Annotated in this window: 51 protein-coding genes, 1 tRNA gene and 1 pseudogene; 15 read left to right on the forward strand and 38 right to left on the reverse strand. The window is 65.8% G+C overall.

What is annotated here, in order from left to right; translation table 11 throughout:
• Window positions 1-126 precede the first annotated feature (126 nt).
• Entirely contained in the window at window positions 127-672 is a 546-nt protein-coding gene (locus CSQ85_RS04730; RefSeq protein ID WP_150383102.1) for a GTP-binding protein, read from the reverse strand.
• 62 nt (window positions 673-734) lie between these two features.
• On the opposite strand from CSQ85_RS04730, the gene rpmB reads away from it, so the two are divergent.
• The 7 genes from rpmB (at window position 735) to CSQ85_RS04765 (ending at window position 4,131) form a co-directional block, all read left to right on the forward strand.
• Window positions 735-983: a 50S ribosomal protein L28 gene (gene rpmB, locus CSQ85_RS04735; RefSeq protein WP_150383103.1), complete on the forward strand. Its 249-nt coding sequence runs from the start codon at window positions 735-737 to the stop codon at window positions 981-983.
• 61 nt (window positions 984-1,044) lie between these two features.
• Window positions 1,045-1,215, forward strand: a complete 171-nt coding sequence (gene rpmG, locus CSQ85_RS04740; RefSeq protein WP_150383104.1) for a 50S ribosomal protein L33 — start codon at window positions 1,045-1,047, stop codon at window positions 1,213-1,215.
• Window positions 1,216-1,416: 201 nt separating this feature from the next.
• Entirely contained in the window at window positions 1,417-1,722 is a 306-nt protein-coding gene (gene rpsN, locus CSQ85_RS04745) for a 30S ribosomal protein S14 (protein WP_150383105.1), read from the forward strand.
• 73 nt (window positions 1,723-1,795) lie between these two features.
• Window positions 1,796-2,053 (forward strand): type B 50S ribosomal protein L31, encoded by a 258-nt coding sequence (locus CSQ85_RS04750; RefSeq protein WP_107041511.1) that lies wholly within the window; start codon window positions 1,796-1,798, stop codon window positions 2,051-2,053.
• A gap of 32 nt (window positions 2,054-2,085) precedes the next feature.
• Window positions 2,086-2,208 (forward strand): type B 50S ribosomal protein L36, encoded by a 123-nt coding sequence (gene ykgO / locus CSQ85_RS04755; RefSeq protein WP_043167076.1) that lies wholly within the window; start codon window positions 2,086-2,088, stop codon window positions 2,206-2,208.
• The gene (gene rpmF, locus CSQ85_RS04760) at window positions 2,208-2,375 is read left to right on the forward strand and encodes a 50S ribosomal protein L32 (RefSeq protein ID WP_150383106.1); all 168 of its coding nucleotides are present in this window, start codon (window positions 2,208-2,210) and stop codon (window positions 2,373-2,375) included. The genes ykgO and rpmF overlap by 1 nt, the downstream gene beginning before the upstream one ends.
• A gap of 88 nt (window positions 2,376-2,463) precedes the next feature.
• Window positions 2,464-4,131, forward strand: a complete 1,668-nt coding sequence (locus tag CSQ85_RS04765) for a metal ABC transporter solute-binding protein, Zn/Mn family (RefSeq protein ID WP_150383107.1) — start codon at window positions 2,464-2,466, stop codon at window positions 4,129-4,131.
• Window positions 4,132-4,331: 200 nt separating this feature from the next.
• Here the strand turns inward: CSQ85_RS04765 and CSQ85_RS04770 are convergent, their stop codons facing one another.
• The 4 genes and pseudogenes from CSQ85_RS04770 to CSQ85_RS04785 form a co-directional block, all read right to left on the reverse strand.
• Window positions 4,332-4,748, reverse strand: coding sequence for a Fur family transcriptional regulator (locus CSQ85_RS04770; RefSeq protein ID WP_107043861.1), 417 nt, complete (start codon window positions 4,746-4,748; stop codon window positions 4,332-4,334).
• Window positions 4,749-4,849: 101 nt separating this feature from the next.
• Window positions 4,850-6,016: pseudogene (gene purK, locus CSQ85_RS04775) on the reverse strand (5-(carboxyamino)imidazole ribonucleotide synthase); the annotation flags it as partial.
• Window positions 6,000-6,497, reverse strand: a complete 498-nt coding sequence (purE, locus tag CSQ85_RS04780; RefSeq protein WP_150383108.1) for a 5-(carboxyamino)imidazole ribonucleotide mutase — start codon at window positions 6,495-6,497, stop codon at window positions 6,000-6,002. The pseudogene purK and the gene purE, both read right to left, overlap by 17 nt.
• 70 nt (window positions 6,498-6,567) lie before the next feature.
• On the reverse strand, window positions 6,568-7,560 hold the full coding sequence (locus tag CSQ85_RS04785; RefSeq protein WP_150383109.1) for a zinc-binding dehydrogenase: 993 nt from the start codon (window positions 7,558-7,560) through the stop codon (window positions 6,568-6,570).
• A gap of 371 nt (window positions 7,561-7,931) precedes the next feature.
• On the opposite strand from CSQ85_RS04785, the gene CSQ85_RS04790 reads away from it, so the two are divergent.
• A complete protein-coding gene (locus tag CSQ85_RS04790; RefSeq protein ID WP_395956404.1) occupies window positions 7,932-10,145 on the forward strand; it encodes a 1-deoxy-D-xylulose-5-phosphate synthase in 2,214 nt (737 codons plus the stop codon).
• On the opposite strand, the gene CSQ85_RS04795 is transcribed toward CSQ85_RS04790, so the two are convergent.
• From CSQ85_RS04795 to CSQ85_RS04825, 7 genes are all read right to left on the reverse strand, one after another.
• Entirely contained in the window at window positions 10,129-11,709 is a 1,581-nt protein-coding gene (locus tag CSQ85_RS04795; RefSeq protein ID WP_150383111.1) for an ABC transporter permease, read from the reverse strand. The genes CSQ85_RS04790 and CSQ85_RS04795 overlap by 17 nt on opposite strands.
• Entirely contained in the window at window positions 11,706-13,010 is a 1,305-nt protein-coding gene (locus CSQ85_RS04800; protein ID WP_223846864.1) for a COG1361 family protein, read from the reverse strand. Before CSQ85_RS04800 ends, CSQ85_RS04795 begins: the two co-directional genes overlap by 4 nt.
• A gap of 129 nt (window positions 13,011-13,139) precedes the next feature.
• Complete coding sequence (locus CSQ85_RS04805; protein WP_190972895.1) at window positions 13,140-13,841, reverse strand: ABC transporter ATP-binding protein; 702 nt, start codon at window positions 13,839-13,841, stop codon at window positions 13,140-13,142.
• Between the two features lie 267 nt (window positions 13,842-14,108).
• Window positions 14,109-14,182: transfer RNA gene (locus CSQ85_RS04810), tRNA-Arg, on the reverse strand.
• A 74-nt stretch (window positions 14,183-14,256) separates the two neighbouring features.
• Window positions 14,257-15,126, reverse strand: coding sequence for a MurR/RpiR family transcriptional regulator (locus CSQ85_RS04815; RefSeq protein WP_150383112.1), 870 nt, complete (start codon window positions 15,124-15,126; stop codon window positions 14,257-14,259).
• Window positions 15,127-15,234: 108 nt separating this feature from the next.
• Window positions 15,235-15,414, reverse strand: coding sequence for a type II toxin-antitoxin system PemK/MazF family toxin (locus CSQ85_RS04820; RefSeq protein WP_150383113.1), 180 nt, complete (start codon window positions 15,412-15,414; stop codon window positions 15,235-15,237).
• Complete coding sequence (locus CSQ85_RS04825; protein ID WP_150383114.1) at window positions 15,401-15,646, reverse strand: type II toxin-antitoxin system RelB/DinJ family antitoxin; 246 nt, start codon at window positions 15,644-15,646, stop codon at window positions 15,401-15,403. Before CSQ85_RS04825 ends, CSQ85_RS04820 begins: the two co-directional genes overlap by 14 nt.
• Before the next feature lie 574 nt (window positions 15,647-16,220).
• On the opposite strand from CSQ85_RS04825, the gene CSQ85_RS04830 reads away from it, so the two are divergent.
• The 4 genes from CSQ85_RS04830 to phnX all read left to right on the forward strand — a co-directional run bounded on the left by CSQ85_RS04830 (window position 16,221) and on the right by phnX (window position 22,441).
• The gene (locus CSQ85_RS04830) at window positions 16,221-17,021 is read left to right on the forward strand and encodes an ABC transporter ATP-binding protein (RefSeq protein ID WP_107041491.1); all 801 of its coding nucleotides are present in this window, start codon (window positions 16,221-16,223) and stop codon (window positions 17,019-17,021) included.
• A 5-nt stretch (window positions 17,022-17,026) separates the two neighbouring features.
• Window positions 17,027-19,894, forward strand: a complete 2,868-nt coding sequence (locus tag CSQ85_RS04835; protein WP_223846845.1) for an extracellular solute-binding protein — start codon at window positions 17,027-17,029, stop codon at window positions 19,892-19,894.
• A 407-nt stretch (window positions 19,895-20,301) separates the two neighbouring features.
• The gene (gene phnW, locus CSQ85_RS04840) at window positions 20,302-21,510 is read left to right on the forward strand and encodes a 2-aminoethylphosphonate--pyruvate transaminase (RefSeq protein WP_150383115.1); all 1,209 of its coding nucleotides are present in this window, start codon (window positions 20,302-20,304) and stop codon (window positions 21,508-21,510) included.
• A 148-nt stretch (window positions 21,511-21,658) separates the two neighbouring features.
• A complete protein-coding gene (gene phnX / locus CSQ85_RS04845; RefSeq protein ID WP_150383116.1) occupies window positions 21,659-22,441 on the forward strand; it encodes a phosphonoacetaldehyde hydrolase in 783 nt (260 codons plus the stop codon).
• A 273-nt stretch (window positions 22,442-22,714) separates the two neighbouring features.
• Here phnX and pdxR read toward each other — a convergent pair whose 3' ends face one another.
• From pdxR to CSQ85_RS04875, 6 genes are all read right to left on the reverse strand, one after another.
• Window positions 22,715-24,271 carry a MocR-like pyridoxine biosynthesis transcription factor PdxR gene (pdxR, locus tag CSQ85_RS04850; RefSeq protein ID WP_150383117.1) on the reverse strand — a complete coding sequence of 519 codons (1,557 nt, stop codon included), beginning with the start codon at window positions 24,269-24,271 and terminating at the stop codon, window positions 22,715-22,717.
• A gap of 83 nt (window positions 24,272-24,354) precedes the next feature.
• Complete coding sequence (gene pdxT, locus CSQ85_RS04855) at window positions 24,355-24,993, reverse strand: pyridoxal 5'-phosphate synthase glutaminase subunit PdxT (protein WP_150383118.1); 639 nt, start codon at window positions 24,991-24,993, stop codon at window positions 24,355-24,357.
• Window positions 24,994-25,011: 18 nt separating this feature from the next.
• Complete coding sequence (gene pdxS / locus CSQ85_RS04860; RefSeq protein WP_107041486.1) at window positions 25,012-25,887, reverse strand: pyridoxal 5'-phosphate synthase lyase subunit PdxS; 876 nt, start codon at window positions 25,885-25,887, stop codon at window positions 25,012-25,014.
• Between the two features lie 225 nt (window positions 25,888-26,112).
• Window positions 26,113-28,254 carry a DNA primase gene (gene dnaG / locus CSQ85_RS04865; protein WP_150383119.1) on the reverse strand — a complete coding sequence of 714 codons (2,142 nt, stop codon included), beginning with the start codon at window positions 28,252-28,254 and terminating at the stop codon, window positions 26,113-26,115.
• 44 nt (window positions 28,255-28,298) lie between these two features.
• On the reverse strand, window positions 28,299-29,591 hold the full coding sequence (locus CSQ85_RS04870; protein WP_150383120.1) for a deoxyguanosinetriphosphate triphosphohydrolase: 1,293 nt from the start codon (window positions 29,589-29,591) through the stop codon (window positions 28,299-28,301).
• 263 nt (window positions 29,592-29,854) lie between these two features.
• Window positions 29,855-31,321 carry an APC family permease gene (locus tag CSQ85_RS04875; RefSeq protein ID WP_150383121.1) on the reverse strand — a complete coding sequence of 489 codons (1,467 nt, stop codon included), beginning with the start codon at window positions 31,319-31,321 and terminating at the stop codon, window positions 29,855-29,857.
• 328 nt (window positions 31,322-31,649) lie between these two features.
• Here CSQ85_RS04875 and alr point away from each other — a divergent pair, with 328 nt between their 5' ends.
• Window positions 31,650-33,017, forward strand: coding sequence for an alanine racemase (gene alr / locus CSQ85_RS04880; protein ID WP_150383122.1), 1,368 nt, complete (start codon window positions 31,650-31,652; stop codon window positions 33,015-33,017).
• 17 nt (window positions 33,018-33,034) lie between these two features.
• Here alr and CSQ85_RS04885 read toward each other — a convergent pair whose 3' ends face one another.
• From CSQ85_RS04885 to CSQ85_RS04900, 4 genes are all read right to left on the reverse strand, one after another.
• Window positions 33,035-33,520 carry a GNAT family N-acetyltransferase gene (locus CSQ85_RS04885; protein ID WP_181281844.1) on the reverse strand — a complete coding sequence of 162 codons (486 nt, stop codon included), beginning with the start codon at window positions 33,518-33,520 and terminating at the stop codon, window positions 33,035-33,037.
• A 226-nt stretch (window positions 33,521-33,746) separates the two neighbouring features.
• Window positions 33,747-34,640 (reverse strand): phosphogluconate dehydrogenase (NAD(+)-dependent, decarboxylating), encoded by an 894-nt coding sequence (gnd, locus tag CSQ85_RS04890; protein WP_150383123.1) that lies wholly within the window; start codon window positions 34,638-34,640, stop codon window positions 33,747-33,749.
• Window positions 34,641-34,735: 95 nt separating this feature from the next.
• On the reverse strand, window positions 34,736-35,314 hold the full coding sequence (locus tag CSQ85_RS04895; RefSeq protein ID WP_223846846.1) for a gluconokinase: 579 nt from the start codon (window positions 35,312-35,314) through the stop codon (window positions 34,736-34,738).
• A 127-nt stretch (window positions 35,315-35,441) separates the two neighbouring features.
• A complete protein-coding gene (locus tag CSQ85_RS04900) occupies window positions 35,442-36,878 on the reverse strand; it encodes a GntP family permease (RefSeq protein WP_223846847.1) in 1,437 nt (478 codons plus the stop codon).
• A gap of 169 nt (window positions 36,879-37,047) precedes the next feature.
• Here CSQ85_RS04900 and CSQ85_RS04905 point away from each other — a divergent pair, with 169 nt between their 5' ends.
• On the forward strand, window positions 37,048-37,800 hold the full coding sequence (locus CSQ85_RS04905) for a FadR/GntR family transcriptional regulator (RefSeq protein WP_150383124.1): 753 nt from the start codon (window positions 37,048-37,050) through the stop codon (window positions 37,798-37,800).
• Window positions 37,801-37,803: 3 nt separating this feature from the next.
• Here CSQ85_RS04905 and CSQ85_RS04910 read toward each other — a convergent pair whose 3' ends face one another.
• Window positions 37,804-38,307 (reverse strand): S-ribosylhomocysteine lyase, encoded by a 504-nt coding sequence (locus tag CSQ85_RS04910; RefSeq protein ID WP_043166846.1) that lies wholly within the window; start codon window positions 38,305-38,307, stop codon window positions 37,804-37,806.
• Between the two features lie 93 nt (window positions 38,308-38,400).
• Here CSQ85_RS04910 and CSQ85_RS04915 point away from each other — a divergent pair, with 93 nt between their 5' ends.
• Window positions 38,401-39,729, forward strand: coding sequence for a zinc-ribbon domain-containing protein (locus CSQ85_RS04915; RefSeq protein ID WP_150383242.1), 1,329 nt, complete (start codon window positions 38,401-38,403; stop codon window positions 39,727-39,729).
• A gap of 111 nt (window positions 39,730-39,840) precedes the next feature.
• Here the strand turns inward: CSQ85_RS04915 and CSQ85_RS04920 are convergent, their stop codons facing one another.
• The 15 genes from CSQ85_RS04920 to CSQ85_RS13515 all read right to left on the reverse strand — a co-directional run bounded on the left by CSQ85_RS04920 (window position 39,841) and on the right by CSQ85_RS13515 (window position 56,884).
• On the reverse strand, window positions 39,841-41,022 hold the full coding sequence (locus tag CSQ85_RS04920; RefSeq protein WP_223846848.1) for an ATP-binding protein: 1,182 nt from the start codon (window positions 41,020-41,022) through the stop codon (window positions 39,841-39,843).
• Between the two features lie 178 nt (window positions 41,023-41,200).
• On the reverse strand, window positions 41,201-43,198 hold the full coding sequence (locus CSQ85_RS04925; RefSeq protein ID WP_150383125.1) for a RecQ family ATP-dependent DNA helicase: 1,998 nt from the start codon (window positions 43,196-43,198) through the stop codon (window positions 41,201-41,203).
• A 46-nt stretch (window positions 43,199-43,244) separates the two neighbouring features.
• On the reverse strand, window positions 43,245-44,429 hold the full coding sequence (locus tag CSQ85_RS04930) for a cystathionine gamma-synthase (protein WP_150383126.1): 1,185 nt from the start codon (window positions 44,427-44,429) through the stop codon (window positions 43,245-43,247).
• 195 nt (window positions 44,430-44,624) lie between these two features.
• On the reverse strand, window positions 44,625-45,647 hold the full coding sequence (locus CSQ85_RS04935) for a pyridoxal-phosphate dependent enzyme (RefSeq protein ID WP_150383127.1): 1,023 nt from the start codon (window positions 45,645-45,647) through the stop codon (window positions 44,625-44,627).
• A gap of 555 nt (window positions 45,648-46,202) precedes the next feature.
• The gene (locus tag CSQ85_RS04940; protein ID WP_150383128.1) at window positions 46,203-47,183 is read right to left on the reverse strand and encodes a hypothetical protein; all 981 of its coding nucleotides are present in this window, start codon (window positions 47,181-47,183) and stop codon (window positions 46,203-46,205) included.
• Entirely contained in the window at window positions 47,176-48,201 is a 1,026-nt protein-coding gene (locus CSQ85_RS04945) for an ATP-binding cassette domain-containing protein (RefSeq protein ID WP_150383129.1), read from the reverse strand. The genes CSQ85_RS04940 and CSQ85_RS04945 overlap by 8 nt, the downstream gene beginning before the upstream one ends.
• Complete coding sequence (locus tag CSQ85_RS04950; protein WP_150383130.1) at window positions 48,188-48,565, reverse strand: GntR family transcriptional regulator; 378 nt, start codon at window positions 48,563-48,565, stop codon at window positions 48,188-48,190. The genes CSQ85_RS04945 and CSQ85_RS04950 overlap by 14 nt, the downstream gene beginning before the upstream one ends.
• Window positions 48,566-48,759: 194 nt before the next feature.
• Window positions 48,760-49,617, reverse strand: coding sequence for an ABC transporter ATP-binding protein (locus tag CSQ85_RS04955; protein ID WP_395956406.1), 858 nt, complete (start codon window positions 49,615-49,617; stop codon window positions 48,760-48,762).
• A gap of 14 nt (window positions 49,618-49,631) precedes the next feature.
• Window positions 49,632-50,474 carry an ATP-binding cassette domain-containing protein gene (locus CSQ85_RS04960; RefSeq protein WP_150383131.1) on the reverse strand — a complete coding sequence of 281 codons (843 nt, stop codon included), beginning with the start codon at window positions 50,472-50,474 and terminating at the stop codon, window positions 49,632-49,634.
• A 213-nt stretch (window positions 50,475-50,687) separates the two neighbouring features.
• Window positions 50,688-51,512, reverse strand: coding sequence for an ABC transporter permease (locus CSQ85_RS04965; RefSeq protein ID WP_223846865.1), 825 nt, complete (start codon window positions 51,510-51,512; stop codon window positions 50,688-50,690).
• A 104-nt stretch (window positions 51,513-51,616) separates the two neighbouring features.
• Entirely contained in the window at window positions 51,617-52,585 is a 969-nt protein-coding gene (locus tag CSQ85_RS04970) for an ABC transporter permease (protein WP_150383133.1), read from the reverse strand.
• Between the two features lie 10 nt (window positions 52,586-52,595).
• On the reverse strand, window positions 52,596-54,269 hold the full coding sequence (locus tag CSQ85_RS04975) for an ABC transporter substrate-binding protein (RefSeq protein ID WP_150383134.1): 1,674 nt from the start codon (window positions 54,267-54,269) through the stop codon (window positions 52,596-52,598).
• A gap of 218 nt (window positions 54,270-54,487) precedes the next feature.
• Complete coding sequence (locus CSQ85_RS04980) at window positions 54,488-55,141, reverse strand: peptide deformylase (RefSeq protein WP_150383135.1); 654 nt, start codon at window positions 55,139-55,141, stop codon at window positions 54,488-54,490.
• A gap of 58 nt (window positions 55,142-55,199) precedes the next feature.
• Window positions 55,200-56,585: a phosphoglucosamine mutase gene (gene glmM, locus CSQ85_RS04985; protein ID WP_107041464.1), complete on the reverse strand. Its 1,386-nt coding sequence runs from the start codon at window positions 56,583-56,585 to the stop codon at window positions 55,200-55,202.
• 173 nt (window positions 56,586-56,758) lie between these two features.
• A complete protein-coding gene (locus tag CSQ85_RS13515; protein WP_263390567.1) occupies window positions 56,759-56,884 on the reverse strand; it encodes a hypothetical protein in 126 nt (41 codons plus the stop codon).
• Window positions 56,885-57,176 lie beyond the last annotated feature (292 nt).

A 57,176-nucleotide genomic window follows, 5' to 3' on the forward strand; every position in this document is an offset into this window, starting at 1 on the left:
GTGCACTGCGGCTCAGCAGGATATTTTTTTTTTTCAATCAGGAGGCGGCAGACGAGGTGGGAGACCCGCCCCGGGGGACCGGGGAGGTGTAAAGCGACAAGGCCACCGGCCCCGTGGGACGATCCTTCAAAGCGCCCCCCCCCCCCCCCCCACGCCATACATGCACAGGCGATCGTCATCGAAGAACCGCTCCTCGAATTCATCCAATCCGACGACATCGGCGATAGCGGCGACACGCATCGCCTCGCCCCATGCATCCAACCGGAAGGAGTCCTCGAGATACTGCACCACCGGCACCGCCTCCATGCCGACGGGCAGGACGATCAGGAACGCATCGGCACGGTCGCACAATTGCCCAAGCGCACGCCCGGCGTCATGCTTGACCGAGCACGACAGGCAGCAGTCGTCCACAGGCAACGTCTCCGACTCGCCGATCCGGACGCCATCCACACCCGCGTACGAGACGCTGCGCACGAGAACGATCCCAGATTCGGCGGCTTCGTCCGGACGCACGTCGTAGACGATGGAACATGCCGATGGATGCGAGTCGACCAGCGAGAAGACCGCCGCATCAAGACTCAGCCTGTCGGCGCCGGTGAGCAACACCACCGGAGTGGAGCCTTCGGCGTTTCTGGCCTCATTTTCCCTATATCCCAACGACGGATGAATCATGCGCTTTCCTTTCACGACACACGTTTATTGATAACGATTATCATTATGGTACACTCGTGGACATGCCCAAACAATGTCAACTGCTGGGCACGCATGCCTCCACAGGCAACACCGTGTCCCATTCGCATAGGAAAACCCGCAGAACCTTCAGCCCGAACCTGCAATCCAAGCGGTATTGGGTTCCCTCACAGGGGCGCTACGTCACACTGACGGTCAGCGCGAAAGGCATGAAGACCATCGACCGCATCGGCATCGAAGCGGCCCTGACACGCATCGAACGCCGCGCGTCACACGCATCACACGGACGCTGAACCCGCGACGGCAAACAACCGACAACCGCGTCCGCAGAACCACACCAACGAAAGCGACATCATGTCCAGCAAATCATCGGAAATCAGACCGGTCATCACCCTCAGATCCACGGCGGGGACCGGCTTCACCTACACCACCCGCAAAAACCGACGCAACACGCCGGACCGACTCGAACTGTTGAAGTTCGATCCGGTGGTGCGCAGGCGAGTCGTCTTCCGGGAAACCCGATAAGAAGACCCCATCCCGTCTCCATATCCACCACGCCGTCGTTTCTTAGGCAGATTCTGCGTTTCCTAGGCACATCCGCCGTGGAACGTATACGCAAAACCGCACGAATACAGACATCGGTCGTGCGTGACACGACGGCAAGGTGCCTAAGTAACGAAAAATCTGCCTAAGAAATGAATCCGCCCATTCCCGAGGAGCATCACAGTGGCCAAAACCAGCAAAATCAACCGACAACTGCAACGCGAGCGCATGGTCGCCAAGTTCGCGGAGCGACGCGCGCAGTACAAGCACGACAGCGTCGACCCGCACCTGACGGCCAAGGAACGCGCCGAGGCGATGCGCAAGCTACACGCCCTGCCGCGTGACGCCAGCCCCACCAGACTGCGCAACCGCGATTCCATCGACGGCCGCCCCCGCGGCTTCAACCGCAAATTCGGGCTGTCGCGCATCAACCTGCGCGAAAAGGCGCACAAGGGCGAACTGCCCGGCGTCACCAAATCCAGCTGGTGACCCGCCGCACGACCGCGAGCGAAGGCTCGCCCGGCAGCTTCGGATACACCAGCACAACAACGAAAGATATGACATGAAACAGGGAATCCATCCCATATATGATCACGTGGTCTTCTACGACCGCTCCGCCGACAAGTATTTCCTCACGCGCTCCACACTGGCGGCCAAGGCGGCCAGCCTGCCCACCATCGAGTGGGAGGACGGCAACACCTATCCGCTGGTGAACGTGGAGGTCTCCAGGTACAGCCATCCGTTCTACACCGGCAGGAACGTCGTGCTCGACACGGCAGGACAGGTGCAGAAATTCAACGCACGGTACGGACGGAAATAACCGCATCCACCACCAACCCAATAGGAACACATATGAAAGTCAAGGCATCGATTCGCTCGCTGGCGCGCAAGGACGGCTCCGTCATCGTGCGCAGGCGCGGGCATCTGTACGTCATCAACAAGAAGAACCCCCGATGGAAAGCGAGGCAAGGCTGATGGCACTGCCGAAAGCAAGGAAGTCACGCGCGAACACGCGCACACGCCGATCCCAGTGGAAGGCGCAGGCACCGCAGCTCGCCACGGTGATGACCCCCGAAGGCGAAACGGTACAGGTTCCGCAGAACCTCGCCCCAGCCGTGCGCAAAGGATACGTGAAACCGTAAGGGCAAAGCCTCGTCCACACGGTTTGCCGCAACAACACCAATCAGAGAAATCAAAGAACCAGGGAAACAAGTAGAAAGAAGGACCGACATGACCGATCAGAACACCAGTCAGCCCGGCCCCAACACCAACCACAACACCAGCCACAACATCCAGACGGACACCACCTCGGCCGTCGACGGGACCGCCCGCCGCAACGGCACGGTCAACGTCATCGTCGCGTTCATCGTCGGCGCGCTGCTCGCCGGGCTCATCGCGGGAGCCGTGGCGTTCCTGCGGCCGAACGAGGCATCCTCGAACGGCGCCGGAGGTAACGCGACCGCAGCGTCGGCCGGTGCCAAGGACTCCTGCGACACGACATTCACCGTGGTCGCCTCGGTGAATCAGTGGGGTTCGCTTGCCGAGCAACTCGGCGGCTCTTGTGCCGAAGTCACCTCGCTGATCAACTCGACCTCCGCCGATCCGCACGACTATGAGGCGACCGCCGCCGACCTGGCCAAGCTCGCCAAGGCCGATGTGGTCGTGCTCAACGGCGCCGGCTACGATGGCTGGGCGGAGAAGGCGCAGCTGGACAAGAACAGGCAGCGCATCGTCAACGTGGGCGACCTCATGGGCATCACCGCGACCGAGGAGCACTCCCACGAGCATGAGGAAGGCGGCGAAGGCGAGGAGGGTCATCACCACCATCACCACGGCTCCACGAACCCCCACGTGTGGTTCAGCCCCGAAGCCGTGCTGAAGGCCGCTGAGGCGATCAACGACGCCTACGTCGCCGAGGCCGGAGAGAACTCGAAAACCGCCGCCACCGTGCAGCGTCACTTCAACGAGTGGAACGGCGAATACGCCGAATTCGTCGCGCTGGTGAACAAGGGCCGCGCCGCGGGAGTCGAGCGCAACTACGTGGCGACCGAGTCGATCATCAGCTACCTGCTCGATTACATCGGCGCGACCGACAAGACCCCCGAAACCTACACCAACGCGATGAACAGCGAGGCCGAGCCCTCCGCGGCCGACCTGAAGAGCGCGATGGACACCGTGGCCGGCGACGACGTGGACATCCTCGTCGTCAACCCGCAGGAGATGGGTGGCTTCGCCAAGAAGCTCAACGAAGCCGCGATCTCCAGCAACAAGACAATCATCTCCGCCACCGAGCAGCTGCCCGAGAACCAGAAGACGCTGCTCGGATGGCTCACCCTGATCGCCAAGCAGGCGCTGGCGACCGATACCACGAACGGCTTCTTCCTCACGCAGGACGTCAAGGACCGCACCCTGTCCGATTACGAGGGCGAATGGCAGTCGGTGTACCCGTTCCTCAAGGACGGCACGCTCGACACGGTGATGGAAGCGAAGGCCAAGAAGGGCGACATGACCGCCGAGGAGTACAAGCAGTACTACGACACCGGATACAAGACCGACGTAGAGAAGATCGTCATCAAGGGCAACCAGATGAGCTTCACCCGCGGCGGCAAGACCGCGACCGCGACCTACAAGTACGACGGATTCAGGATCCTCGACTACGCGAAGGGCAACCGCGGCGTGCGCTTCCTGTTCACCGCCACCGGCGATGTGCCCGAGGGCGCGCCGAAGGTCGTGCAGTTCTCCGACCACGGTATCGCCCCGGGCAAGACCGCCCACTTCCACATCTTCATGGGTGACTCCTCGCAGGAGGAGACCCTGAAGGAGATGGACAACTGGCCCACCTACTACCCGGCGTCGATAAGCGGCAAGGAGATCGCCACCGAGATCCTGGCGCACTGAGCGGTTCGATACCACGCCCCGCCCCACCATTCCCTCAAGCGTCAGGAATTCTCGAGAATTCCCCATATCCCGAGATTTCCTGACGCTGATCCGACTTCACCGTCGGAAAATCTCGAAATCATCCCAATCATCGAGAAAAACCGTCGCTGAGATTATCCCAGCGACGGTTTTTCTCGTGAAACCGTTCGATCGGAAGTCGGTCAGAGGCCGGGAGCGGAGGACCGCTGGGTCTGCTGGCACTCGGGGCAGAGGCCGAAGACCTCCAAGGTGTGGCTTTCGACGGTGAAACCGTGGCCCTCGGCCACCTTGCGCAGCCATGCCTCGCTCGGTGGGTCGATCTCCACGGTACGGCCGCACTTGCGGCACACCAGATGGTGGTGATGGCCGTCGTCGCCGCACAGGCGGAACAGCTGCTGGCCGTCAAGGCGGATCGTGTCGGCGGCGCCGGAGTCGGCGAGCGCGTTGAGCTGCCGGTACACGGTGGCCAGTCCGATCCGCAAGCCCGAATCCTCGAGCCGACGATGCAGGTCCTGCGCGGAGATGAACTCGTCGCAGTCGGCGAGCGCGGCGCGGATCGCGTCCTTCTGTTTGGTCTGACGTTCGATGTGTTCAACCATGCGAACCGTCACGCCTCTTTTCCGGACGCCCCGGCGGATGCCCCGGCACCATCGGCGGCCTGACCGGCGGACACGGGCTGCACGAACGGGCGCGCGTAGGCTTGAAGATCATCCCAGCAGCCGGTGGCCTCGAGCTCGGCGACCGTGCGGGCGGTGTCGTCGGTGAGCACGGTGATGTGGCCCATCTTGCGGTTGTGACGCAGCTGCGCCTTGCCGTAGTCGTGCACGTTCCACTCAGGGTGCGTGGCGATCTGCGCGCGCGTCGGCAGGACGTGCTGGCCGAGCACGTTGACCATGACGGCCGGGCTCAGCAGCTTCGGCTGGATGAGCGGCCATCCGGCGATGCCGCGGATGTGCGCGTCGAACTGGTCGATCGAGCACGCCTCGATGGTGTAGTGGCCGGAGTTGTGCGGGCGCGGCGCGAGCTCGTTGACGATCACGCGGTTGTCTTTGGTGACGAACAGCTCGATGGCAAGTGTGCCGGCCAGTTCGAAGCCCTTCGCGAGCGCCAGCGCCATCTCGTGCGCGGTCCTCGCGATTTCGGGCGAGACCTCGGCCGGGGCGATCGTCATGTGCAGGATGTTGTTGCGGTGGTCGTTGCGCACGATCGGGAAGGTGACGTAGTCCTTGCCGTTGCCGGACACGAGGATCGACGCCTCGAACGCGAAGTCGACGAATCCCTCGAGGATGGACGGCGGGAAACCGCCGCCGCGATCGCCGCGGGCGCGGATCTTCTCCAGATCCATGTCGTTCCTGAGCACATGCTGGCCGTGTCCGTCGTAGCCGCCGGAGCGGGTCTTCAGCACGCACGGGTAGTGGAGGTCGTCGATGGCGGCCTCGAGCTCATCGAAGTCGTTGACCTCGCGCCACGGGGCGGTCTCGATGCCGTGCTTGTTGATGAACGTCTTCTCGTTGATGCGGTCCTGCGTGACGCGCAGCAGGTCGGTGCCCTGCGGGGCGGCGACCAGATGACGCACCTCGTCGATCGATTCGGCGTCGACGTTCTCGAACTCGTAGGTCAGGACGTCGGACTTCTCGGCGAGATCGTGGATGGCGGTCTTGTCGTCGTATTCGCCGACGACCTGGAAGTCGGCGACCTGCGCGGTCGGGCAGTCCGGGGTGGGGTCGAGCACGCCGATACGGAAGCCCATGTACTTGGCGGACAGCGCCATCATGCGGCCGAGCTGGCCACCTCCGATGATGCCGATCGTCGCGCCCGGCTGGAGCATCTGCGTGGCGCCGTGGGTTTCCTCAAACAAGCTGGGCATTGGATTCGGCCACCTTCTCCTTGAGTTCGTTGCGGTAGTCCTCGAGCTTGGCGGCGAGCCCCTCGTCGAACGCGGAGAGCATCTGCACTGCCAAGAGACCGGCGTTGGTGGCGCCGGAGTTGCCGACGGCGGTGGTGGCGACCGGGATGCCGCCGGGCATCTGCACGATGGAGAGCAGGGAGTCCCAGCCGGACAACGCGTGGGAACGCACCGGCACGCCGATGACGGGCAGGGTGGTCTGCGCGGCGATCATGCCGGGCAGGTGGGCGGAGCCGCCGGCTCCGGCGATGATGACCTTGAGGCCGTTGGCGCGGGCGTTGTGCGCGAAGTCGGCCATGAGCTCCGGCGTACGATGCGCGGAGATCACCTGCTTGAAGTAGGCGACTCCGAACTGGTCGAGGATGTCACAGGCGCGCTTCATGGTCTCCCAGTCACTGGAAGAGCCCATGACGACGGCGACTTCGGGCTTGGTGTCCGTCATTATCATTACCTCCGCGTTATTGAGAATACGGTCTTACTGTACTCCTCTATGCGGTCCGGGCGGAAGCGTCCTACAGGATGATCGCGACCTTGCCGAACAGATCGCCGCCGGCAACGCGCGCGAACGCCCCGGGCGCGGATTCGAGGCCCGTGAAGGTCGAGTCGATGACCGGGTGCAGGTCGGCGTGCTCGACGAAGCGCAGGAGGCGGGCGAAGTCCTCGCGCGAGCCCATCGTGTTGCCCTGCACGCGGATGTCCTGGAAGAACACGCGGGTCAGTTCGGCGCCGGGCTGGTCGCCGGTGGTCGCCCCGCACACGGCGATCACGCCGCCGGGGCGAACGGACTTCACCGAATGCGACCATGTGGCGGCGCCGACCGATTCGATGACGGCGTCGACCTTGCGCGGCAGCCGCGCGCCCGTCTCGAACGCGGCGTCGGCGCCGAGCGCGAGCGACTTCTCGCGCTTGTCCGCGGAACGCGAGGTGACGAACACCTCGAGGCCGGCGGCGTGCGCGAGCTGGATCGCCGCGGTGGAGACGCCGCCGCCCGCGCCCTGCACGAGGATCGTGTCGCCGGGTTTGACGCCTGCGGCGGTGAAGACGAGCGAGTAGGCGGTCAGCCAGCTGGTGCCGAGCGCGGCGGCCTCGGCCATGGTGAGGTTCTCTGGCTTGGCGAAGACGTTGGCGCTGGGCACCTGCGTCCCCTCGGCCATCGTGCCGGCGTACTTCTCCGACAGGATCGTGCGACGCTCCCCCGGCATGACGCCGGCGCCGTCGGTGCCGACGAACGTGTAGAGCACGACCTCGCTGCCGGCCTTGAGCCCGTGTCGCACGGGGATGTCTTCGTCGAGGACACCGGCCGCGTCGGTGCCGAGGATCATCGGGGTCTGTTCGACGGCGAGGCCCACGCCCTTGAGGCTCCACAGGTCGTGGTGGTTGACGGTCACGGCCTTGACCGAGACCGTGGACCAGTACGGTCTGGGTTCGGGGGCTGGCATATCGCCCACGGCGAGTGCGGAGAGCGGGTTGTCGTTGTCCACGGTGGCGGCGTATACGGCCTTCATCGGCGTTCCTTTCGTTCGGGTGCGTTCGGCTTGCCCTTCGATCGCGCGGCGGATCGGCATGTCCGCACACGGGACGGCATGGGGCGCGGCTCCGACGCGCGGCGCGACTTCGGTGCCGCACCTTGCCGTTTCATTGTCTCACGACTGATCGCGATGCCGTGGGAGGGGCCGTTTCGATCCATATAGCCATACAGACTCCGGGCGCATGACGGGTGCATATACGGAGATGTTGGGCGCATGTCGCGTGGGAGATGCGCCTTCGGAAGTGGAACGTCTAGGCTGTTCCGTCGGCAGGACAATCGAGAGGAAGGGCGCGCGTAGGTATGGGGACGGGCATGACCGGTGCGGAAGATGACATCGAAGGGCGATTCATCAGGGATGCTTCGGCGGGATCACGGGACTCCCGCACGACGCCCCGCACGACGCCCCGCACGGCGCCGGAAGCCGATGCGTCGCATGGTGCGCAGGCCTCGGCGCACGCGCTCCTGTCCCGCATCGCCGGGCCGGACGACGTCAAGGCGCTGTCGCGCGACGGATTGCACGAGCTGTGCCGCGAGATCCGTTCCACGCTGATCGCGTACGGGCACGCGCACGGCGGGCACATCGGATCGAACCTCGGCATGGTGGAGGCGACGGTCGCCCTGCATCGCGTCTTCGACTCGCCGCATGACCGCATCGTCTTCGACGTGTCGCACCAGAGTTACGTGCACAAGATGCTCACCGGCCGCGCGCAGGCGTATCTCGACCCGTCGCGCTTCGGCGAGGTGACGGGATTCACGAACCCGGACGAAAGCGCGCACGACCAGTTCACGCTCGGCCACACCGGCACGTCGATCTCGCTGGCGTGCGGTCTGGCGAAGACGCGCGACATGGAGGCCGCGGCACGGGGCGCGGCGCATTCCGGCGACGGCGCGACTGCCGGCGTCGGAGGCATCGGCAACGTGATCGCGGTGATCGGCGACGGGTCGCTCAGCTCCGGCATCGCGTTCGAGGGGCTCAACAACGCCGCCGAGCAGGGCGGCAACCTCATCATCGTGTTCAACGACAACGAGATGTCGATCGCGGGCGATTTCGGCGGCATGTACGGACCGCTGGCACGGCTGCGCGAGTCGAACGGCACCGCGCAGCCGAACATCTTCAACGCGTTCGGACTGGACTACCGCTATGTGGCGGACGGCAACGACGTGGACGCGCTGGTCGCCGCGTTCGGGGAGGTCAAGGACATCGATCACCCGGTGGTCGTGCACATCCACACGCTGAAGGGCGCGGGGCTCGAATCCGGGGACGACGGCAGCCGCGAGGTCGCCCACGCGACCGACACCGGCGTCAACGAGACGGGCAATCTCGCGCACGACGAGCCGTGGAGGTCGGACCACTGCAACCTGTCCGACCACGAACCGCATGAGGGCCAGTGCGAGGCGTCGCACTGGCAGACGCCGGACAATGCGATCGGGCGTCCGGACGATCCGCGCAAGCACTACGGCAAGCTCGCGATGGCCGCGCTGGAACGCCGGTTCCCCACGGAACCGGGGCTGGTGGTCATCTCCCCCGCGACGCCGGGGTCGAACGGCATCACGCACGAGTTCCGCGAGCGCGCCGGCGCGCATTACGTGGACACGGGCATCACCGAGGCGCATGCGGTGACGTTCGCCGCGGGCATCGCCAAGGCGGGCGGCACGCCGGTGGTGGCGACGACCGCGTCGTTCTTCCAGCGCGCGTACGACCAGTTCTTCCAGGAGATGAGCCTCAACCGCTCCCGCGTGACGGTCCTCGACTTCCTCGGCGGCCTGTCCGGTTCGGACAACACGCATTCGGGCGCGTACGACGTGACGATGTTCGCGAACATCCCCGGCGTGACGATGCTCGTGCCGACCTCGACGCGCGACTATCTGGCCGATCTCGCATGGGCGACCATGCCGGCCGACGCGACGGGAGCGGAAGGGGCTCCGGAAGGCCCTGTGGTGATCCGTGTGCCCGGTCAGGCGATCCTCGAGCGCGAGCGGGCGATGGGGCGTGAGATGACGCCCGAGGAGGTGCTGCGCGGCGGGGACGCGGCCGGCGCGACTGACTCGACCGACGCGACCGACGCGACCGACGCGACCGACACAACCGACGCCGCGCACATGCTGCGGTATCGCGTCGGCCGTCGGGGCGCCGACGTGGCGGTCATCGCGCTTGGCAACACGTATCCACTGGCCGAAACGGTGGTCGACACGCTTGCCCGCACGGACACGCCCATCGACGCGACGCTCATCGACCCACGCCAGTGCACTTCACTCGACACGGTGACGATGGAATCGCTGCGCGCGGATCACCGGCTCGTCGTCACGTTGGAGGACGGCCAGCTCGAGGGCGGCTGGGGTGAGAAGGTGACCGCGTACTACGCGAACCGCCACGCGAACCGCCACGCGCCGCAATCCGATCCCGCCCGTGATCCGCGCACCCCGCGCGTCCTCAACTTCGGCGCGGACAAGGAGTTCACCGACCGAGTCCCGCTCGCCGGCCTGAACGAACGATACGGCCTGACCGTCGGGAACATCACCGCGCGCATCCGCGAGGCGCTGGCGTCTACCGGTCGTTCCTGATCGCGTCCAGCGCGGGGATCTTTACGGCCTTGTTGGCCGGACCGAAGCCGAACAGCAGGCCGACGCAGGTCGCGAAGAGGATCGCGAACAGGTACAGCCACCACGGGATGACCGAGTAGCGGGTCACGTCCTCGCCTCCGACGATCGCCTGCCAGACCATCGTGCCGAACGACGCGCCGCCGGAACCGGAGCCCCCGGAGCCGCCCGAACTCGCGCCCGACGAACCCGACATGCCCGACAGCCACATGCCGCCCACGTTGATGCCCAGCGATACGAGCCCGCTCAACGCGGCGCCGATCAGCCCGCCGAGGAAGCCGATCGCGCCGGCCTCGGTCAGGAACATGACGCGGATGTCGCGCACATAGCAGCCGAGCGCCTTCATGATGCCGATCTCGCGCGTGCGCTCGGACACCGACATGACCATCGTGTTGGCGATGCCGATGGCGGCGACGAGCAGCGACACCGCGCCGATGCCGCCGAGGATCAGCTGGATGACGCGCGTCCCCTCCTCCATCGACTTGCGGATCTCCTCGTACGAGTAGGTCTCGTAGCCCATCGCCTTCAACTGCGACTCGACCACGGGTACCTGACTCAGGTCCGCCACCTTGACGAGCGCCTGGTCGTAGGTCATGGATTTGGCCGCGGACGACGGATCGATCTTCTTCAGCAGCGACTGCATGACCTTCAGGTCCATGACGAAGCCGTCGGTGGTGGCGTAGCCCTTGTTGTAGTCGCCCTTGAGCACGCCGGTGACCGTGAAGTCGAGGGTGACGTTCTGCGACTGGCCGTCCGCGCCGGACGCCCCGGCCCCGGAAGCCCCGCCGGACATGCCCGCGGAGCCGCCCGAGTACAGGTTCTGCACGTAGGGGTCGCCCTGATAGTTCGCGCCGGTGACGAGCGTGACCGGCGTGGTGAGCAGATTGAAGTACGGGTCCTCCCCTTCGGTCGGCACGCATTGGCCGGTGGCCTCGCTGTAGGTGCAGGAGCCGTCCGCGTAGCTGCGCGTCGCGCCGTTGCGCAGCGAATCCATGAACCCGTAGACCACATGCTCGCCGGCGAGGATCTGCTTCTCGTTCACCGGCTTGTCGCCTTCGGTGAGCTTGAGTCCCATGGCGTCGAGCTGGCTCATGTCGATGCCCATGATCTGCACGCCGTCGTCGATGTAGCGTCCGCCGGCGCCGGCCTTGGCCGTGGCGGTGTACTGCAGGTTCTTGACCGGGGTGACGCCTTCGACGCCGGCGATCGAGCGGAAGGATTCGATCGCCTTGTCGTCGAGCTTGACCGAGCCGGAACCGCCGGAGGACGAGCTGCCGCCGGAGGCCATGGCCATGCCGTAGCCCATGCTCATGCCGTAGCCGCCGCCGGACGTGTACGCGGTGACGATCGACAGGTCGCCCATCGCCTTGAGGCTGCGCTCGTTCTGTTCGTTGATGCCCTGGCCGAACGAGACCATGAGCACGATCGAGCAGCATCCGACGATCACGCCGAGGACGGTGAGGATCGTGCGCGACTTGCGGCGGAACAGGTTCTGCACGCACAGTCTGAGGATGTCGGCGAAGTTCATGCGCGTCCCCTGCGAGCGCGTCGTGCCTGACCCTGATCCGCGGACCCGTCCTCGGCGGGGGGCTGCGGCGTCTGCGGCGTGGCGATCAGCCGGGTCGCCTCGGGGTCGACGGCGGACGGTGCCGGAACGGGGACGGTCGACGCCGTTGTCGCAGACGAGCCGGGAACACCGTCGGCGGGATCGGACGGGCCCGTCGTGCCGTTGCCGTCGGGCTTGTTCCACTCATCCCACTCCTCGTCGATCTCGCTCTTCTTCGCCTTCTTCTTGCGACGGCGACGCACGAGCACGACGATGAGCACGATCGCGCCGATCACGACCACGGCGACAAGCGCCCACACCCACGCGGGCAGACCCTGCTGCGACTGTTCGTCGACGGCCATCGCCGTGTCATCGGGCATGGGCGCGGCGTCGGCGACGGACACGGTCACCGGGAAGTCCTTGGACTGCGCCTTGCCGTCGGAGTCCTCGTAGGCGATGTGCAGCTTGGCCTGAAGCTCGCCGGACTGCGTGGGTGTGAACGCGAAGCCGATCGAACCGTTCGCGCCGGAGGCGACATTGCCGACGTACTGGGTCTTGGTCATGGTGTCGAAGCCGTCGCCCTCGATCGACGCCTCGACGTTGGCGATGTCGCCCTTGCCCTTGTTCACGTAGTTCATCGTGATGGTGGTCTCGTTGCCGACCATCGCATCCTCGGGCGGCACCGGGTCGTCGAGCTGGAAGCGGTCGGGCTGGGAGACCGGCACGGAGATCCGGATGTCGGAGGAGCTGGAGGAGCGGGAGCCGGAGTCCACGTACTCGTAGCGGAAGCTCACGGTCACCCCCTGCGCGCCGCTCTTCGCGGTCGGCAGGGCCTGCATCGGCACGCTCTGCGTGGCCGAACGTCCGGCGGAGAGCGCGTCGAAGTAGAACGTGTTCGTGCCGCCCGCGATGGCGAAGTTCTCACCGCCGTCCACGGTGACGACCATGTTGCTCACCGCCACCTTGCCCTTGTTCTGGAACGTGAACGCGAGCGTGAAGTCGCTGCCGACCGCGACCGAGCCCTCGCCGTACGTGAAGTTGGTGATGATGACGTTGGGCACCGGCCCGGCGATCGGGGTGACGGCTTCTCCTCCGGAGGCGCCGCCGGAGCCGCCCGAGCCTCCCGCGGAGGCCTGTCCCGCGGCCGAGGTCGCGCCGGCCGCGTGGGCGGTGTGTGCCGCGGGCGCCAGCGGAGGGACCGCGAAGGCGAGCGCGAGGGTCATGGCGAGCGTCGTCAGCAGGGCGGCCAGTGATGCGGCCAGCGCGCGCGGCGCGTGGTGCATGCGCGGCGCGCGAATCGCCCCCGCCATCGGTTCCTTCGTTCCTCGTGTGGTCATGGTGTGTTCCTTCTTTCCTGTCTTCCCGTGTTTCCCTTGTGGTTCCCTGCGTACGATCGCCCGGTCAGGCGCCGGTCAGGCACCGGTCAGCCGGTCGTCGATGACACGCCCGTCGAGCAGGGTGACGATGCGGTCGGCGTACTGCGCCATGTTGTCGTCGTGCGTGACCAGCACGATGGTCTGATCGAGGTCGCGTGCGAACGAGCAGATCATCTCCATCACGTCGACCTTGGTCTTCGAATCGAGGTTGCCGGTCGGTTCGTCGGCGAACACCACCTCGGGTTTGGCGACGAACGCGCGGGCGATGCCGACGCGTTGCTGCTGGCCGCCGGACATCTGCGTCGGATAGTGCGTGAGTCGTTTGCCGAGGCCGACGCGCCTGAGGATGCCGCGCGCGGCCGCCTCACGCCGTTCCTTCGGCACGCCTCGGAACATGAGCGGCATCGCGACGTTCTCGACGGCGTTGAGGTTCGGCAGCAGGTTGTACGACTGGAACACGAACCCCAGATGACGTTGGCGGAAGGCGGCGAGCTCGCGTTCGTCGAGCGCGGAGACGACCACTCCCCCGATGCGCACGCCGCCGCGCGTGGGCTTCTCCATGCCCGCGAGCTGGTTCAGCAGCGTCGACTTGCCGGAGCCGGATTCGCCGTAGATGCAGCAGATCTGGCCGCGCGGGATGGTCAGGTCGATATCGTCGAGCGCGACCACGGTCTCGTCGGCCGCGGGGTATTCCTTGCGCAGGTGACGCACCTCGATCATCGGATGTGATGGCGGCATGGCTCTTCTCCCTCGTTCGTCGCCGTTGGCGGACGTACGCGCACGGTCCGGCATGCCGGTGCGACGTGTCCGACCGGCAGGCCGACGGGACCGCGCGTTGGTGCCCAGTCTATAGCTCGGGGGAATCCCCCGCATCCCCCATACCCCTTAAGGGTGTCACCGGAGGTCGAGATACGGACGCCCATCCCACGCAACGGGACGGGCGAGGGCATAGGCCGGAAAAGAACAAACACCTTGGAATCATTGGGATTCCAAGGGTTTCACCAGTGACCCCGGCCGGGCTCGAACCGGCGACCTACAGATTAGAAGTCAGTTGCTCTATCCAGCTGAGCTACGGGGCCAAACTCGTGACATTGTAATAGCCGGGGTGGAACGACACGAATCGACGACCTGCAGATTCCCTACAGATTAGAAGTCAGCTGCGGTATTCGCGGTCGGAGATCATGCGGCCGGACTGATCGAGCGCGGTGGAGAACCGGCCGTAGTCGGACAGGATGATGCCCATGTACAGCATGTCGACGAGGGCGACGTGGGCGACGCGCGAGAAGATCGCGTTGCCGTAGATCGTCTGCGTACCCGATCCGGTGATCAGCGTGACGTCGGCGGACCCGGCGAGGGGCGAACCGACATGGTTGGTCACCGCGATGGTACGCGCGCCGGCGGCCTTCGCCAGACGCAACGCTTTGACGGTGTCGGCCGACGAGCCGGAATGCGAAAACGCGATGGCGACATCCTCGTCACGCAGATGCCCGGCACCGATCTGCTGCAGGTAGGCGTCCGTGTTGAGGCGGCAATCCAGCCCCAGATACATCAGCTTCGTGAACAGATCGGTGGCCGGGACCAGCGAGTTCTCGACACCATAGATATCAATGGCATGCGCATCGGCCAGCAGCGCGGTCGCCTTGCGGAACGCCTTGACATCGAGGGAACGACGGAGTTCCTCGATGAGCGAGGCGGCCCCCGCGGCGGCCTTGGCGGGCACGTCCTCGGGGCTGTCCCACGGGTTGAGGTCGAATCCCTCGAGGGGGTCGAACGTCACCTGATGTTCCGCTTCGGGATGACGCAGCACATACCGCAGTTCGCGGTAGCCGCCGAAACCGAGCTTGCGCGAGAAGCGGATGACCGTGGGCTGGCTTACGTGCGTCGCCTCCGCGAGCTGGCCGACGGTCAATCCCGCCGCCTCTTCGATATGATCGCGGATGTAACGCGCGACGGCCCGTTCGGCCGGGCGAAGCGAGGGGTATACGTGATCGATACGCTCGCGGATTCCCACCGAAGACTGCACGGTCCCATCTCCTACAACGTCACGCCTATGATGCTCTACGCTTTCGTAGCCTAACCGTTGCTGGTGTGTTGCCGGATGACATAACCCGACTTCCAAGTGAACCGTCCGTTAACTTTTTCGAGGCTCCAGACGCACTCTCGTGCCGATCTCAGACGAGTCATACGACGTCAGCAGGCAGGTGACCACGGAATCGAACCTGTCGACCGCGTCACTCTGCACGATGACGACCGGTCTGGGTTTGCTCGCATATCCGTCCGCATGAAGAGTCCAGATCTCACCGCGCCTCATCGGACATCCTCAACGCGAGTCCGCTGGCATAGTCAGTGGCCTCCCGCTCGGAGGCGAACGACTCGGCCTCCTCACGGGGCACACGCACCGCATAAGGGAAACCGCGGTAATCATTGAACGCGCTGATGAACATACGCAGCGCATCGGCCGGGGTAATGCCGAGCCGCTTGGTGGTCTCCCTGAAAAGCGCCGCCTGATCATCGTCAACGCGAGTGGCAATCTGCATGCTCATGTTAACTCCTTATTTTTATTTAGTATCATTTTATACCAAATTGCATTCAATGCAATTGAGCTCAACAACCAGTCATGCGACGCAGTCCATCACCGACACCAGGAAACCGTAAGCTACGTAGCAAGCAGTCGCGGCAAGTCAAAGAAGACATCGCGAAACCGATTGTGACCGCGCTCACATGCACAATACGCACATCGTATCGCCCCAAAACTACGTGGACTACATCCCCCACAGGTAGTTTCACTCGCTGTTCACCGTACTTTCAGTCAGGTTTCCCCGGCATGCGGCAGAGCGACGCCGAAACGGAACCATCATGGAAATTGCGCACGGCGGACGGCAATGCCCGAACGGACACAACCGAACGGACACAACCGAACGCGGGGCGCAGCGGCGAGCAGTCTCTAGCCGTGACAACACAGTGCTGAACACACAGTGCATACCTGCATAACTGAACAACAACTGAACATCGATCACGGCGATGAACCCGTGGGGGCCAATACAACCCGCGGGAACGGAGCCACACCATAGAGCGGACCCGGACAACGGGCCGCATGATGAGAGGCAGTCGAAGAATATGCTCGAACTCAAGAACATCACCAAGTCGTTCGGCGACACCCACGTCCTGAACGGCATCAGCCTGGAACTCGACAACGGCAAGATCATGTCCATCCTCGGACCCTCCGGCGGCGGCAAGACCACGCTGCTCAACATCATCCTCGGCATCACCGAGCCGACGGGCGGGCAGCTGATCTACAACGGCGAGGACCTGACCCACGTGCCGATGGAGAAGCGCGGCTTCAACATCGTGTTCCAGGACTACGCCCTGTTCCCGAACCTCACCGCCTACGAGAACATCACCTACGGCCTGAGGAACAACCCCGGCATCTCCTCCGAGAAGGAGATCAAGGAGATGATCTCCCTGCTCGGCCTCGAGGAGCACCTGAACAAGCACATCGACGAGCTCTCCGGCGGTCAGAAGCAGCGCGTGGCGCTCGCCCGCACGCTGGTGATGAAGCCGAAGCTGCTGCTCCTCGACGAGCCGCTGTCCGCTCTGGACGGCGTGATCAAGGAGTCCATCAAGGCCAAGATCAAGCAGATCGTCGAGCAGTACAACCTCACCACGATCATGGTCACCCACGATCCGGAGGAGGCCTGCACGATGAGCGACAAGGTCCTCATCATCAACCAGGGCAAGGTCGCGCAGTACGACAGCCCGGAGAACATCATCGAGCACCCGGCGTCCGACTTCGTCAGGAAGTTCATCCTCCACCAGCTCGAGGTCAAGCGCAACAACATCTACACCCTGTTCAACGAGGGCGATCAGGACGCGGCCAAGGCCAACGCCCAGCTCGCCGCCGCAGGTCAGGAGGCCTGAGACCCATGTCGGCTGAATCCATCCAGGCGGGCAAGCAGCTGCCCAACATCCGCCCCGAGATCCACAACTACGAGGCCCGGCCGTCCAAGCCGAAGCAGACCGAGCTGTGGACCCTCCTCGTGATCGTGGCGGTGTGCTTCCTCGGCTTCCTCGTCGTGCCGATGATCCTCGTGATCATCCGCTCGTTCACCACCGCCGGCGGGGCCGCCACCCTCGAGAACTACACGACGATCCTCTCCAGGCCCGAATTCGGGCGGTCGATCACCAACTCGCTGACCGTGGCCGCGGTCTCCGCGCTCGTCGCCGTGATCCTCGCGTTCCTGCTGTCCTACACCATCAACTGCACGAACGTGCCGCGCGGCCTCAAGAAGGCCATCGCCCTGCTCGCACAACTGCCGATGCTCCTGCCGACCATCACCTACGGCTTCGCGATCATCTACTCGTTCGGCAAGAACGGCCTGATCACGCAGCTCATCGGCCACCCGCTGTTCGACATCTACGGCTTCAACGGCCTGCTGATCGGCTACGTGATCTACACGCTGCCGACCTGCTTCCTGCTGATCAACAACAGCTTCCAGTTCGTCGACAAGAAGTTCATCATCGTCTCCCACATCATGGGCGACAAGCCGTTCACGACGTTCCTCAACACCGTGCTGCGCCCGCTGGTCGGCACGATGGCCGTCGCGTTCATCCAGTCGTTCTTCCTCGCGTTCACCGACTACGGCATCCCGACCTCCGTCGGCGGCGAGTACGACGTGCTGGCCATGACGCTGTTCAACCAGATGCTCGGCTCGATCCCGAACTTCAACCGCGGCGCCGTGATCGCCGTGTTCATGCTCATCCCCTCGATCATCTCGATCATCCTGATGACCGTGCTCGAGCGCTTCGCGATCCGCTACAAGCAGATCAGCCAGGTCGACCTGCCCAAGGGCAAGAGGCGCGACTGGATCTGCGGCATCCTGTCCGTCGTGACGCTCGTGTGCGTGCTCTCCGTGTTCCTCGTGATCCTGCTCATCCCGTTCGTTCAGGAATGGCCCGACCACCTCGGCTTCACCCTCTCGCACATCGCGAACCTGTTCGTCGACTCCCAGCTGACGCAGGTGTTCGTCAACTCGCTGTACGTGGCCGCGATGACCGCCATCTTCGGATGCGTGTTCGTCTACGCCGCAGGCCTCGTGACCTCCCGCTCGAAGCTGCCCGGCTGGGCCCGCCGCTCGGTCGACGCGATCTCCGCGATCATCAACACTGTCCCGGGCATGGTGCTCGGCATCGCCTTCCTGTTCGCCTTCTCCGGCTCCCCGCTGCAGAACACGTTCTGGATCCTGATCATCGCGAACATCGTGCACTACTTCGCCACCCCGTACCAGATGATCAAGGACTCCCTGACCAAGATGAACGCGGGATGGGAGACCACCGCCAAGCTGATGGGCGACAACTGGATCAAGACCCTGATCCGCGTGGTCACCCCGAACGCGTGGCCGACCCTGCTGCAGATCTTCGGCTACTACTTCGTCAACGCGATGGTCACGATCTCCGCGGTCGTGTTCCTCACCGGCGCCCGCACGCAGGTCATCACCACGAAGATCTCCGCCCTGCAGCACATCGCCAAGTTCGACGACGTGTTCGTGCTCTCGCTGCTCATCCTCGTCGTCAACCTCGTGGTCAAGGGCCTGATCGCCCTGTTCACCCGCGACCGCTCCAAGGAGCGCGCGAAGGCGAAGGCCAAGGAGCGCGCCGCCGTGAAGACCCCGCAGGTCGCCGCCTCGTTCAGCACCGTCAGGCCCAGCAGCCAGCTCACGACCGCCGCGGCCACCTTCCAGCTGCCGAGCGACGGCAACCGCAAGGCCAAGGGCCTGCTCACCGGCATCGCCTCGGCGGTGTGCGTGGCGCTGCTCGTCACCTTCGGCGCGGTCTCGACCTCCGCGGCCGCGGCCGGAGGCAAGGTCGTCATCTACACGAACGCCGACGAGGAGGCCGTCACTGCCTTCGAGCACGCGCTCGACGACAACGGCTACAAGGACCAGTACATCATCCAGGAGTTCGGCACCTCCGAGCTCGGCGGCAAGATGCTGGCCGAGGGCAAGGCGCTCGAGGCCGACATGCTGACGATGAGCTCCTACTACGTCGACTCCGCGCAGGAACGCAACCACATGTTCGCGAACCTGACCGACGTGCACACCAAGCTGCTCGGCGACACGGAGAACTCGAAGGCCCCGGCCTACCGCTCCCCGACCACCGCGCAGGAGGGCGCCATCATCATCAACACCGAGGCCCTCAAGGCCGCCGGCGTCGAGGCCCCGAAGAGCTACGCGGACCTCGCCAAGCCCGAGTACAAGGGACTCATCTCCGTGCCGGACATGGAGGGCTCCTCCACCGGCTGGCTGATGATCCAGGCCATCGTCGACGCCTACGGCACCGGCGAGAAGGGCAAGCAGATCCTCACCGACATCTACCGCAACGCCGGCCCGCACCTCGAACAGTCCGGCTCCGGCCCGCTCAAGGCCGTGCGCGCCAAGGAGGTGGCGATCGGCTTCGGTCTGCGTCACCAGGCGGTCGCGGACAAGAAGAAGGGCCTGCCGATCGACTACGTCGACCCGACCGAGGGCAACTACTCGCTGACCGAGTCGGTGGCCGTGCTCGACAAGGGCAACGCCACCAACCCGAAGGCGCAGAAAATGGCCGGAATCATCATCGACAAGGGCCGCAAGGAACTGCTCCAGACCTACCCGACCCCGCTGTACGAGGGCGAGAAGGCCCCTGCGAACGCCTCCAAGCGCTCCAAGTCGTTCCCCGAGCCGCTGACCGTCGACCTGCTCCAGCAGCATCAGGACTTCTCGTCCGAATGCAAGCGGATCGCGCAGGGCGAGGCGTAAAGCGGTAATGAACAAACCGGTGGGAGGGCGGTTCACGTTGCCCGACACACTCAAGGCCGTTCGGCCAAGCCTACGGTCGGACAACGCAAACCGCCCTCCCACCTCCGTTCCAGCGCGACCTCGCCGCAGCGTCAAATGAACGCAAAGCGAACGCAACTAGCAAACTAGATTCGACACTCCGCCCGCAGGGCGAAATCTACGTAGAAATTTTCAAAAACTCTCTTCGTGATTACACTCTGCGGGCGGAAGCCATATTCGGACACATTTTCAGCGCTTCAACGCTTCACAAACCCAAGCTTCATAACTGAATACCGCAACAACCAAGACCACAAACAAACAGCACCCCCGCTCCCCCGACCTCCACGACGAGAAGCGAAGGACATCGACAAGGAAAGGAAACCACCATCATGGCGAACGAATACAAGCTGCTGACCCCCGGCCCGCTGACCACCACCCGCACCGTCAAGGAGGAGATGCTCTTCGACCACTGCACCTGGGACGAGGACTACCAGCAGATCACCCAGAAGATCCGCCACCAGCTGCTCGAGCTCGCCCACGCCGACGACGGCGCCCACACCGTCGTGCTCATGCAGGGCTCCGGCACCTTCGGCGTCGAAAGCGTCCTGACCTCCGTGATCGGCAAGGATGAGAAGGTCCTGCTGTGCACCAACGGCGCGTACGGCGACCGCCAGGTCAAGATCTGCGAGCACGCCGGCATCGCCTACACGCAGTACGCCGAGCCGTACGACCGCATCCCGGACGCCAAGCGTGTGGCCGAGTACCTGGACGCCGACCCGTCCATCACCCACGTCTCGATGATCCACTCCGAGACCACCTCCGGCCTGCTCAACGACATCCAAGCGGTTGCGGCCGTGGCCAAGAAGCACGGCTGCACCTTCATGGTGGACGCCATGAGCTCCTTCGGCGGCGTCGACATCCCGGTCGCCGACTGGGGCATCGACTTCCTTGTCTCCTCCGCCAACAAGTGCATCCAGGGCGTGCCCGGCTTCAGCTTCATCATCTGCGACACGGCCAAGCTCGAAGCTTCCAAGGGCAAGGCGCGCAGCCTCTCTCTCGACCTGTGGGACCAGTGGAACACCCTCGAGAAGGCCAACGGCAAGTGGCGCTACACCTCCCCGACCCACGTCGTGCTCGCCTTCTCCAAGGCTCTCGACGAGATGTTCGCCGAAGGCGGCATCCCCGCCCGCTCCGCCCGCTACGCGCTCAACAACCACCTGCTGATCGCCCGCATGGAGGCCCTCGGCTTCCGCGTGTTCCTCAAGGACCACCAGGGCCCGATCATCACCACGTTCCTCTACCCGGAGGGCACGCAGTTCGACTTCCACGACATGTACGAGTTCATCAAGGAGCGCGGCTACGCGATCTACCCGGGCAAGCTGACCGATGAGGAGACCTTCCGCCTCGGCAACATCGGTGAGATCTACACCGACGACATCGAGAAGGTCACCGAGCTGCTGGCCCTGTACATGGGCGAGCGCGGCCTGCTGGCCGCCGCGACGGGCCTCGACTCCGTGCCGGCCGCGATCGCCGCGATGGACGCCGCCGGCGAGCCGATCAAGGCCGCCGCCCCGGCAAACGTCAAGCTCACCGCCTGATTCCCAAGCGGCCGTGCGGTGGGGACGGGTGTGTGTGCAGGACACACTCAAGGCCGTTCGGCCAAGCCTACGGTCCTGTACACACACCCGACCCCACCTTGTATCAACAGCAATCGAATATTCACGTTTTCACTCAGGAGATTCCATTATGACCAAGCGTTTTGAGGCCGTCATCTTCGATTGGGCCGGCACTACCGTGGACTACGGCTGCTTCGCCCCCGTCAAGGCGTTCCAGGAGGCGTTCAAGGAGTTCGGCGTCGAGCCGACGATGGACGAGACCCGCAAGCCGATGGGCATGCTCAAGCACGACCACATCAACACCATGCTGCACATGGACCGCATCGCCCGCGCATGGGAGGACAAGCACGGCGCCGCCCCGACCGACGCCGACACCGACGCCGTGTACGCGCACTTCGAACCGAAGCTGCTGTCGATCCTCGACGGCTTCGCCGATCCGAAGCCGGGCGTGATCGACGCCGTCACCGAGCTGCGCGCCGAGGGACTGAAGATCGGTTCGACCACCGGCTACACCGACAGGATGATGGAGATCGTCGTGCCGAAGGCCGCCGAGAACGGCTACGCCCCGGACTTCTGGATCAGCCCGGACGGCACCAACGGCTTCGGCCGCCCCTACCCGTACATGGTCTTCAGGAACCTCGAGAAGCTCGGCGTGACCGATGTGCGCCGCGCGGTCAAGGTCGGAGACACGCTCTCCGACATCCGCGAGGGCAAGAACGCCGGCGTGTTCACGGTGGGCGTGACCGAGGGCAGCTCGCAGATGGCGTTGAGCCAGGACGAGTTCGAGGCACTGTCCGATCAGGACAAGGCCAAGGCGCGCGACGCGGCGCGCGACGCGTTCGTCGCCGCCGGCGCCGACGCGGTCATCGACACGATGGCCGAGCTGCCGACCCTGCTCAAGCAGATCGCCTGACTCGCCACGGCTAGACAGCCAACCGGCTTACGAGGGGTACATTCCGTCCTTTGCGGACATCCATCTCGCTTATGAGGGGTACCGTACCGGAGTATCCCATGGCCGAAAACGGCTTCGTCCCATTGCGGACAAGCCGTTTTCGGCCATTTGTACTTGTGACAGGTACCCCTTGCAAGCAAGATAGACATCCGCAAAACGAGGAATGTACCCCTCATAAGCGAAAAACGACAGCTACGGGCACTACGGCGACGCTATGTGCGCCGTGCCCGAAGGTCACGCCCGTATCGCGTTCAGCGATTCGCCGATCACTTGAATGCCCCTCTCCAGATCGGCCGCGTCGGGACGGACCATGTTGAGGCGGATGTGGCCGTCGTCGCTCTCGTCGACGTCGAAGACGCCGCCGGGCATGAACGTGACGCCCTTCGCGCGGCATCGGGAGAGCAGATCGAGCGCACGCACGCCGTCGGGCAGCGTGATCCACACGTAGTAGCCGCCTTGGGGATGGGTCCATCGCGCGCCTCGGGGCGCGTACCGTTCCAGTGCCTCGAGGACCGTGTCGCGTCGCGTGCGGTACGCGGCGGCGAGGGACGCCACATGCCCGGCGATGCGACCCTCCTTGAGCAGTTCCAGGCAGATGCGCTGCGAGGACGTGCTCGTATGCTGGTCGACCATGCGACGCAGCGCCGCGAGACGCGCGATGACATGCGGGTCAGCCACGACCCATCCGGTGCGCAGTCCCGACGTGACGGTCTTGGAGAACGTGGACAGGTACATCACGTAACCGCTGTTCTCCATGCCGGCCAACGGGACGGGACGGGGGCCCCGCCCGTACCACAGGTCGCCGTACGCGTCGTCCTCGACGATGAGGCACTGGTAGCGGCGGGCCACGTCGACGAGCGTGCGCCGGCGTTCGATCGGCATCGTCGTGCCCGTGGGGTTATGGAACGTGGGGATCGTGTAGATGAGCTTCGGACGGAATCGGGCGCAATAGCCCTCCAGCAGATCGGCGCGCATGCCGTCCCCGTCGACGGGCACGCCGACGATGCGCGCGTCGGCCGAACGGAAGGTCTGCAACGCGGGGAAGAACGTGGATTGCTCGACGAGCACGCAGTCGCCCGGATTGACGAACGCGCGCACGATCAGGTCGATGCCCTGCTCGGAGCCGGACAGGACCATGACGTTGCGCGCATCGCAGCCGACGCCGCGGTCGCGCATGTGCTCCGCCAGCAGCTCCCGCAGCTCGTCGAACCCCTCGATCGGGGATTCGGGCTGACCGTCGAACTCGCGCGAGGAGAACGCTTCGAGACTCACCGCGCGCAGCAGGTCGTCGGGGATGTCGGCCGGGTTCGGCGAACCGGTGGCGAAATCGATGGGATGCGGACGGGCGTCATCGCCGGCGCCCCGGTTACCGCCCCGCTGCGCACGGTCCGCCTCGGCGATGTCGTGGTAGGTGAACCGGTTGGAATAGTCGGAGAACAGGACGGACCACGGCGGACGGATGACGGGCGGCTCGCCGGATGCGCCATCGGTATCGACGGACACGGGCGGAACGGATGCGACCGTCGTGCCCGATGTAACGGATGCAGAAGGCGTGGCCGGCAGCACGAAGGTGCCCTTGCCGACCTTCGAGGCGATGAGCCCCTCGTCCTTCAGCTGCTGGTACGCCTGCAGGACGGTGGTGCGATTGACCCCGAGGCGGGCGGCGAGCTCGCGCTCGGGCGCCAGCCGGTAGCCTTCGGCGAGCGCGCCCGAGACGATCGACTCGCGCAGCTGGGCCGCGAGCTGCCGGTACATCGGCACGCCGGAGCGCCGGTCGACGGTCAATCGCATCGCAATCCCACCTTTCTGGATTCCTGCCTCCACACCACCACCGTCCGAATCTATAGGATCGGACGAAATGCCACCCCATTCGGCTAGAGCGAGAGGAACAGTTCGTGGATGCGGGTGTCGTCGGTGAGCTCGGGGTGGAACGCGGTGGCGAGGATGTTGCCCTGCCGCAACGCGACCGGATGCCCGTCGACCTCCGTCTCGACTTGCGCCTCGGGGCCGACCGAGACGACGTAGGGGCCGCGGATGAACACGAGCGGGAATCCGGCGATTCGCCACGGGTCGTCCGGCGCGCCGAAGTCGGCGGTCGTCTGGAAGCTGCCGAGCTGGCGTCCGTACGCGTTGCGGCGTACGACGGCGTCGAGCGCGCCGAAGTAGACGTTCGGGTCGTTGTCGAGCTTGCCGGCGAGCAGGATCATGCCGGCGCAGGTGCCGAACACCGGCTTGCCGGCCCTGATGTGCTCGGCGATCGGCTCGAACAGGCCGGTCGAGCGCAGCAGCTTGCCCTGCGTGGTGGATTCGCCGCCGGGCAGGATCACCCGGTCGATGGAATCGTCGAAGTCCTCGGCGGCGCGCAGCAGCTTCCACGGGGCGCCGAGCCTGTCCAGCACGGCGGCGTGTTCGGCGAACGCGCCCTGCACGGCGAGGATGCCGGTCACGCCATGCTTCGCGTGTTCGGCGTCGTCGGACTCCTCCTTGGAGATGTATTCAACGGCTACGACCATGCTGTCTTCCGCTCCCCGTCACTCGCCTCGGGCGGCCATGATGGTCTGGATCTCGTCCTCGTTGATGCCGACCATCGCCTCGCCGAGGTTCTCGGAGAGCCTGGCGAGCAGGTCGGCGTCCTGCCAGTTGGCGGTCGCCTTGACGATGGCGGCGGCGCGCTTGGCCGGGTCGCCGGACTTGAAGATGCCGGAGCCGACGAACACGCCCTCGGCGCCGAGCTCCATCATCAAGGCCGCGTCGGCCGGGGTGGCGACGCCGCCGGCGGCGAAGTTGACGACGGGCAGACGGCCGTTGTCGTGCACGTACTTGGCGAGGTCGTACGGCACGGCGAGCTGCTTGGCCGCCTCGTACACCTCGTCGTCGCGCAGGGAGACGAGCTCGTGGATCTGCTTGTTCATCGTGCGCATGTGACGCACGGCCTGGATCACGTCGCCGGTGCCGGGCTCGCCCTTGGTACGGATCATCGCGGCGCCTTCGGCGATGCGGCGCAGGGCCTCGCCGAGGTTCTTCGCGCCGCACACGAACGGCACGTCGAACTGGCGCTTGTCGATGTGGTAGACGTCGTCGGCCGGGGAAAGCACCTCGGACTCGTCGATGTAGTCGATGTCGATGGCCTGCAGAATGCGGGCCTCGGCGATGTGGCCGATGCGCACCTTGGCCATGACCGGGATGGACACGGCCTCCTGGATGCCCTTGATCATGGCCGGGTCGGACATGCGGCTCACGCCGCCGGCGGCGCGGATGTCGGCCGGGATGCGCTCCAGGGCCATGACGGCGCACGCGCCGGCGTCCTGGGCGATCTTCGCCTGTTCGGGCGTGGTCACGTCCATGATCACGCCGCCCTTGAGCATCTGGGCCAGATTACGATTGAGTTCCGCACGATCCTGCGTCATGAGTATTCCCTTCGTGTGTGATAATGTGCGAACAACTGTCGGAACGGCGTGTTCACGCGTTCCGTTGCGTTCATTATCAGCCGCGACCCCACGACACCGACCAAGCCGGTCCAATTTGGATGGGGCCAATCCGCACATTCTTCACCCATCCAATCGCAATCCGATCGCGATGGACGGCCGTACGGTCCGGCCGCGCGGTCCGGCCGCACGGTCCGGCCGCACGATTCAGCCGACGGTGTTGCCGTACACCTGGGCCTGAAGGTCCTTGCGGGAGGTCTCGAGCTTGGTGATCTCGCCCAGCAGCGCGATCTTCTCCTCGCCGTCCGGGAGCATCGCCATGCGGCGGCGGGCGGCGCCAATGCGTCGCATCATCCCCATGTCGAGCAGCTTGGCGAGCAGTTCGCTGGCGTACTGCGTCTCGGCCTTGGTCGGCGGGCGCAGTTGGGCGTCGGCGGAGTCCGACCCGCCGGAGGCGCCCGACGCGTTACCCGACATATCGGACGCATCCGCCCCCGGACCGGAACCCGCGCCCGCGCCTGCCCGTCCCGCCGATGGCAACGGCAGCGGCATCACCGCCAGCTCGTTGATGACCGGTTCGAGCATCGGGCCGCCCGCCTTGGTCAGGTTGTGCATCCACAGGCCCTGCGGGGTGTCGTTCGACGGCAATCCCCCGGCCGCGGCGATCGCCTGATACAGCGTGCGGAACACCGGCGTCATGAAGTTCGCGAGCGTCAGCGCGCCGAACCAGTTCGCGTCGATCGCGCGCGGCACCTGAATCAGCATCGCCATGAACTGCTGCTCGGCGATGAACACGGCGTCGTCGATACGGAAATACGTCTGCTCAGTCGCGTCGCGATGCTCAAGCGCGCGCCGACGCGCCGGATTCGCGTACGGGTTCTCCCCCGGTTCGAGACGCGGCTCGCTCCGGTCGAAGGATGCGCCGCCGAACCCGCGACGGCGCGCATACGCATCGTCATCACGCACATGCAACTGGCGTCGCGCGGCGTTCACCTCACGGCGCATCACGTCCAGATCCACGCCGATGCGACGTGTGGTCTTGCGCGTGTACATGTCGAGCAGCGAACGGTCGCGGATCTGCGCGACCAGCGGCGCCACCGCCTTGACCGCGCCCATCTGTCCGGTCGTGTACGTGGTGTCGAAACGGCCGATCGCCGCGTCGATGACGAAATCGTACAGGGGCTTCGCGTTCGCGACCAGCGAGCGCACCGCCTCGTCGCCGCGTTCGATGCGCAGATCGCACGGGTCGAGGTTGTCGTCGGCGACCGCGACGAACGTCTGCGTGAGGAACGCCGAATCAAGGCCGAACGCATGCAGCGCCGCCTTCTGCCCTGCCGCGTCGCCGTCGAACGTGAACACGATGCGCGAACTCAGCGGCTGCCCCTCGACCTTCAACGGCCCCACCAGCTGGACCGCGCCGAGCGAGTCGTCGGCGATCAGACGGCGCACGATCTTCGCGTGCTCGGCGCCGAACGCGGTGCCGCACGTCGCGATCGCCGTATCCACGCCGGCCAGATGCATCGCCATCACATCCGTATAGCCTTCGACGATGACGGCCTGACGCTTTTTGACGATCGCCTTCTTCGCCAGATCGATGCCGTACAGCACCTGCGTCTTGCGGTAGAGCGCCGTATCCGGCGTGTTGATGTACTTCGCGGCGATCTGGTCGTCCTCATACAGCTTGCGCGCGCCGAAACCGAGCGTGCGCCCGGTCGAATCGCGGATCGGCCAGGTGACGCGCCCGCGGAAGTAGTCGTAGACGCCGCGATGGCCCTGACGGGCGAGCCCCGCGTCGAGCATCTCCTGCTGCGTGAAACCCTTCGACGCCAAGTGGCGCACGAGATTGTCCCAGCCCTGCGGCGCGTACCCGCAGCCGAAGCGCTCGCAGTCGGCCTGGCTGAACGTGCGCCCGCCGAGCAGCTTGCGCGCGGCGAGCGCCTCCTTGGTCATGATCTGCGAGACGAAGAAGCGCTGCGCCTCCTCGTTCGCCTCGATGAGTCGGGCGCGCTTCGACCCGGCGTGCTCGGGCCTGCCGGTGCCGGAGTTCTCGTAGTGCAGTTCGATGTGGTACTTGTCGGCGAGCAGCTGGACCGCCTCGCGGAAATCGATGTTCTCCTGCTGCTCGACGAACTTGAACACGTCGCCGCCGAGGCCGCAACCGAAGCAGTGCCATACGCCGAGCGCCGGACGCACGTTGAAGCTGCCGGTCTTCTCGTCGTGGAACGGGCACAGGCCGACGTAGGTGCCGGTGCCGGAGGGTTTCAGCGTGACCGAGGCCGATACGATGTCATACAGGTCCGCGGCGGCGCGCACCTTCTCCACGTCTTCCTTCTTGATCATTCCGGCCATAGCTTCCTACCTTAGCAAGATGGTTCGGCCGGTGAGAAACGCCGTCAGCACAGGATCGAGTGGAGGGCGAGGGCGGAGGCGTCGGTGAGGGAGGCGACCTGGTCGACGGCGACGCGCAGGCGCTCGTTGTCGTTGGAGGCCATGTCCCAGTCCTCGAGGAACTGGCTTTCGAGCACGTCGGAGGGGCGGGGCGAGTCGGCCATGAGCACGTCGATCAGGTCCTCGACGATTCTGCGCTCCTCGATGTGCAGCGGCTCATGCTCGCGTGGGGCCATCACGAAGTAGACGGCGATGCCCTTCAGGGCGACGATCTCGTACGCGGTGTCGTCGGGGATGACGACGCTGGCCGAATAGCGGGTCAGGGGGCCGGGGCCGTACGTGTCGCGCGTGGCCTCCTCGACGCTCCATGCGAACCTGCCGATCAGGTCGGAGGTGATGTTCTTCAGCTGGGCGAGGGCGGAACGCGAGCCATTGAAGTGCATCGGGAACATGTCGAGACGCTGGAGTCTGCGGAACGCGGCGAGCAGACGGTCGGGATCCCACTTGTCGCCGTACCAGTCGCGCGTCGCCTCGACGATGTGGTCGAGCACGCGCGGGTCGGTCAGGACGATCGGCTCGAACGCGCCGGTCGCGATCGCGTCCTCGACGTCGTGCACGGAGTAGGCGATGTCGTCCGCGAGGTCCATGACCTGGCATTCCATCGGCTTGGTGGCTTCCGGAGCCCCGATCTTGAGCCAGCGGAAGACGTCCACGTCGTCCGGGTAAACGCAGAACTTGGTGGGTTTGACGCCCTTGATCTTCGCGTATCCGGCGGCCTGGTCGAGCGTCCACGGGTATTTGACGGCGGCGTCGAGCGAAGCACGCGTGAGGTTCACGCCCGCGGACCGACCGTCGGGGTGCATGATCTTGGGCTCGAGACGGGTGAGCAGGCGCAGGGTCTGCGCGTTGCCCTCGAACCCGCCGATGTTGCGGGCGATCTCGGCGAGCGCCTTCTCGCCGTTGTGGCCGAAGGGCGGGTGGCCGAGGTCATGGGCAAGGCACGCGCAGTCGACGACGTCCGGGTCGCAGCCGAGCAGTTTGCCGATCTGCCGGCCGATCTGGGCGACCTCGAGCGTGTGCGTGAGCCGCGTGCGCGCGAAGTCGTCGGTGCCGGCGACGAGCACCTGGCTTTTGGCGCCGAGCCGCCGCAGCGCCGACGAGTGGATGAGCCGGGCGCGGTCGCGTTCGAACGCGGTGCGTGTCTTCGATTTGGGCGGTTCGACCGCCCAGCGCTCCTCGTCGAAGGCGGTGTACCCCTCGCCGCTCAGGACCGCTTCCCCATCCAGCGTCGTTTCCATGTCTCCAGCATAGGCCAAGGTGGCCGACCGACGGGGATCGCCCGAGAGAACCTGACGCTGCGAGACGCTCAGCGACGGTTTTTCTCGGGATCACCCGGGATTTCGAGAGAAACCGTCACTTGAAATGGCTCAGCGTCAGGTTCTCTCGGGATATGGGGTGATTCCGAGAGAACCTGACGCTGAGGAGAAGTGGCGGCTAAGTGGTGGCCAAGTGGCGGCCAAGTGGCGGCTATAAGACCAGGACCTATGGGGCCTCCAGGGCCTTACTCGGCCTTGGTGGCCGGAGCCGCTTCGGCCACCGGTGCCACCGCGGCGGCGCCGTTGAGCTTGGAGCGCTTGCGGCTGTAGGCGAAGTAGACCACGAGGCCAAGGCCGAACCAGACGGCGAAACGCAGCCAGGTCTCCCAGTTGAGGCCGGCGATGAGGATGAAGCAGAAGATGATCGAGATGACCGGGGTGACCGGCACGCCCGGGGCCTTGAAGCCGCGATGCGCGTCGGGCGCGGTCTTGCGCATCCACAGGATGCCGGCGGAGACGATGATGAACGCGCTCAGCGTGCCGATGTTCACCAGCTCGAACAGCACGTTGATGTTGATGAAGCCACCGGCGACAGCCGTGAGGATGCCGAAGAACCAGGTGCCCTTGAACGGGGTGCGGTACTTCTCGTGGACGTGGCCGAAGAACTCCGGGAAGAGTCCGTCGCGGCTCATCGCGTAGCAGATGCGGGACTGTCCGTACAGCTGGACGAGCATCACCGTGGTCATGCCGACGAGGGCGCCGAGGTTGACGATGAACGCCAGCCAGTTCATACCGGTGGCGAGGATCACGCCGGCGACCGGGGCGTCGATGAACTTCGCGAATTCCTTGTAGGGCACGATGCCGGTCATGATGAGCGTCATGATGATGTACAGCACGGTCGAGATGCCGAGGGAGTAGAGGATGCCTCGCGGCAGGGTCTTGTTCGGGTTGACGGTCTCCTCGGCGGAGGAGGAGACGGCGTCGAAGCCGATGAAGCTGAAGAACACGATCGAGGCGGCCGGCACGATGCCGTACGGCTGGGTGGAGCCGGGCTGGAACGTGTAGATGCCATACGGGGAGAACGGCTTCCAGTTGGCCGGGTTGATGTACCACACGGTGCACACGATGAACAGGACGATGATCACGAGCTTGATCATCACCATGATGTCGTTGGTGCGCTTGGTCTGGTTGATGCCGATCGACAGCACCCAGGTGATGAGCAGCACGATCACGAAGCCCGGCAGGTTGAAGTAGGTGGTGACGCCGGGCGTGGTGCCGTAGGCGGCGGTCAGCTCGACCGGCAGATGCAGGCCGAAGCCCTCAAGCAGCTTGTTGAAGTAGCCCGACCATCCGGCGGACACGGTGGCGGCCTGCAGCGCGTACTCCAGGATCAGATCCCAGCCGATGATGAACGCGATCAGCTCGCCGAACGCCAGATACGCGTAGGAGTAGGCCGAACCGGACACCGGGGCCATCGACGCGAACTCCGCGTAGCACAGGCCGGCGAAACCGCAGCAGACCGCGGCGAGCAGGAACGACACGGACAGGGCCGGGCCGGCGGTCAGCGCGCCCTTACCAGTCAGCACGAAGATGCCGGTGCCGATGATCGCGCCGATGCCGAGCATCGTCAGATCGAACGTGCGCATCGTACGCTTCAGAGGGGTGGATTCGGCGACAAGCTGATCCACCGTTTTCTTACGGAACAGATTCATGGTTCTTCTCTCATGAACTAGTGGAATGGGGCTTGGCCGGACGGAATTCCGGGACCCCGACACGCCTCAACGCCGGGAGTCTTGAATACGGTCGTCATTGTTGCCCCCGCGCGTTACGGGCGGGAAAACGGCAAGCGAACCGTGTGAACAGCGAGTATACGTCGAAGTGACGAGAACCGGGGCGCGACGTCTCACGATACGTTCACGATGCGGACCGCGCAATACGGACCGCACAATATGGACCACGCGATGCGGACCGACGAGCCATCGAACCGCAATGTGGTCTCCTCCACGGCCACGTCACGCACACGCGCCACAATAGGGCGTCATGACTATCAACGCAGCGAACGCCGCTCCGGCGATCGAATTCAGCAACGAACAGGGTGAGGCCAACTACGCGGCCGCACGCCGCCGCTACCCCGCGCAGGCCATCGTCGACATGAGGGTCCTGCGCGACAACATGGCGCATCTGGTGGACGTGGTGGGAGGCCCGAACTCCGGCACCGCCGTGATGGGCGTCGTCAAGGCCGACGCCTACGGCCACGGCCTGCTGCCCGCCGCGCTCGCCGCGTTGGCCGGCGGCGCGACGTGGCTCGGCACCGCGCAATCACACGAGGCGCTGCTGCTCAGGAAACTCGGCATCGGCCCCGACCGCTGCCACATCCTCACATGGGTCTACAACGGCACCGAAGTGCCGTTCGACGAGCTCATCGCGAACGACATCGACGTGTCCGTCGGCTCCCTGCCGGGCATCGACCGCGTGGCCGAGGCCGCCCGCAGGCTCGGCAGGCCGGCCCGCGTGCATGTGAAGGTCGATTCCGGCTTCGGCCGCAACGGCTTCACGCCGGCCGGCTTCGACGCCGCGCTCGCCAAGCTCGTGCCGCTCGCCAAGGAGGGCGTGCTCCACATCGTCGGCCAGTGGAGCCACCTCGCCGTGGCCGATTCGCCGGACGTGCCGGAGTTCGTCGCATCCACCGACCGTCAGGTCGAGAACTTCAAGGACTTCACCCGCCGCATGGAGGCCGCCGGCATCGCCCCCGAGATCCGCCATCTCGCGAACACCGCGGCGACGCTCGACCGCCCGGAGATCCACTTCGAGCTGACGCGCCCGGGCATCGGCCTGTACGGCTACGAGCCGGACCCGGCGATGGGCACGCCGCGCGACTGGCATCTGACCCCGGCCATGCGCCTGCAGGCGCAGCTCGGCACCGTCAAGGACGTGGAGGCCGGCCACGGCATCTCCTACGGCCGCACCTACCTGACCCCGGACGACACGTCCACGGCGATCGTGCCGATCGGCTACGCGGACGGCATCCACCGCTCCGCCTCCGGCTTCGACATGCAGGGCGCCAAGCATGTGGAGAAGCCGGGCGGACCGGTGCGCGTGATGACCGCCGACGGCCCGAAGCTCTACCGCGTCTCCGGCCGCGTGTGCATGGACCAGTTCATCCTCGACCTGCACGGTTCGGCCGCCTTGCTCGGCGTGCACGAGGGCGACACGGTCGAACTGTTCGGGCCGGGCCGCGGCGAGGAGTTCGCCGAGCCGACCGCCGACGACTGGGCCCGCGCCGCCGACACGATCAGCTACGAGATCTTCACCTGCCTGAGGAACCGCATCCCGCGCCTGTACGAGCACGCCGCCGAGGTGCTGCCGGCGGACGATCTCGCCAGGCTCGATCCGGCCACGCTACTGTAGGGCTGTAGAGACCCCGGTCACCACTCGTGGCGCTGGTAGGCGATGCGGGTGGTGTCCGTCGGGCGGTCGATCAGCTGGATCAGACCGCAGCGGGCGAACCCGTTGGTCTCGAGCACATGCTGCATGGCCCGGTTGTTGGGGTGCGTGTCGGCGCGCACGTTGCCGTAGTGCTTCAGTGCCCACATGATGCAGTCGCGCGCCGCGTGCTTGACCAGTCCGGAGGAGGCGATGCGGTGGATGGTGACGTAGGCGTCGTCGTCCAGCCACGCGCCGTCGATGTGCTTGTAGGTGGGGTCCTCGCCCGGGCACAGCGCGAACTGCGCGAGGATGCGCTCGTGGCCGTTCTGCGTGTCGACGAGCAGCATCGTGCGCTGGTTGGCGATGTCGTCCCTGACGACCTCCTCGCGCGGGAACGTGTTGCCCCATTGGGTGGGATTGCCGTTGCGGGCCATGAGTTCGCGGGCGTGCGCGTAGATCTTGAGCATCTGCGTCAGATCTCGCATGGTCGCATGGCGGAAGCGCCGGGAGGATGTATTGGAGACCACGGTTCACCTCACGGTCGGTTGAGTCGGATGGAATGGTGACTGACGGGTTACGCTACCATGTCCGCCGCACAAACCCGTGATGTCCGTTTCGGTGGGTGATCGGTTCGGCACACGGCCGGTCCGATCCGCGGCCGGTCCGATCCGCGGCCGGTCCGATCCGCGGCCGGCTCGATCCGCGGCCGGCTCAGTGCGTGGCGATCTCGTCGACCTTGGTCACGTGGCCGCCGAACTGGGCGCGCAACGCCGTGACAACCCTCAGGATGTCGTCGGCGCCGCCACGCGAGGCCTGACGCTGCCACAGGGCCGCGGCGGTGGTCGGGGTGGGCACGCCGAGTTCGAGCGCCGCCTCGACCATCCACTTGGCCTCGCCCGACTCGTTGGCGACGGCCGGCACGTCCTTCAGCTCCGGATCGTCCTTGGTGGCGTTGTCGAGCAGGTCGAGCAGCCAGCTGGCGACCACCGAACCGGTGCGCCACGAGGTCATCGTCTCGGCCGGGTTGGTCACGTACTCGCTGCGCAGCATCGTCGCGAAGCCCTCGCCGAACGCCTGCATCATGCCGTATTCGATGCCGTTGTGGACCATCTTCGCGAAATGCCCGCCGCCGACCGGGCCGGCGTGCACGAGGCCGAACTCGCCTTCGGGCTTGAGGCTTTCGAAGATCGGCAGGACGGTCTCGTAGTCCTTGTCGTCGCCGCCGATCATCAGCGCGTAGCCGCGTTCGGCGCCCCACACGCCGCCGGAGACGCCGCAGTCGAGGAACCCGATGCCCCGCTTCGCGAGCGCGGCCGCGTGATCGCGATCCTCGGTGTACTTGGAGTTGCCGCCGTCGACGACGATGTCGCCGGGCTCGAGCAGCCCGCCCAGCCGTTCGATCGTGGAGTCGGTGGGCGCGCCCGCGGGGACCATCACCCATACGACGCGGGGCGCGTCGAGCGAGGCCACCAGGGCCTCGAGCGAGTCGACGTCACGCCCGGAGTCGGGGTTCATGTCGAAGCCGACGATCTCGTGGCCGTCCTCCCTCAAGCGCCTGACCATGTTGCCGCCCATACGGCCGAGGCCGATCATACCCATCTGCATTTCGGTTGCCTTCCTGTCCTGATTGCTGAGTCGCAGCGTTGGTGCTGCGATGCGATTGACGATGTACTGACGATGCGTTGGCGATGCCGGCGGTCTCACAGGTGCAGCGCGCCGGCGACGGCGGCCGCCTCCTGCTCGGGGGTGCCGAGCCCGATGTGCGCGGCGACGTGGACCTCGTCGTCGCCCGGCTCTTCAAGGATGTCGAACTGGCTCTGGAGCATCTCCGGCTTCATGAAGTGGTTCTCGCGGGTGGACAGGCGTTCCATCACCTCGTCGAACGTACCCTTCATGTAGACGAACACGACGCCGTCGCGACGCAGCCTGTCGCGGTAGGCGCGCTTCAGCGCGGAGCAGGTGACGACGGCGGGCTCGCCGGCGGCGATGCGCTCGTCGACCCATGCGGCGAGGGTGTCGAGCCACGGCCAGCGGTCCTCGTCGGTGAGCGGGTGGCCGGCGGCCATCTTGTCGATGTTGGCCTGCGGGTGGAAGTCGTCGGCCTCGGCGTACTTCAGACCGTAGTGGTCGACGAGGTGCTCGGCGACGGTGGTCTTGCCGCAGCCGCACACACCCATGAGGACGATGATCGGCTTGGCGTGGCTGAAGTACTTGGCGGGGATGGTGTTCTCGACGATGATGCGCTCGGCGAGGGTGGGGGTGGCAGTTGCGGTGGTCATGGTGTGGTTCCTTTTGCGTGTGGAGGTTTTACGAAATACGGGGCAGGCGACTACCCCTCAGACCCGCTTCGCGGGCCAGCTCCCCTGACAAGGGGAGCCGAGGGCCTAGCCGAAGCCGAATCGGGAGTCAGACAAGGGGCACGAAGATGCTGGCGATCATGACGAGAGCGAGCACGACGAGCGAGAGCAGGCATTCGAGGACGGTCCAGGTCTTGAACGTCTCGCCGACCTCGAGGCCGAAGTACTCCTTGATGAGCCAGAATCCGGCGTCGTTGACGTGGGAGAGGAACACGGAGCCGGCGCCGATCGCGATGACGAGCAGGGCGATGGCCGGGGCGGTCACGCCCATCTGGTCGACGACGGGGCCGAGGATGCCGGCGGTGGTGATGATCGCGACGGTCGCGGATCCGGTGGCGACGCGGACGAACGCGGCGATGAGCCAGGCGACGAGGAAGATGGAGATCGAGGAGCTTTCGACGAACCTGCCGATGATGTCGCCGATGCCGGTGTCGACGAGAACGCCCTTGTATCCGCCGCCGGCGCCGACGATGAGCAGGATGCCGGCGATCGGGGGAAGCGCGGCCTTGAGGGAGTCGTTGACGGCCTTCCAGGTCATGTGGGTGGCGCGGCCGAGCACGAGCATCGCGAAGATCACGGCGACGGCGAGCGCGATGGCGGGCTTGCCGAAGAAGGCGAAGACCTGCGCGTAGAGGGCGTCGGAGCCGGCCTGGTCGGGGGCGACGATCTCGAAGATCGCGTTGCCGAGCATGAGGATCGCGGGCATGAGGATGCACAGCACGGACAGGGCGAACGGCGGCTTGGCGGTGACGGGGTTGCCGTCGGCGTCGACGCGGCCCTTGCCGGTCTCGAAGTTCTCGGGGGCGCCGACCGGGACCCACTTGGCGGCGAACTTGGAGAAGAGCGGGCCGACGAGCGCGGCGGTGATCACGGCGATCGGCAGGCCGAACATCATCGTGACGCCGACGGAGCCGTTCTTGAAGCAGCTCAGCGCGGCGAGCGGGCCTGGCTGGGGCGGCATGCAGGCGTGCATGACGGACAGGCCGGCGAGGGTGGGGATGGCGACGCGCATGAGCGGCAGCTTGGAGCGGCGTGTGATGAGGATGATGACGGGCACGAGCACGACGAGTCCGACCTCGAAGAACATCGGCAGGCCGATCAGGGCGCCGATCAGGGCCATCGTCCACGGGATCATCTTCACGGAGGTCCTCGCCAGCAGCGTGTCGACGATGGAGTCGGCGGCGCCGGTGTCCATGAGCACGCGGCCGAGCATCGCGCCGAGGCCGACGAGGATGCCGACGGAGGCCATCGTGGAGCCGAAGGTGTCGGAGAAGCTTTCGACGGTGGCGACCGGCCCGTAGCCGGAGCCGATGCCGACGACCAGCGCGGAGATGAGCAGGGAGACGAACGGGTGCAGCTTGGCGACGGTGACCAGCAGGATCAGGACGACGATGCTAGCGACCACGCTGATGCCGAGCTGGGTGCCGTTGAGCTGCACCGCGGTATCAGCCGCCGTGTTGGCCGCCGCAAGAATCATGGTATTCATAATCCATCTCTTCTTTGAGTCGTTGTATTGGATGACGACACTTTGTCAACCAATCCGTTTTGTATGTTGATATGAAATATAACGTGTTGTTTTGGATTACGCAATACCATTGCACGTCGGCGTGTCGAATATGTATGCCGTAACACACCGCCTGTGCGATACTTGTCCTATGAATACGGAGAATACGGAGGATACGGCGCGCACCGGGCAATACACCGGGCAGAGTGACGAACGCCCGCTGCACGACCGGCTGCTGGACGCATGGGGCATGGCGATCGTCGACGGCGACATCGCCCCCGGTGAGCGCCTCCCCGACCCCGACCTCGGCGGCGAGAGCCCGTCGCGCACGGTCACGCGCGAGGCGACGCGCGTGCTGGAGTCGATGGGACTGGTGAGCGTCAGGCGCAAGGCGGGCGCGACGGTCAACCCGATCCGGCAGTGGAACATGTTCGACCCGCAGGTGATCCGCTGGCGCTTGGGCGGACGCCACCGTCTGGACGCGCTGCATGAGCTGTCGCAGCTACGCTCGGCGGTCGAGCCGCTGGCCGCGCGCCTCGCCGCCACGCACGCCACGAACGAGCAGTGGGCGGCGCTGACCGAGGCCGCGATCGGCATGGTCTCGCATGCCGACCACGCCGACGGACAGGAGTACCTCGACGCCGACAGCCTGTTCCACCGCACGCTCGTGGAGGCGAGCGGGAACCTGATGATCGCCGATCTGGGCGACGTCATCGTCGCCACGCTCGAAGGGCGCACGCATCACGAGCTGATGCCGAAGACCGCGAATCAGGAGGCGCTGGACCTGCACAGCGAGGTCGCGGCGCTCGTACGCCGGGGCGACGGCATGGGCGCCGAGACGGCGATGCGGCGCATCGTCGACGAATCTGACGACGCCATCACGCGCATCGCCGAACGGGCGTAAGGCTCAGACGACCTTGCGGACGAAGGGGTCGGAGCTGATACCCTTGGCGAGGATGTCCTTGCACCACTCCTTTGCGGTGAACAGGCTGTGGTCGCGGTAGTTGCCGCAGCTTTCGATCGTCGTGGCCGGGACGTCGTCCCACGTCGCCTTGTAGGCGATGAACTCGAGCGACTCCTTCAGCGCCTTGGCGACCTCCTCGGTGGGGTGCTCGCCCCAGGTGAGCAGGTGGAAGCCGGTGCGGCAGCCGAACGGCGAGCAGTCGATGTAGCCGTCGATGCGTTCGCGCAGCAGCACGGCGATCGTGTGCTCGATCGTGTGCAGGCCCGCGGTCGGGATCGCGTTCTCGTTCGGCTGCACGAGACGCAGGTCGTAGTTGGAGATCACATCGCCGTGCGGCCCCTTCTCCGTGTCGATGTAGCGCACGTACGGCGCCTTGACCTTCGTGTGATCCAGCTGGAAGCTTTCGACGACGGGCTTCGTCGGCTTCTCGTTCGTTTCCTCAACCATGTGTCGTCCTCCATATATGTTCGTTGGAATGACGGATACCATAATAGAACGTAATCCGCTCGATGGGACGGCGAAGAGCGAAGGAAAGGGACTATGCGATTCTGCACGAACTGCGGCAAGAGGATCGAAACCGACGCGCGATTCTGCATGTACTGCGGCACACCGGTCGACCCGCCCGCCGAAACCGCCGAGCCGGCCGCACCATCCGCATACGCGGGACCGACCATCCCGACCGAACCGATCGACCTCACCAAGCCGGAGGTCCCGCCGTCGACGGAGACTTTCCGGAACAGGGGAACGGTTCCTCCGGTGCCGAATCCCCCAAGGCAGCGCATGACCGAGTACGTCCCGCGCCCCGCCTCCGCCCCTGAAGCCCGGCCCGGAGAGGCCTTGGCGGATGATCTCGCAAGCATCGCCTCGGGCACCGGACCCAATCCATATCCGATTCCGGCATCGCGAGGCGCCACGGGAACCTCTTCCGGCACACCGGCGACGCACGCGCCCTCCGCCGCATCCACTTCGAACCGCAGGCGCCGGATGCCCATCGCGGCAGCCGTCGCGGCCGTCATCGCGGCCGTGGCGCTGGTCGCGACGACCACGTTCCTCGTGACGACGGGATTCGGAAGGCAGGGCAAGGCCCCGACCTCCGCATCGTCCGACGGTCAGGGCTCATCATCGCAATCGTCGGGCAAGTCCGATCCGTCCGGTTCCGACGGCTCCGACGGCTCCGACGCCTCCTCGACGAAGCCGGACGAGGATTCGCTCTCGTCGATCACCGAACGGTATTCCTCGACCGACATGTCCGTCTCGGCGATGTTCCTCAACGCGGACGGCAGCTACGAGACCAAGGACGTGGCCAACACGGCCGCGGCGCGCACGAAGTTCGTCTCCGCCGGTCTCTATCTGCCCGTCTATCTCGCGGCGCGTTCGGACGGCGGCGATTCGCTCACCGAGGCGCGGACGATGATGTCCACGATGGACAACGGCGCCGCCAATCGGGCGATCGCCGATTTCGGCGGTTTCGAGGCGATCAACCTGTGGCTCAAGCAGCACAACTATCAGGACACCACCGTGGACCGCAACTTCGGCGACACGCAGGCCAGCGCCGCCGGATACGAGAACACCAGCTCCACGTTCGACGCGGTGCGCATGCTCGCGGCCGTGGACGCGGCCGGCGCGGCCGATCTGATGAACGTCGACATCGCCTCCGAAGGCGTGGCGGTCCCGAGCGACATGACGATTCACGCGCATCGCGGCCAAGGCATCAGGAACACATGGAACTACTTCGCGATCGTTTCCACGCCGCACGGCAAGGCGGCGGTCGCGCTGGCGACGCAGAACCAAGGCAAGGCCACGGCGGCGCAGGTCATGAGCGACGTCCTCGCCGACATCGACCAGCAGCTCACCAAGGCGGACGAATGATGGGCGAACGGCGTGGACGAGTCGGCCGTCGCGAACATCGCCACCCTCTCCGCGAACGTGTACCAAGCGTTCGAGTGGTGAGACAGCAGAGGCTGTCGGGCAGACGCGACGTCAGCCGACCAACCGTCCGAGATCGGTGATGCCGATGACCTGACCGTGGCTGGTCGCAAAGGACTCGTCTCCCCCGTAGACCACGAAACGGTTGTCCACGGGCAGGCCGAAATCCGGTGCGAGATCCTCGAGAATCTCGAACGATTTCGGCTTGAACGATGACGAGGACTTGACCTCGACAGCATACAGCGGCCGCCCGCCCTTCTCGATGATCAGGTCGATCTCCTTCTTGTTGCTGTCACGCCAGTAGAACAGCTTCGGCTCCCTGCCGAGCGCCTGATATCGTTTGACGATCTCGACCACGACCATGTTCTCATAGAGGTTGCCGCGATATTGACTGGTGAACAGTTGATCGGCCGATTCCATGCCCAACAGGTTGGCCGCCAACCCGGTGTCATAGAAATACAGCTTCGGGGCCTTGATGAGCCGTTTGCCGTAGTTGCGATGATATGGATGCAGACGGAATAGGATGAAACTGGATTCCAGCACCGACAGCCAGTCGCGAGCCGTGTCCACGCTGATGTCGCAATCGTTGGCGAGGCTCGTCAGATTGAGCACCTCGCCGACGCGCGTGGCGCACATGGTGAGGAACGTGTTGAACTCGGCGACCTTCTTCACGCCCAGTTCAGTGCGCACATCCCGGTCGATGTAGGTGGATATGTAATTCGGGAAGAAGTCCGACGGATCGATGTTCATGACGATGGGACGGGGGTAACCGCCGCGGAACATCAACTCATCGATATTCGCAGGCATATCGCCGACGGACGCAAGTTCGGCGCAGGACAACGGCAGAAGATGCAGCACCGCGACACGGCCGGCCAACGACTGCGAGACGCTCCGGGACAGCAGGAAGTTCTGGGACCCCGAAAGCACATACTGCCCGGGCATATTGCGCTCATCAACCACCGATTGCATGTAGGAGAACAATCCCGGCACACGCTGCACCTCGTCGAAGATCACCTTGGCGTCATAACGGGAGAGAAACGCCCTAGGGTCATTCTCGGCCAACGCGCGCATGTCTTCGTCCTCCAACGAAACATACCGGTACTCCGAGAACGCGCTACGCACCAACGTCGACTTCCCGCTCTGACGAGGACCCGTCACGGAGAGCACTGGGAACTTGCTCGACAAGGCGAGCATCTTGCCGGTCAAAGCCCTTGGAATCATTGCGTTCTCCCTCATCGACACATGCATAATCGGCGATCTGCATAAACCGTAACCCACGATTTACATAAAGTCTAACCCACGATTTACATAAACTGTAGTCGGCGATTTACATAAGTTTTAACCCACGATTTGCATAAAACATAGTGATCTACATCACATATTTTGCCAATGCCTCATGCGACCGTCGGCGCGTTCAGCGCTTTGCGGCGTTGAACGCGGCGATCTCCTCCATGAATCGCTTGCCGTACTGGTCGAGCTTGCGCTCGCCCACGCCGTTGACGGCGAGGAACTGGGCGTCGGTGACCGGCCGGATGCGGGCCATGTCGCGCAACGCGCGGTCGGAGAAGACGATGTACGGCGGCTTGCCGATCTCCTGCGCGATCGTGCGGCGCAACGCGCGCAGGCGCTCGAACAGCGCATCCTCCTCATCGCTCGGCACATAGGCGTCGACGCCCGAGGGCCCGACTGAGCCGCCGTTTGCGCCTGTGGAACCGTAGACGGTCGAGTTCGGTGTGCCGGCGCCTCTTGGCGAACGGTCGGTCTTGCGGTCGACGCGCTTGATCTCATAACGGAAATCAGGCGAAACCGTCTCCGCGGCACGTCGGCCGAACTTCACGATCGGCAGACGGCCCGTGTCGATGTACAGGAACCCGTCGGTGGCCATCTGGCTCAGCACGTCGCGGATGCGCGCCTCGGGCACGTCCTTGAGCATGCCGAACGTGGGCATGTTCTGCGGGTTGAGCCACGCGAGATCCTGCGCCTGCGAACCGCGCAGGATCTTGACGATCTTGCCGGAGCCGACGCGCTGGTCCACGTCGTGCACGCACTGGCTGACCGCGCGGGCGACGGTGGTCACGTCGATGGTGGTGAAGGTGCGCTCGCAGTTCGCGCACGCGCCGCATTTGACGGATTTGCCGTCCGGCCCGCCCACGACAGACCCAGCCACGACCGGCCCGTCCTCCTGCCCGAAGTAGCGGGTCATGTAGCGGTGCAGGCATTCGGTGGTGCGGCAGTAGCCGATCATCCCGTCGAGCAGGCGACGGCGGTTGCGCCGCGCGATCTCCTGCTCCTCGGGCGTCATGCGCTCGTTCTCGGTGTCGTTGTCAAGCAGCCTGAGGCGGGTGACGATGTCCGACTCGTTCCACAGCAGCGTGCACCGGCTGGGTTCGCCGTCGCGCCCCGCGCGGCCGGCCTCCTGATAGTACGCCTCGATCGACTCGGGCATGTTGTGGTGGATGACGTATCGCACGTTCGACTTGTCGATGCCCATGCCGAACGCGTTGGTGGCGACGACGACCTGCACCCGGTCGGTGACGAAGTCGCGTTGCGCGGCGGCGCGCACGTCGGCGTTCATGCCGCCGTGGTAGGCGACGGCGATCCTGCCGCCGGCACCGACTCCCCCGACCCCGCCCCTCGCCGGCACCGCGCGGTTCAGCGTATCGGCGAGCGCCTCGGTCTCCTTGCGCGTCGCACAGTACACGATGCCGGACTCCTCGGGGTGCGTGGCGACGTAGTCGGTGATCCACGCGGCCTTGCGTTTGCCCTCCATCATGATGACGTCGAAGTAGAGGTTGGGCCGGTCGAAGCCGGTGACGGTGACCTGCGGCGAGCGCAGCCCCAGAAGGTTCACGACGTCGTAGCGCACCTTCTCGGTGGCGGTGGCGGTGAACGCGCCGACGATCGGGCGGCGCGGCAAAGAGGCGATGAACTCGCCGATCGACAGGTACGAGGAGCGGAAGTCCTGCCCCCATTGGGAGACGCAGTGTGCCTCGTCCACCGCGACGAGCGAGATCGGCGTGGACGAGGCGAAGTTCCTGAACCGTTGCGTCTCCAGACGCTCCGGCGCGACGTAGAGGAGTTTGACCCGCCCCGAGGCGGCCTGCGCGAGCACCATCGACTGTTCGTCGGGGGCCTGCGTGCCGTTGACGAACGCGGCGGGCAGGCCGATGTCGTTCAAGGCGTCGACCTGGTCCTGCATCAGGGAGATGAGCGGTGAGATGACGACGGTGACGCCGGGCAGCAGCACGGCCGGGATCTGGTAGCACACCGATTTGCCGGCGCCGGTGGGCATGACGGCGAGCACGTCCCGCCCGCCGAGCAGCGCGTTCACCACGGCGGCCTGCCCGGTGCGGAACGAGTCGTATCCGAAGTACCGTTTGAGCGCGTCGAGCGCCGCCGTGGGTTCAGTCATGCTTCCAGTGTAGAAGCAGGTGGAAGCAGGGCGCTCCGCCGGCGTCTCAGAGCGCCTTGAAGGCCTGGTCGAGGTCGGCGATGAGGTCGTCCGCGTTCTCCAGACCCACGGAGATGCGGATCAGGTTGGCGGGCACCTGCAGGGTGGTGCCGGCCACGGAGGCGTGGGTCATGGCGGCGGGCACCTCGATGAGGCTTTCGACGCCGCCGAGCGATTCGGCCAGCGTGAAGATGCGGGTGTGGTCGACGAAGCGCTTGGCCGCCTCGCCTCCGGCGGCGAGCTGCACGGAGACGACGCCGCCGAATCCGCCGTGCATCTGGCGCGCGGCGATCTCGTGGCCGGGGTGGGATTCGAGGCCCGGGTACCAGACGCGCTCCACCACGTCGGACGGCTGGGATTCGAGCCATTGGGCGATCTTCAGCGCGTTGGCGGAGTGGCGTTCGACGCGCAGGGCGAGGGTCTTGAGGCCCCTGATGTCGAGCCAGGAATCGAACGGGGAGGGCACGGCGCCGGCGGCGTTCTGCAGGAACGCGACTTCATCGCGCACCTCGGCGTCGTTGAGGACGACGGCGCCGCCGACCACGTCGGAGTGGCCGCCGATGTACTTGGTGGTCGAGTAGACGACCGCGTCGGCGCCCTCGTCGAGCGGGTGCTGGAGCGCGGGCGAGGCGAACGTGTTGTCGACGACGACCTTGGTGCCGTATTTGTGCGCGATCTCGGCCGTCAGGGCGATGTCGGTGATGTTGAGCAGCGGGTTCGACGGGGTCTCGACCCACACGTACGCGTAACGCTTGGCGGCGAGCCGCTCCTCGACGGCCTTCGGGTCGGTGATGTCGACCACGTCGAGGCCGACGCCCCACGGCACGAACACCTTGGCGAGCAGTCGGTAGGTGCCGCCGTACACGTCGTTGCCGAGCAGGATGCTGTCGCCGGGTTTCAGGGTGGAGCGCAGCAGCACGTCGATGGCGGCGAGGCCGGAGGAGAAGGAGAGCGCGTATTTGGCGCCTTCGACGGCGGCGAGCTGCTCGTCGAAGCTGGTGCGCGTGGGGTTGATGGAGCGCGAGTAGTCGTGTCCGCCGCGAAGGCCCAGCACGCCGTCCTGCTTGAACGTGGAGGTGGCGTAGATCGGGGTGACGACGGCGCCGGTGGTGGGGTCGGGCTCCTGGCCGGCGTGGATGGCGCGGGTGGCGATGTCGGTGGAGGTGAACTGGGCGTTGTATTCGGCGGACATGATGGTCGGTTCCTTTCGGCTGTGTGGTGTGGTGTGCGGTGTGCGGTGTTTCGTTGTGCGGATGGGGTTGCAAGCTGGCGGTCGCTACGTTGTCCGTGGCGGCGTCTGTGTTCGAGGGTATGCCAGCGGCCGTCGCGCATGGCGCTGGTCGGTATCGGTATTGCTGATGACCGGTTATTCGCCGATCGCGGATGGTCACAGGTACTGTTCGGCGAGCGACGGCCGGGAGGTGCGTTCGACGACGTCCCCGTAGCCGTTGGCGCGCATCCAGTCGTCGTTGAAGATCTTCTCCAGATAGCTGCGGCCGGAGTCGGGGGCGAGGACGACGACGAGCTGGTCGGCGCCGAGATCGTGCTCCTTCGCGTACTTGATCGCGCTGACGACGGCCATGCCGGAGGAGCCGCCGACGAGCAGCGCCTCCTCGGCGGCGAGCCGGCGGGTCATCTCGAACGCCTCGGCGTCGTTCGCCTTGACGATCTCGTCGGGGATGGAGCGGTCGTAGGCCTTCGGGTAGAAGTCCTCCCCCACGCCCTCGATGTCGTACTGGTGCACGTCGTCGAGGCTGGGCGCGGAGTAGATCGAGCCCTCCGGGTCGGATCCGACGACGATGACGCGGCCGTCGGACGCCTCCTTCAGGTATTTGCCGGTGCCGGAGATCGTGCCGCCGGTGCCGATGCCGGCGACGAAGTGCGTGACCTTGCCGTCGGTCGCCTCCCAGATCTCGGGGCCGGTGGTCGCATAGTGGCTGGCGGGCCCGTTCGGGTTGTCGTACTGGTTGGGGCGGAATCCGCCGGGGATCGACTTGGCGAGGCGTTCGGCGACCTGGTAGTAGGAGCGCGGGTCGTCGGGGCCGGCGTCGGTGGGGGTGACGACGACTTCGGCGCCGTACGCGCGCAGTACGGCGCGCTTGGATTCGGAGACCTTGTCCGGCAGGGTGAAGATCGTGCGGTAGCCGCGCTGCTGGGCGACCATCGCGAGGCCGACCCCGGTGTTGCCGGACGTGGGCTCGACGATGACGCCGCCGGGCTTGAGTTCGCCGGAGCGTTCGGCCGCGTCGATGATGCGCGCGGCGATGCGGTCCTTGGACGAGCCGCCGGGGTTCATGTATTCGATCTTGACCGCGATGGTGGCGTTGACGCCCTCTTCGGCGGGGATGTGGTTGAGCTTGACGAGCGGGGTGTTGCCGATGAGTTCCGCGGTGCTGTTGGCGATGGTCATGATCGTCTCTTTCCTTGTGGTTCGGGTGGGTTGTCGGTTGGTTGGTGATGGGTTGGATTGGTGGCATATGGATGTGCGATGCCGTGTCGCGAACCGACGTTCCCCGACGAAAGGAAAGTGACGAGATTGATTGCGTTCGATGCGGTGCGTTCGATGCGGTGCGATCCCGTATCCGGTGATCGTATCCGGTGTTTCCCGATGATGCCGGCGTTCCGGGCCGTTCGCCGGATGCGTGATCCGTGGATGCCCGTGTGCCCTGTTGCTCATTGGCCTGCCCCGAAGACCCGGTTATCGATACCCCCAACGTACCAATAGCCTTGTGCGACTGAAAACCGCTGCGCACGAATCGAGGTGAAATGCGGCTGCGCCGCGCCCGAATGCCCTATCTCAAGTTATGCGTCACTGACCGTTCGCCCGGGGGCGTCGGTTAGCGACAACAACATGAGAGAATCTGCATGTCTCACACGATACCACCCTCGTCATCGAGGGCGTGTCGCGCGGGTCCGCGACGTCCGCATCGTGGACAAGGACGCACACGGACCCGCGCGATTCCACTTAGCCGAGGCGGCCCCGGGCGGGGCGGATCTCCCGGCGCCGGGTGAGGTCCCATGCGATCAGGGCGCAGATGGCGAACAGGACCAGCGACAACGCCAGCGGGATCCACACGACGTAGGTGCCGAAGTCGACGCCGACCTGCGTGACGTCTATCACCCTGCCGCTGACCGCCTCGATGAACCAGGTCAGTCCCCAGCCGCCGAAGGCCATCGGCCACGCGGCGTAGGCCCGGTACGCGATGTCGAACCGCAGTCCGTACAGCACCACGATCAGGATGAACATCACACCGAGCACCCAATTGCCCTTGCCCGCGGCCCAGGCGAACACCGCGCCGACCACCGTGCCCAGCGCCACGGCGACGAGCATCAGGGAGAAGAGCTTCAGGAACATGAACAGCCAGCCGGCCGGTAGCATCGGCGAGTAGTAGGTCGACATGTCGTCGCCGGAGCTGCACGTCGCACCATTGCACGGCAAGCCGACCCGCTGCCATGCGTACAGGAACTGTTCGGACAGCGGCGCTTTGAACAGGTCGCTCGGAACGCATCCATCGAACAATCCGGAGCAGACCATGCGTATGTCGCCTCCCGCGATGATCAGCGGGTATCGGACCGCCACGACCACCGCGGACGCGGCCAAGGACAGCACCGTGCCGCCGACGGCCGACGCCGCGACGAACGACCTGCGGCTCACGCCGTGGCAGATCGCGGTCGTGAAGAAGAACCACTGCCAGACCAGCGCGGCGGCGAACAGCACCGGGGCCAGGAACCGTTCGACGTCGATGTCGCCGTCCAACCCATATGGCTGCAGCGTCATCGCCTGATACCGCATGTACACCATGACGCCCAGCACGGCCAGGGCGGCGAGGAACACCACGGCGTACATGCCCAGGCAGCGCGCCAGCGTCAGGCGGAAGCCGCGTCCGCCGATGTTCGCAGGCCTTGCCGCTCCCCTCGCCCGCGTTTCGATCGATGCGTCACTCATGACGGTCACCCCCGGATTCTCCCGTGTCGGTAGTGTCGGCGGCGTTGCGTCCGTCTCCGCGCGACCCTTTGTCGGCGGTCACGGACGTCGCCCTGATGAAGTAGTCCTGCAGTCCCAGCCCACTGGCGATGACGCCTTCGGGCAGGCTCGCGGCGTCGACCCGTCCACGCACGGTGACGGTGGCGATGCGTCCCATACGTTCGTCGGCGATGACCTGCAGTCCGGCGCCGGTCACGTACGGATCGACGACGGCCGCGTCGCCGACGAGCACGGTCGCGCGGGAGCCGACCGATTCGGCGGCGAACTCGTCGACGATCCGACCGCGGTCGAGAATGATCGTGCGTTCGATGATCTGCGCGATCTCGTCGATGATGTGTGTCGAGATGACGATGATGCGCGGACGGTCGGCGAAGGATTCAAGCAGGAAGCGGTAGAACAGCTCGCGGTTCGCGGCGTCGAGGCCGATCACCGGCTCGTCGAGGAGCAGCACGTCGACCGGTACGGCGAGGACCGCGACGAGTCGGACGATCTGGCGCTGACCGAGCGACAGCCCGCCGTACGCGACGCCCGGCATGATGCCGAATTCGGCGAGCATGCGTGTGGCGAACGCCCAGTCGAGGCCGCCGTAGTAGCGTTCCTCGCGTTTGAGGATCGTGGTGACGCGCACGCCCATCATGAACGGCAACGTCTCGTTGACGAGATAGATGCGGGACTGCGCACGTTCGTTGTCGCGCACGTCCTCGCCGTCGAGCGTGATAACGCCGTCGGTCGGCACGAGCCGGTTGGCGATCAGTCCGAGCAGCGTGGACTTGCCGGCGCCGTTGCGGCCCAGAAGACCGTATATGGCGGGCATGAGTTTCAGGCTGACGCCGTTCAGCGCGGGGGTGCCGTCGCGACGGTAGCGCTTGGTGAGGTTCTCGATCACAAGGGTCGTCATCGGGTTCGGAGTCACGTCCGACGTCGTGTCCGGCGCCGGACCCTGCGGCCGTTCTGGTTCGCGGATGTCATCGCGTGTCATGGCCGTACCCTTCCTCGATGATGGCCTTGAGCTCCTCGACGCCGATGCCGAGCCGCTTCGCCTCGCCGACGAACCGCGCGACCTCGGTCGTCAGGAACTCGCCACGTTTGGCGTCGCCGGCCCTCCGCCGCGCGCCCGTGGTGACGAACATACCGAGTCCGCGGCGCTTCTCCAGCAGCCCTTCACTGACCAACAGGTTCATGCCTTTGAGCACGGTCGCAGGATTGATGCGGTAGGCCGTGGATATTTCGGTGGTGCTGGGCACTTGTTCGCCCTCCTTGTAGATTCCGGCGATGATCGCCTCGTTCAACTGGTTCGCCACCTGCCGGAACAGCGGCTCGCCACTGGATTCATCGAAATGCAACGGATTCCACCTCCTTCGGGGGATACCGGCCAACCGACCGATCATGTCCGGTTTACTTCATCGGTTAGTTGGTCATGTAATTAACCATACAGCCAAAACGCCTGCACGTCAATCAGGAAGTCCACAGCACACTGACTACCCCTCAGTCCCGTTTCCGGGACAGCTCCCCTGACAAGGGGAGCCAAGGAACCTGTCTACAGCGAGGCGGCTTCGATGAGGCGGCGGGTGTAGTCGGATTCGGGGGCGTCAAGGACCCGCTCGGTGGGTCCGGTCTCGATCGCCCGCCCCTCGTTGAGGACGAGGATGCGGTCGGCGATGTGCCGTACGACGCCGAGATCGTGCGAGACGATGATCAGCGCGGGGCGCTCGCCGTCCATGCCCTCGCCGGCGAGGATCGACTGGAGGGTCTCGAGGATCTGCACGCGCGCGGCCACGTCGATGGCGCTCATCGGCTCGTCGGCGAGGATCACCTTCGGCTCGTTGACGATGGCGCGGGCGATGGCGACGCGCTGCGCCTGCCCGCCGGACAGGTCGCACGGGTAGCGGTTCAGGAACATGCGTGGGTCGAGACCGACGCGGGCCAGCGCCTGCACGGTCTTGCCGGCGACCTCGTCGAACGCGTAGCCGAGCGCCTTGCGCCGCAGCCACAGCGGTTCGGACACCGACCGCTCGACGGTCCAACGCGGGTCGAGCGAGGAGTACGGGTCCTGGAAGACGATCGACGATTCGGCGCGCAACGCACGCATGCCCGCCGAACCGCGTTCGACCGCGGACCCACGGTAGAGGATCTCGCCGGAGTCGGCCGTGTCGAGCCCCAGCATGATGCGCGTGAGCGTGGTCTTGCCCGACCCGGATGCGCCGATCACGGCGAGGCACTCCCCCGCACGCACCTCGGCAGATACGTCGAACAGCACCTGCCGGCGCGTTCTGGGCGCGAACAGCCCCCGGTGCATGGCACGGTCGACGAACGACGTGTCGATGTGCCGAGCGGCGAGCAGCGGCTGCGACGCTTCAGCCGACCGCGGCGATGCCGTTGCGTCCGCGGCGTTCATAACGTTCATGGCGTTCATGACTGTGCGACTCCCCCTTCACCGGCACGCGACGTGCCGTCGGCATGCAGCGTCAGCCTGCGCGCGGCCGTGACAAGCTCGCGAGCGGGCGCCGTTTCGGGCGCGGCGAGCAGATCGGCCGTATTCCCCGATTCGACGATACGCCCCTCGTCCAACACGTAACAGCGTGTGGTGGCGCGCGAGAGCACGGCGAAGTCGTGGGTGATGAACAGCATCGAGGCGCCCGCGTCGTCGACGAGCGAGACGAGCAGGTCGACGATCTGGCGTTGCGTGATCGAGTCGAGCGCCGTGGTGGGCTCGTCCGCGATGATGAAGCGCGGCGAGGTGATCAGCGCCGTCGCGATGCCGACGCGCTGGCGCTGTCCGCCCGACAGCTCGTGCGGCCGCTTGTTCAGCACGTCGTCGGACAGCCCGACCTTGCCGAGCATCGTCCTGACACGCTCGGCGCGTTCCGCGGACGTGAGGTCGTAGTGCAGCCGCAGCGGCAGCGCGACCTGCCGCGCGACGGTCATCACCGGGTTCAGCGCCCGCGCCGGATTCTGGAACACCGTCCCCACATACCGTCCGCGCAGGTCCGCCAGCGTCCGCTCGTCCGCATAGGAGGCCGGAGCCGAGTCATCGCCGCCATCGAGAATCGCCACATCTCCCATCGAGATCCCGCCGCACAGCGAAGCGCCCTGCGGCAGCAATCCCAGCAGTGCCTTCGCGATCATCGACTTGCCCGACCCGGACGCCCCGATCAGCCCGACACGCTCCCCGTCGCCGACGGTCAGATCAACCCCATGCACGATCTCAGCACCGCCAAGGGCGACCCGCAGTCCACGGACAGAAACACTCATCGAACACCTCCCCGAGGCATAAGCAGCAAACGGAACGAACGCCCCCAACAGAGGGGTGAGGCGGGTGACGCCGTGCCGGACCGTAGGCTTGGCCGAGCGGCCTTGAGCGTGTCCAGTACGGCGTCAGCCGGCTCACCCCGGCCCCTGCGCGGAGCCATCACCCCAGCCATCTCACCCCGGCCGTAACGAAAACGAATCAAACCGTACATCGGACTAAGCCTCCCGCAGCGCCGGATTGGCGACCGGATCGCCTGCATCGCGCAGGGCGTCGCCGAACAGGTTCAACGCGATGACGACGAGCGTGACCACCAATCCCGGCCACAGCACCGTCAGCGGAAACACGTTGATGAGCTTGACCGACGTGGTGAGCGAATGCCCCCAGCTGGGCACGCCCGCGCCGACGCCGACGCCGAGGTACGTGAGCCCCGCTTCGGCCAGCACCGAGGTTCCGGCGGACATCGACAGCTGCACCGCCAGCACCGGCGTGATGTTCGGCACGATGTGCTGGACGAGCACGCGCAGGCCGCTCGCCCCGTTCGCCCGCGCCGATTCGACGTACTGCGACCGTGCGGCGAGCAGTGCCGCGGGCCGGGCCACGCGTGCCAGGTTCAGCCCGTAGGCGATCGAACATGCGCCGACGACGACCGCCGCGGACGCACCGAACGGCACGGCGAGCAGGAGAGCGATGAGCACGGTCGGAATGGAGATGAGCGCGTCGACGACGGCGACCGATACGGAGGCGAGCGCCGAGGACCGGGCTACCATGAGGCCGACGAGCAGCAGTCCCAGCGCGGCGGAGCCGATCACGGTGAGGCCGGCGATCACGAGGTTGGTGCGCGAGCCGGCCATGAGCCAGCTCAGCACGTCGGCGCCGGTGCCGTCGGTGCCAAGCCAATGGTCGGCGGACGGCGCGGCCCAGACGTGGTAGCCGTCGGTGGCGAGCAGCGGGCGCGGCGTCCAGAACAGCGAGACGAGCGCGACGAACAGCCAGAGGGCGAGCACGACGAGCGCGTAACGTCCGGTGCCGTTCGACCACATGGTGCCAAGGATGACGCGAGCGCGGCGCGCCGGAGTCGGTTTCGCCGGATTCGGTCTGGTCACGTTGGGATTCCTCGGTTCCGGAGTCGGTTTCGTCACGGCCATCACTCTCCCTCCCCCGCGGCGAGGCGCGGATCGAGCGCCCGATGCGTCAGGTCGACGATCAGTCCGAGGGCCAGGAAGAACGCGGCGAGCAGGAACAGCTCGCTTTCGACGGCCACGAGATCGCGGTTGCCGACGTCGCCGACGAGCAGCGCGCCGAGCCCGGGCAGGGCGAACAGGTTCTCGATGACCATGACGCCGGTGATCATCGACGCGAACGTCAATCCCACGACGGAGACGAGCTGCGGGGTCGCGAGGCGCAGCCCCACCTGAAGCATCGCCTGCGTGCGGGTCATGCCGCAGGCCATCGCCATGTCGACTGGACCGCCGTCGGAGGCGATGTCGTCGAGCGCGGAACGCGTGTAGCGCATGATGCCGGCCGCCGCGACGAATCCGGTGGCGAGCGCGGGCAGGATCAGCGAGGCGAACGCGCGGGCGGGATCGCCCGACCAGCCGTCGGCCGGGAATCCCTGCGAGGGGAACAGGCCGATCAATCCGACGCCGCGGCCGAACAGCAGGAGCAGCAGCAGGCCGCTCCACAGGGCGGGCACCGCGCCGCCCGCGATGGCGAGCACGCGCAGGAACCCGCGCAGCCGTGGCGAACGGGCGATGGACGCGGCGCAGCCGAGCGGCAGCCCGATGGCGAGCGCGACAACAAGGCTCATGACGATCAGCGGGAACGTGACGGCGGCGCGTCGTCCGACCTGCGCGGCGACGGATCGCCCGGTCAGCGCGGACATGCCGAGGTCGCCGTGCAGCAATCCGCCCGCCCAGTCGAGGTATTGGACGATGTAGGGCCGGTCGAGCCCGAATTCGGCGCGCAGTTCGGCCACGCGCGAGGCGGAGGCGTTGGTGCCCGCCATGACGACGGCCACGTCGCCCGGCAGGATGCGCAGCGCCGCGAACACGAGCACCGACACCCCGACCAGCGCCGCCGCGAACAGCAGCAGCCGCTTCACCAAGAACCGCATGGAAGGTTCCTTACTTGCCCGGCGTGTAGGTGACCTGCCACAACGGCAGCACGGTCTGGGAGAGGTTCTCCGGATAGCCGGAGACGCCCTTGGCGTAGGCCTGCGTCACCCTCCAGCTGAACAGCCAGTCGGCGGGCGCGTCCTCGGAGACGATCTTCGCGGCCTGGGCGAGGTATTTGGACGCCTCGTCGTCGGAGGTCGCGGCGAGCGCCTTCGCGTAGAGGTCCTGCACCTGCTTGGAGTCGTAGTGGTAGTAGTAGCTCGGCGTGGCCCACTTGTAGAAGTCGTGGCTTTCGGCGTGGTCGACGAGCGAGAGGTCGTAGTCGCCGTTGGTGTGCACGTCCTGCAGCCAGGTGGAGAATTCGACGTAGTTGATCTTCAGGTCGATGCCGATGGGCTTGAGCTGGCTTTTGAGCTGGTCGCCGAGCTCGGTGCCGTACACGTTCGCGTAGGTGAGGGTGAGCTGAAGCGGCTTGGATTCGGAGTAGCCCGCCTCGGCCATGAGCTGCTTGGCCTTGGCCTCGTCGTGCGGGTAGAGGTCGGTCAGGTCCTCGTAGCCGGGGTCGACCTTGGGGATCGGGCCGCCGAGCGGGGAGTCGACGCCGCCGCGGGAGGCGATGATCTGCTGATGGTCGATGCCGTAGCGGATGGCCTGGCGCACGCGCTTGTCGGTGAGCTTCGGATTGGCCATGTTGAAGGCGAGGACGAACTTGTCGGAGCCGTCGCCCTCTTTGACGACGTAGTCGGAGTCCTTGCGGAACGGTTCGGCGAGGGTGGCGGTGATCGGCGAGAGCACCTGCACGTCGCCGCTCTTGAGCGCGTTGATCCCCGCGTTGTCGTCGGGCAGGAAGCGGATGACGACGTTCTCGGTCTTCGCCTTGTGTTCGGTTCCCCAGTACTTCGGGTTGGCCTTGAACACGATCTTGTCGCTCGGGTCGAACGATTCGACGGTGTACGGCCCGGAGCCGAGGGCGCCGGTCTTCTCGTCCCACTTGCCGTCCTTGTCGTAGATGAGTCCGGGGCGCCCGGTCAGGTACCACAGCATGTTGGAGTCGGGCGCGGAGAGGGTGATCTTCACGGTCTTCGGGTCGACGGCCTCGGCCTTGTCGAGGTTCTTGACCTGATCGTAGTTGTAGTACTTGTTCGCCTTGAGCTCGTTGATGGACCATGCCACGTCGTCGGCGTCGAGCGCGTCGCCGTTGGAGAAGGTCATGTGCTCGTTCAGGTGGAACGTGTAGGTCAGGCCGGCGTCGGAGACCTCCCAGCTCTTGGCGAGTCCGGGGTGGACCTTGTTGTCGGAGCCGCGCGAGACGAGGCTTTCGTACACGTTGCCGATGAGTATCTGCTCGAGCGCGGAGCCGGACTGGTGGCGGATGTCGAGGTTGACGGGCGCGAGTTTCAAGCCGATGGCGACGGTGTCGGCCTGCTTGGCTGCGGCGGTGCCGCTGGTGCCCGATGAATCGCCGCCGCTGGTCTGCTTATTCGTGAAGAAGGCGTTGACACCGACGACGAGCGCGCTGACGACGATGACCGCGATCAGCGACCACAGCCACCATTTCGGCCCCTTGCCGTTGCCGTTCTTCGGGTTTCGTGATTTCGCGCGGCCTTCGAGGCTCGCGTCGGTGCTGGCCGCGTTGTTTCCGGTTGCGCCGGCTTCGCCGTGCACACCATTGTTCTGGGACATGTTCTCTCCCTGTTCGGCCTGTTTCGGGCATGCTTGCGCGGCCCGGAACGTCGCCGATTCCGATATGAGGTTATGAATCTGGTTATGTGCGGTTGACCGCCCATGACGGGTCGATCACCGCGTGCCATTATAGCCCCGACAGCGAGCATCCCGCGAAACGACGAAGGCCAGCCCTCGATGGGCTGGCCTTCAGAGGGGCCACGGGCCGAGACGGCGGCTTACAGCTCGAAGCCGAGTTCCTCGGCGGCTTCGGTGGGGACCGGGTCCTCGGCCCAGAAGTCCTCGAGGTTCTCGTTGGTGGCGAGGGAGCGGATCTCCGCCTTGTCGATGTACAGCTCGCCGCTCAGATGGTCGGTCTCGTGCTGGAAGATGCGGGCCGGCCAGCCGTGCAGGCGCTCCTTGTGGTGCCTGCCGTCCTCGTCGTCCCATTCGGCGTCGACGTCAAGCCAGCGCCTGCGCACCGCCTGATAGCCGTCGAAGCTCAGGCACCCCTCGTAGAAGCTGGCGGTCTTCTCCCCCACCGGCGTGTACTTCGGGTTGATGATCACATGGAACGGGAATTCGGCGATCTCGCGCGGGTCGTCCTCGTCGTCGCGCACATGGTCCTCGACGACGGCGAGCGCGAGCCCGAGGCCGATCTGCGTGGCGGCGAGGCCGACGCCCGGCGCCTCGAGCATGGTGGTGTGCATCGTGTCGATGAGCTTGGCGAGCGTGTGCTTGGACAGCTGGCCGTCGTAGGCGGCGGTTTGCTGGCGCAGCACCGGCTCGCCGGCCTGCACGATCGGCAGGATCTTCTCCTTGCCACCGGTCTTGATGAGCTGTTCGACGTCTCGGTTGAGCTCGATGTCGACTTTCGCGTTCTTCCCGAACATGTGGTGGGGTTCCTCCGTGGGCTCGTTGGGTTGGCTGGGCTTGGGATTGGCTGTGCTGCTACAGGGCGAGCTCGTCGGCGACGACCTTGGCGAGGCGCGCGCACACCTCATCGGCCTGCTCCTGCGTGGCGGCCTCGGCCATGACGCGCACGAGCGGCTCGGTGCCGGACGGGCGCAGCAGCACGCGGCCGGTGTCGCCGAGGAGCTTCGACTCCTTCTCGACGGCGGCCTGCACCTTGGCGTTGGTGGTGGCGGCCATCTTGTCGACGTTCGGCACGTTGACGAGGGTCTGCGGCAGCTGCGGGAAGTCTGCGGCGAGCTGCTTGAGGCTCTTGCCGGAGCGGACGACCTCGTTGCACAGGGTGAGGGCGGTCAGGGTGCCGTCGCCGGTGGTGGCGAACTCGCGGTTGATGACGTGGCCGGACTGCTCGCCGCCCAGCGTGTAGCCGCCGCGCAGCATCTCCTCGAGCACGTAGCGGTCTCCGACCGCGGTCTGCACGGTCTTGATGCCCATGTCCTTCAGGGCCAGCTTCAGGCCCAGATTGCTCATCACGGTGACGACGAGCGTGTTGTCGGCGAGCTTGCCCGCCTCCTTCTTGGCGCGTGCGAGGATGCCCATGATCTGATCGCCGTTGACCATGTTGCCGTCCTCGTCCACGGCGAGGCAGCGGTCGGCGTCGCCGTCGAACGCGACGCCCATCACCGCGTCGGTGGCCTTGACCATGGCCTGCAGCTGCTCGGGATGGGTGGAGCCGGCGTGCTTGTTGATGTTGTAGCCGTCCGGGGATGCGTTGATGACCATGACCTCGGCGCCGGCGCGGCGCAGCGCCTCGGGGGCGACGACGGAGGTGGCGCCGTTGGCGCAGTCGGCCACGATCTTCAGGCCCTTCAGCGGCTTGGGCTGGGTCTTGTCCGGGTTGACCGGGGCGATGGTGGAGACCAAGTGATCGATGTACAGGTTGGTGGCGGTCACGGTGTCGTGGCTGACGCGGCCCACGCCGGCGCCGGTGGGGCGGTCCCAGTCCTGGCCGAGCACTGCCTCGATCTCGTCCTCCTTGGCGTCGGGCAGCTTGAAGCCGCCGCGCGCGAAGAACTTGATGCCGTTGTCGGGCATCGGGTTGTGGGAGGCGGAGATCACGGCGCCCATCTCGACGTTGAGCACGGAGGTGAGGTACGCGACGCCCGGGGTCGGGATGATGCCGGCGTCGATCACGTCGAAGCCGCCGGCGGACATGCCCGCGGCCAGCGCGGAGGCGAGGAAGTCGCCGGACACGCGCGTGTCACGGCCGACGAGGGCGCGGCGACGGCCCTCCGGCTGGTTGTCCTGAGTGCCGGCGTCGCCGAGCACGCGCACTGCGGCATCGCCGAGGTCAAGCGCGAGACGGGCGGTCAGATCACGGTTCGCGAGGCCTCGAACACCATCGGTTCCAAACATCTTCGGCATAGTTGCTTACATCCTTATAATCGTTCGATCGAAGACGTCGCCCCCGACCGGATCGGCCGGGCGACGGAGCGCCCCCGTTACCGTCCACCATGGTAATCGGCGTGCCGCGTGAAATCACGCCAACACGGCATCATGCCCGATTCGGCCACATTCGATCATGTCCGGGAGCCCCGTCACCGGTACGTCTTCAACGCGAGGTCGACGGTGAGGATGACGCCGGCGGTGGCGGGCCACACCCACCATGCGTCGCGGCGCATCGGCTGGACCGGCTGTTCGGCCGACCGGCCCGGAATACCCACCCTGCCACCGGTTCCGGCACACGATTCCTAACGTTTTCCTAACGGTCGTGAGTGAGAATACCTCGATTCCATCGGCCCGTGCCGGTTCTTTTGCCATGTGGACGGATTCACCGTACGCTCCCAGTGGCCATAGAGCAGCCGACCCCGTTCGACGTATGGTGAGCGGCGGTCAGCGTACGCCGAACGGGGCCATCACACACAGACCCCCCGAAATCGTACGGTCACTCGAGGTGAGGATACGATTTCGGGGGGTCAGGTTCCTATCGCCACGTGGAACGTACGCTGGCGGGAG

This window comes from Bifidobacterium rousetti, from assembly GCF_008698235.1.
GTDB lineage: Bacteria > Actinomycetota > Actinomycetes > Actinomycetales > Bifidobacteriaceae > Bifidobacterium > Bifidobacterium rousetti.

What these genes read in the sequence shown, in the direction of transcription:
- CSQ85_RS04730 (WP_150383102.1), bottom strand. Translation starts at nt 672, where the DNA reads ATGATTCATCCGTCGTTGGGATATAGGGAAAATGAGGCCAGAAACGCC.
- rpmB (WP_150383103.1), top strand. Translation starts at nt 735, where the DNA reads ATGCCCAAACAATGTCAACTGCTGGGCACGCATGCCTCCACAGGCAAC.
- rpmG (WP_150383104.1), top strand. Translation starts at nt 1,045, where the DNA reads ATGTCCAGCAAATCATCGGAAATCAGACCGGTCATCACCCTCAGATCC.
- CSQ85_RS04750 (WP_107041511.1), top strand. Translation starts at nt 1,796, where the DNA reads ATGAAACAGGGAATCCATCCCATATATGATCACGTGGTCTTCTACGAC.
- ykgO (WP_043167076.1), top strand. Translation starts at nt 2,086, where the DNA reads ATGAAAGTCAAGGCATCGATTCGCTCGCTGGCGCGCAAGGACGGCTCC.
- rpmF (WP_150383106.1), top strand. Translation starts at nt 2,208, where the DNA reads ATGGCACTGCCGAAAGCAAGGAAGTCACGCGCGAACACGCGCACACGC.
- CSQ85_RS04765 (WP_150383107.1), top strand. Translation starts at nt 2,464, where the DNA reads ATGACCGATCAGAACACCAGTCAGCCCGGCCCCAACACCAACCACAAC.
- CSQ85_RS04770 (WP_107043861.1), bottom strand. Translation starts at nt 4,748, where the DNA reads ATGGTTGAACACATCGAACGTCAGACCAAACAGAAGGACGCGATCCGC.
- purE (WP_150383108.1), bottom strand. Translation starts at nt 6,497, where the DNA reads ATGACGGACACCAAGCCCGAAGTCGCCGTCGTCATGGGCTCTTCCAGT.
- CSQ85_RS04785 (WP_150383109.1), bottom strand. Translation starts at nt 7,560, where the DNA reads ATGAAGGCCGTATACGCCGCCACCGTGGACAACGACAACCCGCTCTCC.
- CSQ85_RS04795 (WP_150383111.1), bottom strand. Translation starts at nt 11,709, where the DNA reads ATGAACTTCGCCGACATCCTCAGACTGTGCGTGCAGAACCTGTTCCGC.
- CSQ85_RS04800 (WP_223846864.1), bottom strand. Translation starts at nt 13,010, where the DNA reads ATGCACCACGCGCCGCGCGCGCTGGCCGCATCACTGGCCGCCCTGCTG.
- CSQ85_RS04805 (WP_190972895.1), bottom strand. Translation starts at nt 13,841, where the DNA reads ATGCCGCCATCACATCCGATGATCGAGGTGCGTCACCTGCGCAAGGAA.
- CSQ85_RS04820 (WP_150383113.1), bottom strand. Translation starts at nt 15,414, where the DNA reads ATGAGGCGCGGTGAGATCTGGACTCTTCATGCGGACGGATATGCGAGC.
- CSQ85_RS04825 (WP_150383114.1), bottom strand. Translation starts at nt 15,646, where the DNA reads ATGAGCATGCAGATTGCCACTCGCGTTGACGATGATCAGGCGGCGCTT.
- CSQ85_RS04830 (WP_107041491.1), top strand. Translation starts at nt 16,221, where the DNA reads ATGCTCGAACTCAAGAACATCACCAAGTCGTTCGGCGACACCCACGTC.
- CSQ85_RS04835 (WP_223846845.1), top strand. Translation starts at nt 17,027, where the DNA reads ATGTCGGCTGAATCCATCCAGGCGGGCAAGCAGCTGCCCAACATCCGC.
- phnW (WP_150383115.1), top strand. Translation starts at nt 20,302, where the DNA reads ATGGCGAACGAATACAAGCTGCTGACCCCCGGCCCGCTGACCACCACC.
- phnX (WP_150383116.1), top strand. Translation starts at nt 21,659, where the DNA reads ATGACCAAGCGTTTTGAGGCCGTCATCTTCGATTGGGCCGGCACTACC.
- pdxR (WP_150383117.1), bottom strand. Translation starts at nt 24,271, where the DNA reads ATGCGATTGACCGTCGACCGGCGCTCCGGCGTGCCGATGTACCGGCAG.
- pdxT (WP_150383118.1), bottom strand. Translation starts at nt 24,993, where the DNA reads ATGGTCGTAGCCGTTGAATACATCTCCAAGGAGGAGTCCGACGACGCC.
- pdxS (WP_107041486.1), bottom strand. Translation starts at nt 25,887, where the DNA reads ATGACGCAGGATCGTGCGGAACTCAATCGTAATCTGGCCCAGATGCTC.
- dnaG (WP_150383119.1), bottom strand. Translation starts at nt 28,254, where the DNA reads ATGGCCGGAATGATCAAGAAGGAAGACGTGGAGAAGGTGCGCGCCGCC.
- CSQ85_RS04870 (WP_150383120.1), bottom strand. Translation starts at nt 29,591, where the DNA reads ATGGAAACGACGCTGGATGGGGAAGCGGTCCTGAGCGGCGAGGGGTAC.
- CSQ85_RS04875 (WP_150383121.1), bottom strand. Translation starts at nt 31,321, where the DNA reads ATGAATCTGTTCCGTAAGAAAACGGTGGATCAGCTTGTCGCCGAATCC.
- alr (WP_150383122.1), top strand. Translation starts at nt 31,650, where the DNA reads ATGACTATCAACGCAGCGAACGCCGCTCCGGCGATCGAATTCAGCAAC.
- CSQ85_RS04885 (WP_181281844.1), bottom strand. Translation starts at nt 33,520, where the DNA reads ATGCGAGATCTGACGCAGATGCTCAAGATCTACGCGCACGCCCGCGAA.
- gnd (WP_150383123.1), bottom strand. Translation starts at nt 34,640, where the DNA reads ATGCAGATGGGTATGATCGGCCTCGGCCGTATGGGCGGCAACATGGTC.
- CSQ85_RS04895 (WP_223846846.1), bottom strand. Translation starts at nt 35,314, where the DNA reads ATGACCACCGCAACTGCCACCCCCACCCTCGCCGAGCGCATCATCGTC.
- CSQ85_RS04900 (WP_223846847.1), bottom strand. Translation starts at nt 36,878, where the DNA reads ATGAATACCATGATTCTTGCGGCGGCCAACACGGCGGCTGATACCGCG.
- CSQ85_RS04905 (WP_150383124.1), top strand. Translation starts at nt 37,048, where the DNA reads ATGAATACGGAGAATACGGAGGATACGGCGCGCACCGGGCAATACACC.
- CSQ85_RS04910 (WP_043166846.1), bottom strand. Translation starts at nt 38,307, where the DNA reads ATGGTTGAGGAAACGAACGAGAAGCCGACGAAGCCCGTCGTCGAAAGC.
- CSQ85_RS04915 (WP_150383242.1), top strand. Translation starts at nt 38,401, where the DNA reads ATGCGATTCTGCACGAACTGCGGCAAGAGGATCGAAACCGACGCGCGA.
- CSQ85_RS04920 (WP_223846848.1), bottom strand. Translation starts at nt 41,022, where the DNA reads ATGAGGGAGAACGCAATGATTCCAAGGGCTTTGACCGGCAAGATGCTC.
- CSQ85_RS04925 (WP_150383125.1), bottom strand. Translation starts at nt 43,198, where the DNA reads ATGACTGAACCCACGGCGGCGCTCGACGCGCTCAAACGGTACTTCGGA.
- CSQ85_RS04930 (WP_150383126.1), bottom strand. Translation starts at nt 44,429, where the DNA reads ATGTCCGCCGAATACAACGCCCAGTTCACCTCCACCGACATCGCCACC.
- CSQ85_RS04935 (WP_150383127.1), bottom strand. Translation starts at nt 45,647, where the DNA reads ATGACCATCGCCAACAGCACCGCGGAACTCATCGGCAACACCCCGCTC.
- CSQ85_RS04940 (WP_150383128.1), bottom strand. Translation starts at nt 47,183, where the DNA reads ATGAGTGACGCATCGATCGAAACGCGGGCGAGGGGAGCGGCAAGGCCT.
- CSQ85_RS04945 (WP_150383129.1), bottom strand. Translation starts at nt 48,201, where the DNA reads ATGACACGCGATGACATCCGCGAACCAGAACGGCCGCAGGGTCCGGCG.
- CSQ85_RS04955 (WP_395956406.1), bottom strand. Translation starts at nt 49,617, where the DNA reads ATGAACGCCGCGGACGCAACGGCATCGCCGCGGTCGGCTGAAGCGTCG.
- CSQ85_RS04960 (WP_150383131.1), bottom strand. Translation starts at nt 50,474, where the DNA reads ATGAGTGTTTCTGTCCGTGGACTGCGGGTCGCCCTTGGCGGTGCTGAG.
- CSQ85_RS04965 (WP_223846865.1), bottom strand. Translation starts at nt 51,512, where the DNA reads ATGTGGTCGAACGGCACCGGACGTTACGCGCTCGTCGTGCTCGCCCTC.
- CSQ85_RS04970 (WP_150383133.1), bottom strand. Translation starts at nt 52,585, where the DNA reads ATGCGGTTCTTGGTGAAGCGGCTGCTGCTGTTCGCGGCGGCGCTGGTC.
- CSQ85_RS04975 (WP_150383134.1), bottom strand. Translation starts at nt 54,269, where the DNA reads ATGTCCCAGAACAATGGTGTGCACGGCGAAGCCGGCGCAACCGGAAAC.
- CSQ85_RS04980 (WP_150383135.1), bottom strand. Translation starts at nt 55,141, where the DNA reads ATGTTCGGGAAGAACGCGAAAGTCGACATCGAGCTCAACCGAGACGTC.
- glmM (WP_107041464.1), bottom strand. Translation starts at nt 56,585, where the DNA reads ATGCCGAAGATGTTTGGAACCGATGGTGTTCGAGGCCTCGCGAACCGT.